Here is a 57,476-nt window from a genome sequence, read left to right as displayed (position 1 = left end):
CATGCAGTTAATTAACCAACATGCTAAATACGCGGATAAATGCGGGTCTATCGGACAGGCCTGAAATAAGCGGCGAATTGGCCTTCTGGCGGGACGTCTTATTCGTACAGTCGGTTAGGAGGCGCTGCGGTCGGATTTACGCATCGTCGCATCGCTCGTGCGCGCAGGACATTGAAGGGGTTGTCGAAAGAATGCCGATCGCTACGTCTCACGACGAAGCTAGTCGAACGACGACGCGTCTATTTTTGCAGGATGCGCAATTGATGCGCTTCGGGCGTCACGCGTAAGACCGATCCCTGTTCGTACCAATCACCTAACACGATGCGTTTGGCATTTCGTCCGTCCAGCTCAAAGGCGTGGACGGCGGGTCGATGCGTATGTCCGTGAATCAAATGCGTCACGCCGGCGTCGCGCATGGCTTGGCTCACCGCATCTGCATTGACGTCCATGATCGTTTCTTGCGTGCTGCTGGTATGCGCACGGCTTTCTGCGCGCGCCTTGGCGGCAAGCGCGCGGCGCGCTTCCAGCGGCATGGCCAGAACTTGCGCCTTCCATTCCGGCGTGCGAACGCTGCGGCGCACGGCTTGATACGCCACGTCGTCGGTGCAAAGCACGTCGCCGTGCATCAACAAGGTGGGCGTGCTGTAAAAGTCGTGCACAACGCCGTCATCCAATAGCGCCAAACCTGCACGCTCTGCGAAGGCTTCGCCCAACAGAAAGTCGCGATTGCCGGCCATGAAATACACCGGCACGCCGGCTTCGCGCACGGCGCGCGTGGCATGCGCGATGCGTTGCGGGAGTTCCGCATCGTCGTCGTCGCCGACCCACGCTTCAACCAAGTCGCCAAGAATGTAGAGCGCATCCGCATGCCGCACTTCGTCGCCGGCAAGGTATTGCTCGAACAAGGAAGTGATATGCGGGCGGCTGTCGTCCAGATGCAGGTCGGAAATGAGCAGGGTGCTCATGTCGACTTGTGCGAGGCGGTTGGCTTTGCGGTGGAGCTGGGTGCGGCGGGCGCCGCTTCGCCTTCGACGTTCACGCTTTCGATCACCACCAGCGGATTGGGCACGTCGGCGGCGAAAGGACCTTGGGCGTGCGTGGGCAGGCCGGCGATCTTGTCGACCACATCCATGCCTTTTACGACTTTGGCGAAGACGGTGTAGCCCCACGTCAGGCCGCTTTGGTTGCCGGCGTAGTCAAGACGGCGGTCGTCCACCAGATTGATAAAGAATTGCGACGTGCCCGAATTCGGATCGGCGCCGCGCGCAACGGCGACGGTGCCGCGCAAGTTGGAAAGACCGTTATCGGCTTCGCTGGCGACGGGCGAGTGCGTGCGACGCGGCTGCAATTCGTTGGTGTAGAGGCCGCCTTGGACGAGGTAGCCCGGAATCACGCGATGAAAAACCGTGCCCGCGTAAAAACCCTCGTGCACATAGCGCAGAAAATTCGCGACGCTCTTGGGCGATTTGTCCGCGTAGAGTTCCAGCGTGATGTCGCCTTGCGAGGTATGCACGATCACCGTCGGATTGGCTGCGGCCGGCGCGGCTGCAGGCGCGGACGGCTTGGACGTCTGCGCGACAGCGAGCGGCGCGACGAGCAGAAAGAGGGCGGTCAGCAAGGACTTGGGCATGACGTAGGGGCGGCATGACATAAACATCCGCCCATGATACGCGGCCGCAGCCCTTTATGGCCAAGCGTTGCTGAATTGGTTTCGGATACGACGGGCAGGCGGCAAGGCCGCGCTCAGTCGGCGACGATGGAGAGCCCCAGGCCAAGTTCCGCCATCGGCGTGATTTCTTGCTCAAGGTCCGCCTGGCTGAGCGGGTGCTGCTCCAGCCAGAGGGTCGGCAAATGCAAGCTTGGGCGTTGCGCGGTAGCGATCAGTCGCATGGGCGGAAGCGATTCCGGCCGGCGCGCGCGTCGGAACAGCACGGCTAGGCGCAGCAGGGCGGTGATGTATTTGGCGAGCTGGCGATAACGCTGCGGCAGCGCGGAGAAAATGGCTTTGTCCGGCTTGCGGCGATGGGCCTGGACGATGGACGCAAGCAGGTGTTGCTCCTGCTTCGAAAAGCCGGCGAGGTCCGCATTGCGCAGGATATAGGCGCCATGATGGTGATATTGGCTATGCGCGATGGCCAAGCCGATCTCATGCACGCGCGCCGACCACGACAGCCATTCGCGCGCTTCCGCATCCAGCTTCCAGCTGCCAGCGACCTGATCGAACAGCATCAACGCCGTGGATTCCACGCGGCGCGCCTGGGCGCGATCGACGCCGTAGCGATTGGCCAGCGCATCGATGCTCGCGGTACGCGGATCGGTACCACCCGCGCGACCGATCAGATCCCAAAGCAGGCCTTCGCGCATCGAACTTTCGCAGACTTGCAGGCGCTGGATGCCCAGCGCGGCGAAGGCCGCCTCGAAGATTACGACCGCGCCCGCGAATACGGGCGCGCGTTCTTCGCCCAGTCCAGGCAGTTTCAACGTGCCGATCTGGCCTTGCTCAAGCACTGCGTCGCGCAGGGACGCCAGCGATGCGGGCGTTACGCCGTGGTCGGAAAACTTCATCGCCTGCACCACGGCGCCAATCGCCTTGGCGCTGCCGGACGATCCGAAGGCATCGGTCCAGCCGGCTTCCAGATATTCCTCGGAGAACTGCTGCAGCAGCACGCCGATTTCGCCGCGTGCGCGCTGCCAGCGTTTGCGCGTGAGCTTGCCGCCGGGGAAGAAACGCTGCGTGGTCGCGATACAACCGACCTGCACGCTTTCCGTATGCAACGGCGCAAGGCCTCGGCCGATAATGAATTCGGTACTGCCGCCGCCGATATCGATCACCAGGCGCGGTTCGCGCGACGTCGGCAGATCGTGCGAGACGCCCAAAAAGATCAGGCGACCTTCCTCGCGGCCCGACACCACTTCCACTGGATGGCCGAGCGCGGCTTCCGCGGTTGTCAGAAAGGCTTGCGGCGACGCAAGTCGGCGCACGGTATTGGTGGCGACCGCGCGCACGCGTGCGGTCGGAATGCCGGCGATGCGTTGACCGAAACGGGCCAGGCAATTCAAGGCGCGCGCACGATGCTCTGCATCCAGCGTACCGTCTGCGCGCAAGCCGGCCGCCATGCGCACGGTTTCGCGCAGTCGATCGATAACGCGGGGTTCGCCGTGTTCCATGCGCGCGACGACCATGTGAAAGCTGTTTGAGCCGATGTCGACGGCGGCCATAAGCTCGCCATCCTTGATCTGCATCTGGTCGCCGAGGCTCACGCAGCACTCCCGATTCGGACTAACGATGATTCTCGCATGTATCGATGCAGCGACGACATGCTATTTGGACGTCACGCTGGTCAACGGCACGTCGCAAAGCTTGGCGAGCAACGTGTCCTGCGCCGAATGCGGCGTTTCCGAACCCGGTGTCGCACGGACGTATTGACCGTCGCTTTGAAGTATCCAGGCGAGCGTATTGTCCGCGAGGTAATTAGCGAGCGTTTCGTCGTAGACGCGCGCAGCGAGTTGCGGATCGAGAATCGGAACCGCCACTTCAATGCGTCGCATCAGATTGCGTTCCATCCAATCAGCACTGGCGCAATAAATTTCCGGTTCGCCGTCGTTCGCAAACCAGTACACGCGACTGTGTTCGAGGAATCGTCCCACGATGGACCGCACGCGTATGCGTTCGGAGATGCCCGGCAATCCCGGCCGCAGCGTGCACGCGCCGCGCACGATCAGATCGATCTCCACGCCCGCTTGCGCCGCGGTGTAAAGCGCCTCGATGACGTGCGCTTCGTTCAGCGCATTGAGTTTAGCGACGATACGCGCGGGGCGACCATTTCGCGCATGCGCGGTTTCGCGCTCGATTTTCGCTACCACGCTCTTGTACAGCGTGAAGGGCGAATGCAGCAGGCGCTTGAGATTGATCACCGGTCCGAGGCCCGAGAGCTGCTGGAAAATCTTGTGCAGGTCTTCGCCGATTTCCGGATTGGCCGTCATCAGGCCGATATCGGTGTAGAGGCGGCTGTTGGTCTGGTGATAGTTGCCGGTCGACAAATGCACGTAGCGGCGTAGATGACCGTTTTCGCGTCGCACGATCAGCATCATCTTGGCGTGCGTCTTGAATCCCACTACGCCGTAAACCACTTGTACACCCGCTTCTTGCAGACGCGTGGCGAGGCGGATATTCGCTTCCTCGTCGAAACGAGCGCGCAGTTCGATCACCACGGTGACGTCTTTGCCGTTGCGCGCCGCTTCCACCAGCAGATCCACCAGCGGCGTGTCCTTACCTGCGCGGTACAGCGTCTGCTTGATCGCCAGCACTTCCGGGTCTTGTACGGCTTCGCGCAAAAGATCGACCACGGCGCCGAACGATTCGTAAGGATGATGCAGCAGGATGTCGCGCTGACTGAGCGTCTCGAACATCTTGCGGCCGTTGCCGAGCGCAGCGGGCAGGGTAGGCACGAAGCGTGGAAATTTCAGCGTAGGGCGCTCGAGTTCGTCGTACACGAGCCCGGCGCGGATGATGTTGACCGGTCCGTCGCAGCGGTAGACGTCGGTTTCTTCCAGTTCGAAATTGCTGATCAACATCGACACGATGGATTGCGGGCAATCGGCGCCGATCTCCAAGCGCACCGGCCGCGCATAACCGCGGCCATGCAGTTCTTCCGCCAGCGCGCGCGCGAGGTTTTCGACTTCTTCTTCCTCGACGATCAACTCGCTATTGCGCGTGACGCGAAACTGATACGAGCCAACGACTTTGAAGCCGGGAAACATCATGTCGACGAACGCTTGCAATAGCTCCGCCAAAAACACGTAATGATCGCCGGCGCCGCACACTTCGTTCGGAATGCGGATGATGCGCGGCAACGAACGCGGCGCGCGCACCAGCGCCATATGGCCTTCATGGCCGAACGCGTCGCGGCCCTGCAGCACCACCGCGATGTTCAACGTCTTGTTGAGAATGCGCGGAAACGGATGCGCCGGATCCAATCCCAGCGGCGACAACACCGGCAGCACTTCATTCTCGAAATAACCGTGCAACCATCGACGCTGACGCGGCGTCCATTGCTTGCGCGTAAGGAAGTGGATGTCTTCGGCGACGAGGGCCGGGCCGAGTTCGTCCTGCCACGTGGTGTATTGGGCGCTTACCAGATCGAGCACGCGCTCTCGGATGCGCGCCAGTAGTTCGCCGGACGGAATACCGTCAGGGCCAGGCGCGGCGGAGCCGAACTGGTGATGATGCTTAAGCATCGCCACACGTACCTCGAAGAATTCGTCGAGGTTATTGGCGACGATGCTCAGATAACGCAGGCGTTCGAGCAGCGGAATGCGGGTGTCGCGCGCTTGCGCCAACACGCGGAAATTGAATTCGAGGGTTGCCAGCTCGCGGCTCAGGAACAGCTCGGGCTGGGACGTTTCGTTAACAGCGGATTTGGTAACTTGGCGAGGCATCCGTTCATTTTTACTCATAAGCGACCGTTACGCCTATGCGGTCGTAAGGAATCGTTCAAGGCGCAATCTCCCTTGAAATTCGTGGATGGAGCCCCTGGCTCCTCAGTTGGCCCGCAACTTCACACGAGAATCAGGAGAAAGTCCTATGACTAAGGTATCTCGGTTCATCGCAATGTGTACGATCGGTGCGGCCGTTGCAGTGCCGTCGTTCGCTTGGGCGCAGACCTATACGTCGGTCCATTATCCGGGCTCAGTACTCACCGAACTTGTTGGCGGCCCTAATCCTCAGGGTACGAGCGTCGGCGGTTACACCCTCACGCCGGGTGGAGCCTTGCACGGTTTTACGTTAACGGGAGGGGACTTCACGGCGTTCGACCCCCCAGGCTCCACGTTTACGATTGCCAACTTTATCAATCCTGAGGGCGTTATTGTGGGCGCCTACGTCGACGTGGCGGGCGTCAGTCACGGTTTCATTTTACGCGATGGGGCTTACACAACGGTTGACTACCCGGGTGCGACGGGTACCGAGCTGAGTAGCATTAACCCTTCAGGTGAATTGTCGGGCGCTACCTGTACCGACGCTGCCTGCGGCGCCACCGGCAATGCCAATGTTACTCACAGTTTCCTGTTGTCCAAGAAGGGCGTCTTCTCGGCGACCTTCGACCCACCCGGTGCGGCCAGTAGTACCGCCAGCGTGGTGATCCCATCTGGCGCAGTCGTTGGCGCTTACACAAAGCTCGCTGGAACGACATGTTCCACGCAATGCCAAGGCTATCTGCTGTTCCACGGATCGTATGCCACCATCAGCTATCCAGGCGCCGCGTTCACGTTTGCTGGCGGCGCCAACGCTTCGAGTGATGTCGTGGGTGTCTACACCGATGCTTCGGCCGTCAGCCACGGTTTTCTGTTTAATGGCGCTTACACGTCGTTCGACTACCCGGGAGCCTCGTTCACGGAGGCGACAGGGATCAACCCGAGCGGTGTCATCGTGGGGCTCTACGTCGACTCCACGGGGAACGTGAATGGATTCGTGCGGACGCCGTAGCGTCACGAGAGCCAGGTCACAGGCCGCGTTTTGAAATCAGCCCACGCCGCCTTAACCGGCGGCGTGAGTGTCGTGCGTTTCCGGCGCGAGCAAGCGTTCGCGACCGAAGCCGCAGGTGAAGGTCGAGCCTTGGCCGGGCGTGCTGCGAATATCGAGCCGCGCCTGATGCAGGCCCAGCACGTGCTTGACGATGGAAAGCCCGAGGCCGGTGCCGCCGCTGTCGCGCGAGCGACTGGACGACACGCGGTAGAAACGCTCGGTGAGGCGCGCCAAATGATCGGCGGGAATGCCGTAGCCGGTGTCGATCACTGAGTAATTGGCGCCGTCGCCGACGCGCTCCCAGCGAATGGTGATGCGTCCGCCGGTCGGCGTGTAGCGCACGGCGTTGCTCACCAAATTCGAGAGCGCGCTGTGCAGATCTTTCGGCGAGCCGAGCAGATCGAGGTTGGCGGTGTTTTCCAGCGTGATGCTGTGGCGTCCCTGACTCAAGGCTTCCGCTTCCTTGCGCAAGGTCGCCAACAGCGGCGCCATCGGCACGCGCTCTTCGCTGACTTGGTCTTGCGTTTCCAGTCGCGACAGCGTCAGCAGATCTTCCACGATCTGCCCCATGCGCTTGGATTGTGCGCGCATCTCGCTAAGCACCGGCGCAAGATGCGGCACATCTTCCGGATCGAGCAATTCGAGATAGCCGTGAATGACGGTGAGCGGCGTGCGCAATTCGTGCGAGACGTTGGCGACGAAGTCGCGACGAATTTGTTCCAGCCGCGACATATGGCTGATATCGCGCGCCAACAGCAAGCGTTGGCGTTGCCCGAACGGCAGCAAGGTCACGTTGATATGGCGGCTGGGTGCGCCGGGCGCGCTGACATCGTTCAGCGGTTCGGGCGAGGATTCTTCCAGCCAGCCGGCCAATTCGGAATTGTGCAATTTCTCTTTCAACACCACGCCGCGATCTTGCGGACGACGCAGACCCAAGAGGCTCTCTGCAGCGTGATTGAACCAGCGTACGTGTTGTTCTTGATCGAGCAGCACAATGGCGTCCGGCAGGCTGCCTGCGGCACGGCGTAGATCATGCAGGTTGGCGGCTAGGCGACGGGAACGCATCATGAATCGGTCATGCCGGGGTTGATAGGGGTCGTTATTAGACGGGGAAATTTGCGATGTCATGATTGGCTGAGCAATGTGACGCAAGTGCGTCAGTAGCAAGACAATCTCTGCTAGAGCGACTAAGGCTACGCCGGTGGCGACGTGACCGCCGGCGAGCCATCCAAGCAGTGCGCCCACGATCAAACCTCCGGTCAGCGCGAGAGGACGTTTCCAGGCGCTATTGACCGAAGGTGTCATCGCGGCGTTCGCTTCAAGGGCTGGCTGAGAATCGATAACCCGCGCCTCTCACCGTTTGCACCATATCCTCAAGCTTCCAAGGTTCGAGCGTTTTGCGCAGGCGACGGATATGCACGTCCACCGTGCGCTCTTCCACGTACACGCTGCCGCCCCACACATGGTCGAGCAACTGCGCGCGCGAGTAGACGCGTTCCGGATGGGTCATGAAGAAATACAGCAGACGGTATTCGGTGGGACCGATCGGCACCGGTTCGTCGCCCGCGAACACGCGGTGCGCCGGACCATCGATGCGCAGTCGACCCAGTTCCACCATGCCCGAGCCGTCGTCGCCCTGACTGCGGCGGAGCACGGCCTTGATGCGGGCAATCAACTCGCGCGTGGAGAAGGGCTTGACGACGTAGTCGTCGACGCCGGCTTCCAGGCCGTTGACGCGATCCATTTCCTCGCCGCGCGCGGTGAGCATGATGATCGGCACTTCGCGGCTGAGTTCTTCCTTGCGCAGGCGGCGGGCCAGGTCCAGGCCGCTGGTGCCCGGAAGCATCCAGTCGAGCAGGATTAGGTCCGGCACCTGTTCGGCGATGGACATTTGCGCCGTGCGTGCATCGGCGGCTTGCGCGGTATCCATGCCGGCTTTGCGCAGGGCGAAGGCGACCATGTCGCGGATGGAGGCTTCGTCTTCAACAATAAGGATGCGTTTGTGCACGCTAAGGTCCGATTAGGTGGCCTGTGACGCAAATATTGCAGCGGCGCAATGTTACGCGCCTATGACAGTGCGTGAAAATGTCGCTCTGGCGACCCTTTGCGCACCTTAAAGGACGACGGATGTGGGCGCCATGCTGCGGTGCGATCAAGGCCGGGGGCGGCCCGGGCCTCAGTTAAGCGTGTTGCTGCCGACCCCGAAACAGAGCCGGCCGCTACAGTTGTTGCCGAACTGCTGCGGCGTTTGGCTGGTGCCGTCCGGGTTGTCGTCCGTCGACACACGCCGTTTGCGCAATTCCATCGTCAGCGGGGTGAGTTCGGCGATGTGGGCCTGGATGCGGGCCCTGGCGTAGTAGTCCAAATCGTTGCGTTTAAGCAGGGATTTGAGCTGTTCCATCGCGTCGAAGGGGCGCCCGGAGAGGTAGCTCGCCTGTGCGTAGGCTTCGCCGGCGCGCACGCTGTCGCCGGCACGCTCGCTGGCGCGGGCATAGGCGGTGAACAGATCGGGCTCGTCGGTGTCTTCCAGCATCGGACGCAGCATTTGAGCTGCCTGCGAAGCCTGGGCCTTGGTGCCACCTTGATCCAGTGCATTGGCGTAAGCCACGCCAATGGCTTTGTTGCGCGGGGATTGGGTATTGAGCGCTGCGTATATATCCAGCGCCGCGGCGCGTTCGCCGGCTTGCAGGCGCGCGTCCGCCATTGCCAGACGGAGCACGAGATTGCTTGGGTCTTTGTCCAGCACCGGTTGCAACTGAGCGATTGCTTTGGCGCCCTGGCCGCTACGCGTCAACGCGAGCGCGTAACCGTAGCGGTTTTCCGGCGTGTCGTAGCGGCCGTCTTTTCGACCGAGCAGACCGCTGTAGAAATTGACCATGCGGTACGGATCGTCGGAAAGCACGCGCACGCGTTCGCGCATCAGCAAATACGTGGTGGCTTCCTGATCGGTGTGGCGAGCGCCAAGCAGCACCGTGGGATCTTTGACGTAGGCAATCGGCGCGGTCTGCTGCGACCAGCTGTTTTTGTCGAGCAAATTGCCGCTCGGCTGCATCTTCTGTTGCGCGATCAACGCGCCTGCGCGCGATTTCGCGTCGCTGATGCGTTGCGCCGTCACCGGGTGATCCAACAACAGGGAAGGCACGTCGATGCCGCCGGAATCGGCGCTCATGTCGTCTTCCATGCGTTGGAAAAATCCGGCCATGGCGTTCGGATCGAAGCCCGATTTGGCCAGCGTTTCGATGCCGGTGCGATCGGCTTCGGCTTCGTCCTTGCGCGTGAAATTGATTTCTTTCTGCATCAGCACGCCCTGACCGCCAAGCAGCGCCGCCGCCGCCGCTTGTCCGCCTGCCGCACCGCCGGCGGCAATGGCGCCCAGCGCCACCAGGGCCATCAACGGCGTGTCTTTTTTCGCCGATTCGTAGGCGCGTTGCAGATGGTTTTGCGTGATGTGCCCGATTTCGTGCGCCATCACCGCGGCGAGTTCGTCTTCGTTGCGCGTGATGATGATTAAGCCCGAATCGATGCCGATGTAGCCGCCCGGCGCGGAGAACGCGTTGACGACCGGATCTTTAGCGATGAAGAACGCGAAATGGTCTTTGGGCTTGGCCGAATTCGCAACGAGGCGGAAGCCGAGGTTGTTGATGTAATCATCCAACAATGGATCGTTCACCACCATGTCCAGCGCGCGCATCTGCTGCAGCATCATCGCGCCGTAGTCATTGGCTTCCTGTGGCGAAATGAGCGCGTTGGCCGAGCTACCGAGGTCGGGCAGGCGGACGTCGTCCGAACGATCCTGAGCGCCCGCGGCGACGGCCACGGTGGCGGCCGCCAGCGCGGTCAACAGGCGTTTATGAAAGTATCGATGCGCCATGATCATAGATGAACGACAATATCACTGAGACCGTTCTACGGTGCGACAGTTCAGCAATGAGCCGTTGAATTGGAATCCTTCATCGCCACTTACCTGCGCAAGTAATTTCGGAGTTTCGCAATGCCCAAGATCGAAGTCTATTCCACCGCGGTATGCCCTTACTGCGTGGCCGCCAAAAACCTGCTGAAGGCCAAGGGCCTGGCGTGGGAAGAGGTGCGGGTGGACACCGATCCAACCCAGCGCGAAACGATGCTCACACGCAGCGGCGGCCGTCGCACGGTGCCGCAGATCTTTATCAACGATCAGCTGGTGGGTGGTTACGACGACCTGGTCGCCGCCGATCGCAGCGGCAAACTCGCCCAGTTGTTGGGAGCCGCCGCATGAGCGCCGAAAAAGATCGCCTGGCCGAATTCACCGCGTTTCGTCACCGGATGAACGAGCGCATCTTGGCCGAAGACAACCAAGTGGTTCGACGTTTCTTCGCGCTGGACACGCAGACCTACAAAGCCGGCGTGCTGGATGTGAAAACCAAGGAAATGCTCGGTTTGGTCGCTTCGATGGTGCTGCGTTGCGACGATTGCATCAGCTACCACGTCGCGCAATGCAAGGATGTCGGCGTGACGCGCGATGAATTCTTCGAAGTCTTCAGCGTCGGCTTGGTGGTGGGCGGATCGATCGTGATTCCGCACTTGCGCCGCGCAGTCGATTTTCTCGATCAGCTCGAAGCGGGCAACGCAGCCGGACAAGCGGAAAACTGCGGCGAGCACGCGTAAACGCCCATGTGTGCCCTCTCTTCGTAGGGAGAGGGCGGTCGCGCGCGTGGCCATCATTCGAATCGAAGCATCGCTCCGTGCGAGCATTTTCAACGCCCTGAAGCCCCTTCGGACTGTTCCCAGACAGGCCCATCGGGGATAATTGAGCGGATTTCAGCCAGGCGCCTTCCCCGTGCGCCGGCTACCCGCTTTTTCTTCAAGGAGTTCCCCCATGAGCAAGACCATTGCGGTGATCCCGGGCGACGGTATCGGCCCGGAGATCATGACCGCCACGCTGCGCGTGCTCGACGCGCTGGACTGCGGCTTGACCTACGACACCGTCGAGGCCGGCATGATCGCGCTTGAGAGCCAGGGCGACCTACTGCCCAAGGCGACGCTCGAGGCCATCGCCAAGCATGGGATCGCGCTGAAAGGTCCTTTGACCACGCCGGTGGGCGGTGGCTTCACGTCGATCAACGTGACGCTGCGCCGTCATTTCGATCTTTACGCCAACGTGCGCCCGGCGATCAGCTTCCCCGGCACCAAGGCGCGCTACGAAAATATCGACATCATTACGGTGCGCGAAAACACCGAAGGCGCGTATTTGTCGGAAGGGCAGACCATCTCGGAAGACGGCGAAGTCGCCAACTCCGTGATTCGCGTTACCCGCAAAGGCTGCGCGCGTATCGTGCGTTATGCGTTCGAAATGGCAGTAAAGAAAGGACGCAAGAAAGTCACCGCCGTGCATAAGGCGAACATCATCAAGACGGCGTCGGGTTTGTTTCTGAATGTGGCGCGTGAAATCGCCAAGGAATACCCGCAGATCGAATTTAACGAAATGATCGTGGACAACGCCTGCATGCAGCTGGTGATGCGCCCCGAGCAGTTCGACGTGATCGTCACCACCAATCTGTTCGGCGACATTCTTTCCGATCTTTGCGCGGGCCTCGTCGGCGGCCTCGGTTTGGCGCCGGGCGACAACATCAGCGAGCACGCAGCGATTTTCGAAGCGGTGCATGGTTCCGCGCCGGATATCGCAGGCAAGGGTATCGCCAATCCGTGCGCGCTGTTGCTGGCGGCGGCCGATATGCTCGATCACTTGGGCATGGTCGACAAAGGCACCAAGCTGCGTCAGGCCATTCGCGACACGATGGCGAACGATCGCGATCACGTGACGCCGGACCTGGGCGGCAAAGGCTCCACGCAGAGTTTTGGCGACGCCATCGCCAAGCGTGTGAAGGCCTGAGAATAGAACTAAAAAGCCCCTCTCCTGAAAGGGAGAGGGGCTTTTTTTATGAGCGTTACGCTACTTTGCGTTCGGCGGGCTGAAAACTTCCGGGTTCCGTTTTCGACGGAATGGCGATGCGATTCCACGCGTTGATCATGATCACCAGCAGATTGAGATCCATCAGTTCGCGTTCGCTGAATTGCGCGCTGGCTTGCGCGTAGACGTCGTCCGGCACACCGTGAATGGGGTCTAGCCGCGTCACCGCTTCGCACCAGGCCAGCGCAGCGCGTTCGCGATCGGTGTAGAACGGCGCTTCGCGCCAGGCTTGCAGCACATAGAGCCGTTGCTCGGTTTCACCTTCGGCGCGCGCTTCCTTGCTGTGCATGTCCATGCAATACGCGCAGCCGTTGAGCTGCGAAGCGCGCAACATCACCAGGTGCGTGAGACTTTTTTCGAGTCCCGATTTATCGATGTGCGCCTTCATCGCAAACAGCGGCTTCAGGGCTTCGGGGTAGCTGTAGTAGGAGAAACGTGACATGGGGGAGTCCTCGCATAAGCGACCGAAAGTGGCCGTTTCAATGTAAGGACGTGCCAGACGGCCATTCCGTGACAGCCGCCAGGCGGGCCAGTTTTTCGGGGTTGCGCAGGGCGTGCAGGGCGACGATGCGGTCGCCGTCGCACTCGATCCAGATCACCGTGACCAACTTGCCGTCCACCCATGTCAGCAGCGCCGGCGTGCCGTTCAGCAAGCGCAGATCGCGACGGATATCGTGACCCTGCTCGAGCTTGCCGATTTGCACATATAGGCGCGCGATACGCTCGCTGCCCAGTAGCGGTCGCAACGTGGCGGTGACCAAGCCGCCACCGTCGGCGACATGCATGGCGTCTTCGGCGAGCAACGTGCGCAAATTCTCTTCCGTAGGGTGCTGCAACGCATCCGCAAAACGTTCGAGCAGACGCCGTTGCGTTTGCGCGTTGGCGGTGAAGCGCGTGCGTTCTTCACGCAATCTTTGTTTGGCGCGATGCGCGCGCTGGCGGCAGGCTTCTTCGGTAATGCCAAGAATGGTCGCGGCTTCCGCGTGACTGTAGTCGAACACTTCGCGCAGCAAAAACGCGGCGCGTTCTTCTGCGCTGAGGCGTTCGAGCATCAGCAGAAACGACAGCGTCAGCGTTTCGGCGTGTTCCGCTTGCGTATCGGGTTGCTGCTCCGGCTCGATGAGCGGTTCCGGCAACCACGGGCCGGTGTAGTGCTCGCGTTCGACCTTGGCGCGGCGCAGCCGATCCAGCGCGAGACGGGTGGTGACCGTTACCAGCCAGGCTTCGGCATCGTCGAGGCTGTCTTTATCTTGCGAGTGCCAGCGAAGCCATGCGTCGTGCAGCACGTCTTCGGCATCGGCCTGGGTGCCGAGCATGCGATAAGCGAGCCCCATCAGGCGGGGGCGGTGTTTTTGGAACAAAACGGTGTGCGAGTCCATGGTCGTTCCCGGTAAGGGCCTATGGCCAGGACGCGCGGGCTAGTGAAAACGTGACAGCTCAGCGCACGAACGGCCAGGGCGCGAGAAATACCAGCCAGATAAAGATCAGCATGCCGATGTATTTCACAGTGCGGAAAATCTTGGGAAACCGCTTCTTGAACGCGCGGCTGCGCTCGCGTCCGCGCTGGTTGAGCGCGAACATGCGATTGACGAAGCCGGTCTTTTCTTCCGGCGATTCCGTATTCGGCGACGCAGTGATCTTGCCCATAAAGGCACCCACCCGGTGGTTGATGGCGCTCATGATGCGCGTGCGCAGCGGTCGCTCGACGTCGGCGAAGAGAATCACGCGCGTCTGATCGGTTTTGTTTTCCACCCAGTGCACGTAGGTTTCGTCGAAGACGATATCTTTGCCGTCGCCCCAGGCGTGTTCTTCGCCGTCGACGAAAATACGGCAATCGCGCGAATTGGGCGTGATCAGGCCGAGGTGGTAACGCAGCGAGCCGGCGAACGGATCGCGGTGTGGATTGAGTTTGCTGTTCGGCGCAAGCGTCGCGAACATCGCCGCTTTGACGCTGGGAATGGTGTTGAGTAGCGCCACGGTTTTCGGGCACAGCGCTTCGGCGGACGCTAACGGTTCGCCGTACCACTTCAAATAAAAGCGCTTCCAACCTTGCTTGAAGAAACTGTTGAAGCTAGCGTCGTTGTGTTTTTCGGCGGCGCGGATATGACCGTCGTCGAACAACTGCAACGCTTCGTCGCGAATGGCTTGCCAGTTTTCCTGCAGCAGATTCAGTTGGGGAAAACCGCCGCGATCGAGGATCGGCCGCGCAGGTACGGCCGAGAAGGCGTACATCAGCAAGTTGTACGGCGCGAAGACAGCGGAGTGATCCACCAGCTGGCGGTCGAAGCGCAGTCGCGCGCGTCCGCGCAGATGCACCAGCAGCACGCACAGCACGAAGGCCAGCAGCACGTAGAGAATGATGAAACGGGGACTGAGGAAATCCATCGTGAAAGCGGCTCGGGCTGCGCCTGACAAAGGTGGCCGGATGGCCGTTGCCCGATTTTACGTCAAATCCCGTTCAGTGACGGAGCACGAATGCCGCACCGCCGCCCGGGCGGTAGCCGTTTTTCAGCGCGCGTTGCACGTAAGCGACCGCCTGGCGCACGGCCTGACGTGGCGTCGCGCCCTTCGCCAGCGCCGCAGCGATGGCCGAGGCGAGCGTGCAGCCGGTGCCGTGGCCTTCGCGGGGCAGGCGTGTGTGGCGAATGTCCATCGATCCGCGTGCGTCGAAATACCGATCGACAACCTCGCGGCCGCGCCCATGGCCGCCTTTCAAAAGCACGCCGGATGCACCGAGCGCGAGCAACGCTTCGCCGGCATCGTGAAGTTGTTTTGGCGTATTCAGGGGACTGCCGAGCAGCGCTTCCGCTTCCGGCAAATTCGGCGTCACGATATCGGCCAACGGAATCAGCTCGTTGATCATCGCGTCGATGGCGTCTTCGTCGAGCAATCGCGAGCCGCTGGTCGAAATCATCACCGGATCGACCACGAGCCAAGCCGGTTTGCGCTTGCGCAACGCCTTTGCGACCAAGCGCACCGTGGCGGCGTTGCCCAACATGCCGGTCTTTACGGCAGCAACGGGAAAGTCGTCGAACAGTGCATCGATCTGGTTGCGAATATGCGCAAGCGGAACCGGATGCACCGCCGTAACCTCGCGCGTGTTTTGCGAGGTGATGGCGGCGATCACCGACAGTCCATGCACCCCCTGCGCACGGAAGGTTTTCAAATCGGCTTGAATGCCGGCGCCACCGCCGGAATCCGATCCGGCGATGGTGAGGGCGATGGGTGGTGCGATGGATCGTGTCACGCGATGAACTACAAGGCTTCCGACGCGAAGTCCGCCAGTCGCGAACGCTCGCCACGCCGCAGCGTGATGTGCGCCGAATGCGCCCAGTGCTTGAAGCGATCGACCGCGTACGTGAGACCGGATGTTGTTTCGGTCAGGTAGGGTGTATCGATCTGCTCCACGTTGCCAAGGCACACGATCTTGGTGCCCGGGCCTGCGCGGGTGATCAGTGTTTTCATCTGCTTTGGCGTGAGGTTTTGCGCTTCGTCGATGATCAGATAGCGCGACAGGAAGGTACGGCCACGCATGAAATTCAGCGAGCGGATCTTGATGCGCGATGCGAGCAGATCGTTGGTGGCCTGACGTCCCCAACTGCCGCCTTCTTCCGGATTGGCGAGCACTTCGAGGTTATCCGTGAGCGCGCCCATCCACGGCGTCATCTTTTCTTCTTCGGTGCCGGGCAGAAAGCCGATATCTTCGCCGACCGACACCGTGGCGCGCGTCATGATGATTTCGCGGTAACGCTGTTGATCCATCACTTGCGCCAAACCCGCCGCCAGCGCGAGCAACGTTTTGCCGGTGCCCGCAGTGCCGAGTAAGGTGACGAAATCGATGTCCGGGTCCATCAACACATTGAGCGCGAAGTTCTGCTCGCGGTTGCGCGCGGCGATGCCCCATACGGCATGATTGCTGTGGCTGTGATCGTCGAGCAGCACCAGCGTGGCGCGCACTTCGTCGATATGCAGCACGCGCAATTCGACGTTATCGTCGCCCGGCAAGAACAGACATTGATTGGGATACCAATCCTCATCGTCGCGGCGATCGAGTTTGTAGTACGTGCGGCCGCGCTCGTTCCACGATTGCACTTCCGGATGGAGGTTCCAGAAATCTTCCGGCAGTTCGGACGAACCGGTGAACAACAGCGCGAAATCGTCCAGCGCGCGATCGTTCTCGTAGTCCTCCGCATCGATGCCGTAGATCTTGGCTTTGATGCGCAGGTTGATGTCTTTGGTGACCAGAATGACCGAACGATCCGGATTCTGTTCCTTCAATTCGATCACGGCGGAGAGAATTTGATTGTCCGCCTTGCCGTGCCCGTTGCTGGTGCGCTGCTGGAAATACAGGCGACCCACGGCAAGACCGCGCTTGAGCGATACGCCGTCAGGGTTCGCCAATTCCAGGCCGTTGCTGATGCCGTGTCCGTTGCCGCGTTCGATCAGTTCGTTGAGGAAGCGGCTGACCTGGCGTCCGTTGCGTGAAACTTCCGAGGCGCCTTTTTTCTTCTCGTCCAGTTCCTCCAAAACTGTCATCGGTATGAAGACGTCGTGCTCCTCGAAACGAAACAGCGACGTCGGGTCGTGCAACAACACGTTGGTATCGAGAGCGTAAATGCGCTTGCTTCCGGTCATGCGGAAGAGACCTCGTGAGGCGGGAGGAAAGTGGATCGCTTCAAGTGAACGATGGCGATGTGGACGTACGTAAAAATCACCGAGCAGATAGGTCGTCGAGCACCGCCAGCGCATGGCCGGGCACTTTCACGCCCCGCCATTCCGCGGCGAGCTTGCCGTCGGGATCGATCAAAAAAGTACTGCGTACCACGCCCATGTGACGTTTTCCGTACAACACCTTTTCGTGGATCACGTCGAAGGCGTTGCACCAGGTTTCATCGGGATCGGATACCAGCGGGAAGGGCAGTTCCTGCTTGCTGGCGAAATTGGCGTGGGATTTGGCGGAGTCGCGCGAGACGCCGACGATTTCGGCATGGCGCTTTTTGAACTTCGGATAGAGGTCGCGAAAATCTTTGGCTTCGTTCGTGCAACCTGGCGTGCTGTCCTTGGGGTAGAAGTAGAGCACTACCCATTGGCCTTTCAGTGAGTCGAGCTTGAGCGTGCTTCCGTCGCCGGTGACGCCTTGCAGCTTTGGTACTTTCTTGCCTAGATCGGGCATGGGCTCTCCGGTAGCCAGACTTACTTAGTGCGACTGCTGGGACGGAGACTAGCGCGTGAATCGTGACGGAAACAGCCTTGTCAGATGATCAAAGGCGGAGCATCCTGAGGGACGCGCTAACCCATTTTCGTGGGCGTCACCGGCGCTATCCGTCCGCAGACCACAGGACCATCGGCGAAGGCAGACTGGCTGTCTGTCGAGACGATGGGCCGAAGGGATGCGGACGGATAGCGCCGGCCCGAAGGGTGATGTCCAAAAGGCGCGCAGGCTGCGTCGCGCAGCTTGAAAAGACCACCAGTCTTCCCTGCGCCGCGCAACACAACCTGCACGCCTTTTGGACATCATGCCGCCCACGAAAATGGGTTAGCGCGTCCCTAAAACTTCACCGGATCCATGATGGCGTCCAGATTTAAGCCATCGCAGAATTCCAGAAAATCGTCGCGCAATGCGGCGATATGCAACTTATCCGGCACCCCGATCGTGAACTGCGCCTGGAACATCGCCGCGCCAGTCTGCATGGCTTGATAGCGCATGGAGCTCAGTTGCTCCACGCTGATGTCGTGACGGCTGAAGAAATCGACGATCTTCACCAGAATGCCCGGGCGATCGGACGACACCACTTCCACCAGGTACGGCAGCAAATGGCCGCTGGGTTCGCGCGGGGTGGTGCGGTAATGCGTGAGGCGCAGTTCTTCTTCGCGTGCGAGCTTGGTCAAGGCCGTTTCGAGCTTGGCGACCGCATCCCAGGCGCCGCTGGCCAGCAGCGTGAGCGAGGTGTCCGCGCCGATGGTGGAGACACGGGCATCGGAAAGATTGCAGCCAGCGTCGGCAATACGTCGGGCCAGCGCAAGCAGCGGCGTGCGCGTCGCCGGCGTCAGCGTCTGGATCAGCAATTGATGGTCGTTACTGGATCGCGCGGAAAAAGGGTTGGTGGACATGGATGTTGGCGACCCGCGTCGTGCGGGATGACGACGAACGATACACCAGCTTACTTGCCCCTCCCGCGAGGCCGCAAGTAATATGGCCTATTAGGTTTTTTGTGCGGATTGCGCCATGAAGATTCACGGAAGCGTCTGCGCGCTGGTTACTCCATTCGCCTCGGATGGAGCGCTCGACATGGCGGCATACGGCCGTTTGCTCGACTTCCAGATCGCGGGCGGCACCCAAGCGGTAGTCGTCGCCGGTTCCACCGGCGAAGCTCATATGCTCGAACAAGACGAATACGACCGCCTGCTCAGCTTTGCAGTGAAGCATGTCGCCGGTCGCATTCCCGTGATCGCCGGCACCGGCGAGGCCGGCACCGCCAAAACGGTGGCCGCCACGCAGCACGCCCGTGCGCTAGGCGCGGATGCCGCCCTGGTGGTGACGCCGTATTACGTGCGGCCCACGCAGGAAGGGTTGCGCCGCCATTTCGTTGAAGTGGCCGATCGCGGCGGATTGCCGGTGATTCTCTACAACGTGCCGGGCCGCACCGGCTGCGACCTGGCGCCGGAGACGACGGCGATCCTGCGCGACCATCCCGCCATTATCGGCATCAAGGAAGCGCGCGGCGATGCGGAGCGCATTCAACGCACCGCGGAACTTGTGCGCTCGGATTTCGTCTATCTGTCCGGCGACGATGCGAGCGGCGCGGAAGCGATGCTGGCTGGCGCGGCGGGCGTGATCTCGGTGGTGGCCAATTTGGTTCCCAAGGCGTTTCGCGCACTCTGCGATGCGGCCACGGCCGGGGATCGCGATGCGGTGGCACGCTGCCATGCGGCGCTCGATCCGCTGGTGCAGGCGCTCAATTGCGCGCCCAACCCGATTGCGGTGAAAGCGGGTCTGCCGGATTTGGGCCTGGGAACGGCGCAGCCGCGGTTGCCGCTGGTGGAACTGGAACAGGGGCCGGCGCGCGAGCAGCTACGCAAGGCCTTGTCGACTCTGGCATCCTTGGCGGATGCCGCGTGACCGGTCGGCTGCTCGACTTACAACTTCGGAATAAAACGGAATCCATTACATGAAGAAATTTTCCCTCGCCGTTGCCCTGCCGGCCCTGGCTCTCACTGGCCTGCTGCTTTCGGGCTGCGGCATGTTCCGTTCCGAACGCGCATGGCAAAACGCCAAGCAACAGTCTCCGCTGGAAATTCCTCCGGGCATGGATACACCCAATGCCAGCGCCGCGCTGGTGATTCCGCCCCAGGGCAGCAATCAGCCGTCGCCGAACGGGGCCACCGCACGCGTGGGCAATAACCCGGGTACGATCACCGACGGGTTCATCCTGGCCGACAACGTGGACAACACCTATCGCCGTGTCGGCGAGGCGTTGAGCAATGGCGAAATCGGCCAGATGCAAGGGCACGACGACGCGGCGCATACCTACAGCCTCAGCGTGATGGCTTCCGATCAGCCCGCGGAAAAAACCGGTTTCTTGGGCCGCATGTTCGGTCGTGGCGGCAGCGGTTCCGGTGGTCCGAATGTGGCCCCGCGTTCGGTGGTCGTGACCGTGGATGCCAGCGGCCAAGGCTCGAGCGAAGTGCGCGCGCAAGGCGAAGCGGCCGCGGTTGCGAAAGTGGTCGACAGCCTGAAATCCCGCCTGGGCGGCAAGGGCTGACGTTACGCTCAGCCTCAAGCGCCGCATAAAAAAACGCCGCTCATCGAGCGGCGTTTTTGTTGATAGCTGCGATGCGCTCAGCGCTCCAGCAGCTTCAGCTTATCGGGCTTGTTTTCCCATTCCTTGGCATCGGGCAGCGCGTCCTTACGCACGGTGATGACCGGCCACGCCTTGGCGAGTTCCTTGTTCAGGGCGGTGAAGCCTTCCTGCCCAGCGGGAACGTCGTCTTCCGGATAAATGGCGTTGATCGGGCATTCCGGTTCGCACAAGGTGCAGTCGATGCACTCGTCCGGATCGATCGCCAAAAAGTTTGGGCCTTCGTGAAAGGCGTCGACAGGACAAACCTCGACGCAATCGGTGAATTTGCATTTGATGCAATTGTCGGTGACGACGAAGGTCATGCTGCCGTGTGCCCTGCTAAAGGATCGGAAAGCCGATCATAATGGGATGGTGGCGCTCCCAACGAGGTTCGAACTCGTGTTCCCGCCTTGAGAGGGCGGTGTCCTAGGCCACTAGACGATGGGAGCGTATTGTTGCGAGGCGCGGTAGTATAGCTGAATTGATGCGTCCGGCAACGCCCGCGGACGCTAGCTCGCACGAGCTGAAACGCTTGCAGAACAATGCTTTTGGCTGCTTTTTCAGGGCTAGCGCATGCCAGGCGTACTCAGCCCTGCGACCCGGAAGTTGGATACCCCCAAGGATTTCGATCGCTTGAATTCCACAGCCAGGAACGACGCCAAACTCGCTCTGCGCATCATTCCGCGCGAGCAGCACACGATCTCTCGCAAGAACATCAGCAAGGCTGCCTTGCGCGTGCTGTATCGCTTGAATGAAGCCGGTTACAACGCGTACCTGGTCGGTGGCGCGGTGCGCGATTTGCTGCTCGGCGGACATCCCAAGGATTTCGACGTGGCCACCGACGCCACGCCCGACGAAGTCAAAAAGCTCTTTCGCAATTGCCGCCTGATCGGCCGCCGCTTTCGTCTGGCGCATGTCGTTTATGGCTCAGAGATCATCGAGGTCGCGACGTTCCGCGGCGCCAGCGAGGACGAAGGCGATCGCCATATCGTCGACGGCCGCATCGTGCGCGACAACGTGTGGGGCACGATCGAAGAGGACGCGCTGCGCCGCGACTTCCGCGTCAATGCGATGTACTACGACATCAGCGATTTTTCGGTGCGCGATTACGTCGGTGGCATCAAGGATCTGCAGGATCGCGCCTTGCACCTGATCGGCGATCCGGCCACGCGCTATCGCGAAGATCCCGTGCGCATGCTGCGCGCCGTGCGTTTGGCGGCCAAGCTCGATTTTCGGATCGATGCGTCCGCGTCCACACCGTTCGCCGAACTCGGCCCGCTGTTGAGCGGCGTCGCGCCGGCGCGCTTGTTCGACGAATCGCTGAAGATGTTTTTGTCCGGGCATGGGTTGAAGAGCTTCCGGATGCTTGAACAATCCGGGTTGCTGAAATTTATGTTCCCGGCCACTGCGCGTGCGCTCAAGCGCGGTGATGAAGCGCTGCGCTCGTTGATCGAGCAGGGTTTGGCTAATACGGACGATCGCGTCGCCGACGGCAAATCGGTCACGCCGGCATTTTTGTTCGCGGTGCTGCTGTGGGGCGAGGTGCGCGATCTTGCGCATACGTGGATATCGCACGGCAAAGACGCCAACGAGGCGTGGTCGCGCGCCGCGATGCACGTGGTGGCCGAACAGTGTCAACGCGTCGCCATCCCGCGTCGCTTCACGATCACGATGGAAGAGATCTGGTCGCTGCAGCCGCGCTTCGAGCATGTTCAGCGCAAAAAAGTATTCCGGTTGCTGGCGCATCCGCGCTTCCGCGCCGCGTTCGATTTTCTTCTGTTGCGCGAAGCGGAATCGCCTGCGATCGGCGAACTGGGACGCTGGTGGGCGCATGCGCAACAGTTGCCGCACGAAACGCTGGCTTCCGCGTTGCCGCAGCATCAGGCGGGCGGCCCTGGAGACATCGAGCCCGTGCGCAGCGGCGCGACGCGCAAGCGCAAACGTCGACGCAAGTCCTCCGCCGGGAAATCCGGGGCCGCTTGATGCGCGCGTACGTTGCGCTGGGCAGCAATCTTGGCGATTCGCGACAACACCTGCTGGATGCCATGACGGCGCTGGCCGCTTTGCCGCATACGCAGGTCGTCGCGCGCTCGAAGCTCTATCGCACGCCGCCGTGGGGCGTTCTCGATCAACCCGATTTTCTCAACGCGGTTGTCGCGCTTGAAACCGAACTGGAGCCGCATGCTTTGCTCGACGCATTGCTGGAGATCGAGCGCAACGCAGGCCGACTGCGCAACGGCGAGCGTTGGGGGCCGCGCATTCTCGATCTCGACGTGCTTCACATGGCCAGCGTCACCGTCAACAGCGAACGTCTCACGCTGCCGCATCCGCATATCGCCGACCGCGCCTTCGTGCTGTTGCCGCTGAACGATGTCGCGCCCGATCTGAACATTCCGGGGCAGGGCAAGGTCTTGGACCTTCTACGAACCGTTGATACGCAAGGCTGTACACCCCTAACTTGAGCGCCACCCGTTCCGCGCCGGATAATTGTTCATCGCAGCATTGAAGGATTTCCCGTGTACGTGGAAAACGCCACCGCTCCCGTTCGCAAGCCCGTCACCGTGCCGGGGCTGCACGCCATGAAGACGGAAGGGCGCAAGATCGTGATGCTCACCGCTTACGACGCAAGTTTCGCGGCGCAAGTGGAGCAGGCGGGTGTCGATATCGCGCTGGTCGGCGATTCGTTGGGCATGGTCGTGCAAGGTCAACGCAGCACGTTGCCGGTGACGCTCGATCACATGGTGTACCACACCAGTCTCGTTGCGCGCGGTTTATCGGCGACGCTGCTCGCTGCGGATATGCCGTTCATGGCCGATCGCAACGTTTCCTACGCGCTGGAAGCCGGCGCGCGATTGGTGGGTGAAGCGGGTGCGGCGATGGTGAAGCTGGAAGGCGCAGCGCCGCATGTGCTCGAAGCGATTCATGCGCTCACCGAGCGCGTAATCCCCGTGTGCGCGCATCTGGGTCTCACGCCGCAATCGGTGCACAAATTCGGTGGCTACAAAGTGCAAGGCCGTGCGCAAGACGCCGCCGAGCGCGTGGTGAACGAGGCATTGGCGGTGCAGCAGGCCGGCGCGAGCATTCTCGTGTTGGAGGGTGTGCCGACACCGTTGGGCGAGCGCGTGACCAAGGCGCTCGACATTCCCGTTATCGGCATTGGCGCAGGCCCGCATTGCGACGGTCAGGTGCTGGTGGTTTACGACATGCTGGGCATCACGCCCGGCAAGCGTCCCAAATTCAGCAAAGATTTTCTTGCCGGTCGCGGTTCGGTCAGCGAGGCGATTGCCGCCTACGTTTCCGATGTACGCAGCGGTGCGTTTCCCGCGGCCGAACACAGTTATAACTAAGGCGGATTTTTCTTTTCATGCAGACGATTCAAGATGCAGCCGGATTGCGCGCCACGATTCGCGGCTGGCGCGCGCAAGGTCACATGATCGGCTTTGTGCCGACCATGGGTAACCTGCACGAGGGGCATCATTCGTTGGTGAAGCTGGCGCGTGCGCGCGCCGATCGCGTGGTGGCGAGCGTTTTCGTCAATCCCACGCAGTTCGGGCCCAACGAAGATTTCGAGCGCTATCCGCGCACGCTGACGCAGGATCAGGCCGGTTTGGCCGAATCGGGTTGCGACGTGCTGTTCGCGCCGGACGTTTCGACGATCTATCCCTACGGCGCCGCGCAAAGCGTGAGCCTGCACGTGCCAGAGCTCACCGACACCCTGGAAGGGGCGCATCGTCCTGGCCATTTCGATGGCGTAGCGACCGTAGTCTGCAAGCTGTTCAACCTGGTGCAGCCGGATATCGCGATATTCGGACAGAAAGATTTCCAGCAGCTCAAGGTTATCGAGCGCATGGTGCGCGACCTTTCCCTGCCCGTGAAGGTGATGGGCGGCCCCACCCAGCGCGCCGACGACGGGCTGGCCCTGAGCTCCCGCAATCAATACCTGTCGGACGGCGAGCGCGCCGAGGCGGCGCAGATTTACCAAACCCTGCAGCAGATGCGCGACCTGATCGCCAAAGGCCACGCCCGCACGGTGGTGGAGCTGGCGGCGGCATCCAAGCTGGAACGTGCCGGCTTTGTGCCGGATTACGCCGCGATCCGGCGGGCCGAGGATCTGGCCGAACCTGCCGATGGCGAGACCGAGGGGCTGGTCGCCCTCATTGCCGCCCGTCTGGGCTCCACCCGCCTGATCGACAATTTGCTGTTCGATTGAGACGGGGTGTCGGGGGCATTGAACGACCTCCGGCCGCCCCTATGTACCGGCCATGCGGGCGCTGTTGCAGTGCAACGGTGGCGCCTCGATAATATCGAACTACGCAGGCAGTTCCTGCTGGAATGAAGTCATGCAACTGAACATGCTGAAGGCGAAGATCCACCGTGCCACCGTGACCCACGCGGAGCTGCACTACGAGGGTTCCATCGCCATCGACGGCTTGCTGCTCGACGCGTCGGGCATTCGCGAGTACGAGCAGATCCATGCCTGGAACATCAACAACGGCAAGCGCTTCGTCACGTATGCGCTGCGCGCCGAAGAAGGCTCCGGCATCATTTCGGTGAACGGCAGCGCCGCGCACCGCGCGCAACCGGGCGACTTGGTCATCATCGCCGCCTTCGTGCATCTCAACGAAGCGGAGCTGGAAAAATTCCAGCCGATGCTGGTCTACGTCGACAAAGACAACCGCATCAGCCACACCAATCGCTCGATTCCCAAGCAGATGGCTGCCGCCTAAAGCGATTTTCAGGCGGTCGAAGTGGCCGCCTGCTGTCGAGCCAGCGCCCACGCCACGTGTTCGCGCACAATCGCTGAAGGATGCTGGCTACGCGCTTGCAGCGCGTTGTAAATCGCACTTGAAGGTGGCGCGTTGCCTAGCGCCACCGCAATGTTGCGCAACCAGCTTTCGTAGCCGGCGCGGCGGATCGCCATGCCTTCCGTGCGTTGTAGAAACTCGTCCTCGCTCCAGCCGAACAAATCCACCAGCTTTGCGCCGTCCAATTGATGACGCGGCGCGAAATCCGGTTCGGTTGCGTCCTGCGCGAATTTGTTCCATGGGCAAATCAATTGGCAGTCGTCGCATCCGAAAATGCGATTGCCCATCGGCGCACGCAATTCTTCGGGAATCGAGCCTTTCATCTCGATCGTGAGATAGGAAATACAGCGACGCGCGTCCAGACGATACGGCGCGACAATCGCCTGCGTGGGGCAGATATCGATGCATTTCCTGCAGGTGCCGCAATGCGCCGAGGCTGGCGCATCGATCGGCAATGGCAGATTGGTGTAGAGCTCGCCGAGAAAGAAATACGAACCTGCCTGACGGTGGATCAGCACCGTGTGCTTCCCAATCCAGCCAAGTCCCGCATTGCGCGCCAGCGCTTTTTCCAGCACCGGCGCGGAATCGACATACGCGCGATAACCGAAATCGCCAATCGATTCGCGAATGCGCTCGGCCAGTTTTTGCAAACGGTTGCGCATCAGCTTGTGGTAATCGCGGCCCAAGGCGTAACGCGACACATAGCCCGCTTCGGCGTCGTGAATGACGTCCCACGCGTATTGCGTCCCTGGCGGCAAATAATCCATGCGCAGTGAAATCACGCGTTGCGTGCCGGGTTCGAGTTCGTCCGGCCGGCTGCGCTTGCTGCCATGGCGCGCCATGTATTCCATGTCGCCGTGGTAGCCGTCTTCGAGCCACTGATTGAGATGCGCTTCGTCCTGCTCCAGCGTCACGCCGCTGATGCCGGCGTCGGCAAAGCCAAGCTCTTTCGCCCAGCGCTTGATGTCGCGGGCGAGCGAGGCGTAATCCGGGGCGGCATACGTGGACATGTGCGTATTGTAGTCGCATCCCTATAATCAGCCGATGCACGCAGCCACGCATCATCGCGATCTCTACACCGTCGAGCAGGTTCGCGCGCTTGATCGGCGCGCCATCGACGACTTGGGCGTCAGCGGTTTCGAGCTGATGAGCCGGGCGGCCACGGCGGCCTTTGCCTGCTTGTGCCGTCACTGGCCGCACGCGCGGCGCATCGCGGTGTTCTGCGGACCTGGCAACAACGGTGGCGATGGCTATTTGATCGCCAGCCTTGCGCACAGCTCGGGTCTGGTTGTCGACGTGATCGAACTGAGCGACACGCCGCGCGGCGATGCCGCGCTTGCGCGCGATGCGTGGCAAAGCGGTGGCGGCATGACGCTTCGTTGGCAAAAGGAGTCGTCGTTGCCGCACGCGGATGTGTATATCGACGCGCTCTATGGCACCGGCTTGAATCGCAGTCTCGATGCGGCGTCGAGCGCGCTGATCGAACACATCAATGCATCGGGCATACCGGTGTTGGCGGTGGACGTTCCGTCGGGGTTGAATGCGGACACCGGCTATTGCCCAGGCGTCGTGATTCAAGCGCACGTCACGATAAGTTTTATCGCGCCCAAGCGCGGCATGTACACCGGCCAGGCGCCTTCGAAAACCGGAGCCCTGCATCTCGATACGCTCGGCTTGCCAGACATACTCTGGCAAGGCATGCCGAAGGATGCATCGCTACTCGACGCGATGCATTTGGCGCCGCGCGCTCGCGACGCCCACAAAGGCGATAGCGGGCACGTGTTGGCGATTGGCGGCGACTTCGGTACGGCGGGCGCGATTCGCTTGTGCGGCGACGCGGCGCTGCGTAGCGGCGCTGGACTCGTCAGTATCGCCACGCGCGCCGAAAATCTCGCCGCGCTCAACAGCGCGCGCCCCGAGCTAATGGCGCACGGCACGCACGGTCCGCAAGAACTCCAAATGCTACTTGAGCGCGCCACCGTGCTGGCCGTAGGGCCCGGATTGGGGCAGGGTGCGTGGGGACACGCGCTTTGGCTGACGGCGCTCGATAGCGGCAAACCGCTTGTATTGGATGCCGACGGTCTTAATTTGCTTGCGCGCGAACATCGTTATTTTTCGACGCCGGTGGTGTTGACGCCACATCCCGGCGAGGCGGCTCGGTTGCTCGACACAACCACGGCCGACGTGCAGGCGAATCGCTTCGACGCGGTGCGCGAAATCGCACAACGTTACGGCGCCGTCGTTGTGCTGAAAGGCGCCGGAAGTTTGATCGCCAATCCGAATGGACGTTTAGACGTCTGTACGTGGGGCAATCCAGGCATGGGTAGCGGCGGCATGGGCGATTTGTTGACCGGCGTCATCGCCGCGCTGATGGCCCAGGGCTGCAACGCTTGGGACGCCGCGCGCATGGGTGTCGGGTTGCATGCGCGGGCAGGCGATGTGGCGGCCCTTAAGGGCGAACGCGGATTGATTGCGAGCGATCTGCTGGAACCCCTTCGCGCCCTCGGCAATGGAATCGAGCATGACTGAGCAACATTGGGAGCTGGCCGACGAGGACGCGACCCGTGCGTTCGGCGCGCAGTTCGCGCATGCGCTGAACAGCGGTCTGGTCATCTACCTGCGTGGAGAGCTCGGCGCGGGCAAAACGAGCTTTGCCCGCGCGTTGCTCACCGCACTGGGCGTGGGCGAGCGCATCAAAAGTCCAACGTACAGCCTGGTTGAGGGCTATCAGTCCAAAGACGGTCGGCCAGCCTGGCATCTCGATCTTTACCGCATCGCCGATCCCGGCGAACTGGAATGGCTTGGATTGGACGCACTGTCCGATCCCGAGGCGGTGGTCCTGGTGGAGTGGCCCGAACGCGGAAAGGGCGCGTTGCCGACGCCGGATGTGGAGGCGCATCTGAGCTACAGCGGCGGTGGAAGGCATGCGCGCTTGCAAGCGAAGACGCCACGGGGTGAGCAGGCGTTGGCCCGTCTCGATTAAGGCGTTGATCCACGTAAGTGCCAGTGCCGTCAGGGAAATCTGAACGGGCGAGCCTGCTTACCTCCTGTCCGCAAAATGCGTGGCTTAGGGCCGATTGCTTAAGCTGACCTGATAAATGCTACGCAGGTTATGGAATTTCAAAGAAAAACCTCTTGCATTCAGGAAACTGCTGCGCTTCAATGCGGCACCATGAGGGGCTATCTCACACGCATTTGTTACTTGGTTGGCACTGCGATCCTCGTCGCAGCGCCCGGTGCCGCCCTGCATGCGTCCGACGTAAAGGGTGCACGCGTCTGGGCAGGCCACGACTACACCCGCGTGGTGTTCGACCTTTCCGGTCCGACCCAATACAAACTCAGCCAGCAAGGGGACCAGATCGTTCTGGAGCTGGCCGACAGCACGATCGCCGGACGACTGGCGCCTTCGGCGCAGGGTCTCTTCAAAAGTCTGACCAGCGGAACGCAAGGCAATGCCCTGCGACTTTCCGCGTTGGTGGCACCGAACACGCAGCCGAAGACGTTTGTCCTCGGACCTTCTGGCCCGGCGGGCTATCGCCTGGTGCTGGATCTCTTTCCGGGTAGCGGCAAGGCGGTTGCGTCCACTAAGCCGGCGCCCGATGTCGCAAACAAAACGGCAGCGACCGACGGCGACGATGAGAGCGACAACGCGCCCGCGCCGGTCGTGGTCAACGCCAGCAGCAAACTGACTTCCCGCAAGGGCGTCACCACCCGCCAGGCGGCCGTGCTGTTGAATAGCCAGCGCACGGTGGTCGTCGCGGTGGATGCCGGTCATGGCGGCAAGGACCAAGGCGCGCACGGCCCCAACGGCGTGCTGGAAAAGGACGTCACGCTCGCGGTGGCCCGCAATCTGGCCGCGCAGATCAATCGCCAGCCCGGCATGAAGGCGGTGTTGACGCGCGATGGCGACTATTTCATTCCGTTGAAGCAGCGCTACGAGATCGCCCGGCAAAATCAGGCCGATCTGTTCGTGTCGATCCACGCCGATTCGTACACCAGCAGCGACGCCAAAGGTTCGTCCGTGTGGGTGCTCTCGCCGCGTGGCAAAAGCTCGGTGGCGGCGCAGATGCTGGCGGATCGTGAAAACAGCTCGGACTTGATCGGCGGCGTTTCGCTGGCGTCGGAAAACGACAGCCTGGCGTCCGTGCTGCTCGATATGCAGCAGGGCTGGGCGGTGCAGGCGAGCGACACGGTTGCGCAAAATGTCTTGAACGCGCTGTCCGCCTTGGGCCCCACGCATCGCGGTTACGTCGAGCACGCCAACTTCGTGGTGCTGCGCTCGCCGGATGTGCCTTCGATCTTGGTCGAAACGGCGTTTATCAGCAATCCGTCGGAGGAGCGCAGGTTGCGCGACCCGGCGCACCAGGAAGAGCTTGCGACCGCCGTCATGTCCGGCGTGAAGGGATATTTCACGAACAATCCGCCGCCCGGTACGTGGTTCGCCATGGAGGCCGCGCGCCAAAAAGGTTTGCTGGTTGCCGACAAAGACACCACCGGCAAGATGTCCGACACGGTCGCAAGCGCGTCCGAGCCCGCCGACGCTGACGTGCGCGATATGCATCGCGTGGAAACCGGCGAAACCTTGCGCAGCATCGCCAAGCAATACGGCGTAAGTGTGGACTCGCTTAAGAGCGTCAACGGCATCAACAACAATAGCGTGCGCACCGGCACGATGCTGGTGATTCCCAGTGGCTGAGTCATTCGGATAGTTGAGGGCGCAGCTCACTGTTAAGCTTGCGCCCTATGTCCAGAATTCGCCCACTTCCCCCTGAGCTCATCAATCAGATCGCCGCTGGCGAGGTGATCGAGCGCCCGTCTTCGGTCGTCAAAGAGCTGGTCGAAAACAGCCTCGATGCAGGCGCCACGCGTATCGAAGTGGACGTGGAACTGGGCGGCGCGCGCCTGATTCGCGTACGCGACGACGGCGACGGTATCGCTCCCGATGATTTATCGCTGGCCGTGGCCTCCCATGCCACCAGCAAAATCGGCAGCTTCGACGATCTCGAGCACGTGGCTAGCATGGGTTTTCGCGGCGAAGCGCTGGCGTCGATGGCGTCGGTCGCGCGCTTCGCGATCACCTCGCGCTTGCGAGGCATGGACAATGCGTTTCGCATCGAAGTCGACAGCGGTCGCATGCAGGAGGCGCGTCCCGCGCAACATCCGCAAGGCACCAGTGTGGAAGTGCGCGATCTGTTCTACAACGTGCCGGCTCGGCGCAAATTTCTTCGCGCCGAGCGCACCGAATTCGCGCATATCGACGACTTGCTCAAGTCGCTGGCGCTCGCACGTGGCGGTGTCGAATTTCGTTTGAGCCACAACGGCAAATCGGTGCGCGTGTGGAAAGCCGCGCGCGACGAAAACGCCATGCTGACGCGCGTGGCCGAAGTGTTGGGCGAAACGTTTCCTCAACAGAGCCTGCGCATCGATCACGCAGCGGCGGGCATGCGTTTGTCGGGATGGGTCGGATTGCCAACGGCATCGCGGTCGCAAGCTGATGCGCAGTATTTCTATGTAAATGGTCGATTGGTGCGCGATCGCGTCGTCGCTCACGCCGTGCGGCAAGCGTATGCCGACGTGCTGTTTCATGGACGTCATCCGACGTTCGTGCTTTATCTGGAACTGGATCCGGCAGGTGTAGACGTAAACGTCCATCCCGCCAAGAGCGAAGTGCGGTTCCGCGAACAGCGGTTGGTGCACGATTTCCTCTTTCGCACCTTGCACGAAGCGTTGGCGCAAACGCGTGCCGGTCAGCATGTGCAGGCGGAGGATTCCGATTGGGCTGGCGCCGCCGACGTAACATCGACGGTTGTGCAAGGCGTCAGTCGTCAGGCGAGTCAATGGCCGGCGCACGCCGCGCAGAGTCGGCTCCATCTTGGCGTGCGTGAGGAACCGCTCGCAGGTTACGCCGCACTGCTTGGCGATGACGCGACGCCGCAACCTTCCTTCGTGCCGCAGCCGCTGCCGTCGTCGAACGACGACGAAGTGCCGCCGTTGGGTTACGCGGTCGCGCAGCTCAAAACGATTTATATCCTTGCCGAAAACACGCACGGCCTGGTGTTGGTGGACATGCACGCCGCGCATGAGCGCATCACCTACGAAAAGCTGAAATCAGGCCGAGTCTGCAGCAACCTGCGTTCGCAGATCTTGCTGGTGCCGTTGTCGGTTCCGGTGAGCGCGAAAGAAGCCGCCGCCGCCGAAGAACATGGCGAGGCATTGGCCGACTGGGGATTGGAGCTTTCGCGCAGCGGTCCTTCCGCCGTCGTGGTGCGACGGATCCCAGCGTTGCTGGAAGGCGCGGATGTCGCGGAACTCACGCGCAACGTGCTTAGCGAACTGGCGCAGCACGGCAGCTCGCGTCAATTGCAGGAACTGGAAAACGAATTGTTGTCCACCATGGCGTGCCACGGTTCGGTGCGCGCGGGGCGGCGTCTCACCATTCCTGAAATGAACGCTCTTCTGCGTGAAATGGAAGCGACGGAACGATCCGGCCAATGCAATCACGGACGCCCAACCTGGGTGCAGTTGAGCATGACCGAACTGGATAAGCTTTTTCTGCGCGGTCGTTAGCGAGCGCTTGTCTCGCTCATAAATAGACGCCCATACTGAGGCTCCTTGCATCGCGCGGAGCAAACCCCATGTGGCGTCATGTGCTGGCTGGATTGATCTTGAGTACTGGAGTAGCCCTCGTGCATGCCGATACACCCCAACACGTTTCGACGTCCGACGCCTATCAGCAGAGCATCGAAAAGTGGCGCGCCGAACGCGTGGCGCGACTTACCGCGCCAGATGGCTGGCTCAGCCTGATCGGTCTGGAATGGTTGCAGGAAGGCGCGAACAAAGTCGGCAGCGCGTCCGGCAACGACATTACGTTGCTGGCCGGCCCTGCACATTTGGGTGTTGTGACGCTGGACAAGGCGGGGCAGGTACACATCAAGCTGGCGGACGGCAGCGGCGCAACCATCGACGGCAAGGCCGTACAAGAAGCCACGCTGATCGATGATATGCACGTCACCGGCAACGCAGCGCCGACGAAAGTCGAATTCGGCCCTGCGAACTTCTACGTGATCGATCGCGAAGGCCGCAAAGCATTGCGCGTGAAAGATGCCGACGCCTCGACGCGCAAAGATTTCCTTGGCATCGATTATTTTCCGATCGATCCATCCTGGCGCATCGTCGCCGACTGGGTGCCCTTCGATCCGCCGCACGATCTGCAAATGGGTTCGGTAATCGGCACCATCGATACCGTGAAAGTGCCGGGCAAAGCCGTATTCCAGCACGATGGGCACACGTACGAGTTGCTTCCTTACCAGGAAGAACCGGGCGGTGAGTTGTTCTTCGTGCTTGCCGATCGCACGTCGGGTCACGAGACGTACGGCGCGGCACGCTTCCTTTATGCGGCGCTACCGCAAAACGGAAAGGTGGTGTTGGATTTCAACAAAGCCTACAACCCGCCTTGCGCATTTACCTCGTTCGCCACCTGTCCACTGGCGCCGCCGGAAAACCGGTTGGATCTGAGGATTACGGCCGGCGAAAAGAAATACCGCGGCGCACATTGATCTGCGAAGCATCGGGACGAGCGCAACGTAGCGTTGGTGTTCTCGTCCCGATTTCCTGGTTTGCTTATTGCCCTTTGAAGACGGCCTTTCGCTTCTCCAGAAAGGCCGTGGTGCCTTCCTTCATATCGTCGGTCGCGAAGGCCAAAGCGAATGCCTGCGTTTCGAATTCCAGACCCTGATCGATCGAGGTTTCGCCGCCTTGCAGCACGGTGTCGAGAATGCTCGCCGCGGCAAGCGGTGCGGCAGCGGCCAGTTGGTCAGCCAAGGCGTTAACGGTATCGTCGAGCGCTTCCGGCGCGACGACGCGCGTGACCACGCCCAGTTCGTAAGCGCGTTGCGCGGTAATCGTGCCGCCGGTCAGACACAGTTCGAGCGCCGCGCCGCGGCCCGCCAGACGCAGCAGGCGCTGGGTACCGCCAAAGCCCGGGATCAATCCCAGGTTGATCTCCGGCTGGCCGAATTTGGCTTTCTCACTGGCGATGCGCAGATGGCAAGCCATCGCCAGCTCCATGCCGCCGCCCAGGGCAAAGCCTTGAATGCGCGCAATCACCGGCTTGCCGAGCCGCTCGATGCTGCTCATCAGCCGTTGACCGGTGCGCGAGAAGCTTTGTGCTTGGATCGGCGTGTAGCCGTTCATCTCGCTGATGTCCGCACCGGCGACGAAGGCTTTCTCGCCGGCGCCGGTCAGTACGATGGCGCGTACGGCGTCGTCCTGCGCGGCTTGGCTGAATGCCAAGGTCAGTTCGTTCAAGGTCTCGCGATTGAGCGCGTTGAGCTTGTCCGGGCGGTTGACGGTGATGATGCGCACGGCATCGCGATTGCCGATCTCGAGGTTGCGGTAAGCCACGGCGAACTCCGTTATGAACATAAAGACCTGATTTTAGCAGCGGGAACCTTTGAGGCCTCGCCGCTTTCTCATCCCTGTTCGATATCTGCGCGTGGTTATCCGATAGTGCCGTTAAGTGATTGCCGCCTGAAGAGATTGCGTCGTCGCCCCGCTGCACTGAACGCCCGGCCTAGCTGCATTGAACCGCCGAAGCGCTTAGGATGGCGTCTTTCGCCGTATGCTTAGAGCCGCCCCCCATGTTTCCAAGTCCCTTGCGCCGGTTCTGCTTGATCGCACCGCGGCCGCTTGCGAAAAGAGCGGGCCGCACGGAGGAGTTGGGCGAGTTTTGCTCATGGAGAAAGTGATGGCTTATACGCGTTGGTGGGTTCCAGTTCTTTCCTTGCTTGCCGCGTTCGCGGTTCAGGCACAGGGAACGAGCGCCTCCAAACCTTCGCAGCCACCGGTGGTGAAGCTCGACAAGCACAAGCTTTCGTACGCGATCGGCTACCGCATCGGCACCCAGTTTTCCGACGGCGACATCCCGGTGGATATGGCCGTACTGCAAAAAGCGATCGAAGACGCGTACGCCAAGCGCGCGCCGTCCGTGCCGAAAGAAGAAATGATCCAGCAGCTGGTGAGCCTGGGCGAGCGCATGCACGAGCAGGCGCTGACCGAGTACAACAAAATTGCGGTCGACAACGCTAAAAAGAGCGCCGATTTCTTGGCGCACAACGCCGGCTTGCCCGGCGTTGTGCAGCTGCCCTCCGGCATTCAGTACTCGGTGATCAAAAAGGGCGATGGCGCCACCAGTCCGGGCATCGACAGCCAAGTCACCGTGAACTATCGCGGCATGCTGATCGACGGCACCGAATTCGACAGCACCTGGGCGCACGGTGCGCCCGTCACCTTCACCGTGGACAAGGTGATTCGCGGCTGGCAATACGTGATACCGCGCATGCACGTAGGCGATCATTGGAAGGTGGTGATTCCCGCCACGCTGGCCTACGGCGAGCATGGCGCGCTCCCGCGCATCGGTCCCAACCAGGCGCTGGTGTTCGATATCGAGCTGCTGGATATCAAGCCGCCGAATCCGCAGGCGCCCAGCCCCTGACGCGAAAGGGTCGGCTGCGCTACGATGGTGGGTGCATGTCGAACATTTCCCCGCTTCCCCCTCCAGCTGTTTTGAGCCCGTGCGTCGGCGTCTGTCGCCTCGATCCGCGCGGCTTTTGCCTTGGCTGTTTTCGCACGGGCGATGAAATCGCGCGTTGGCGCAGCATGAGCGACACCGAGCGCTCCCATTTCATGGACGTCGTGCTACCGGAGCGCGAACTCGCATGATGGCGTCGTTGCTGCGGGCTTTGCGCCCGTTGTCGCAACCGCCCTCAGCGCCCGGATGGAATCATGCCCAGATCGCCGAACTGATCGGCCCGGTCGCACGCCGGCCGGCCGCGGTGCTGATCGGCCTGCGCGACGCCGACGAGCCTCACATGGTGTTTACCGTCCGCACGGATCATTTGAGTTCGCACGCGGGGCAGGTGGCGTTTCCCGGTGGCAGCACCGATCCGTCGGACGCCGATGCCGTGGCCACGGCGTTGCGCGAAACGGAAGAAGAAATCGGTCTCGATCGCACCTTGGTCACTCCGCTGGGTTTTCTGGATTGCTTTGAAACCATCAGTGGTTTTTGCATCACGCCGGTGGTGGCGAGCATCGCGGCCGAAGCGGAATTTCAAATGGCGCCGCTGGAAGTGGCGGAAGTGTTCGAAGTGCCGATGACATTCTTTCTCGAGCCGGCGAATTTGAAACGCTACATGATGGATTACCGCGGACATCGGCGCGAAATGGTGGAGTTCGACTACAACGGTCACCGCATCTGGGGCGCCACGGCGGCCATGCTGCACAATCTTTTGCAAAGGATGGAGCCATCATGAAAAGCACCTTGATCAGCGTCGAAGAACTCGCGGTATGGCCGCCGGACGAAGTGCTGATTGTCGATTGCCGCCACGAATTGACCGATCCCGCAAAGGGTGCGCGTGACTATCGCGCCGGGCATATTCCTGGCGCCGTGTTTGCGGATCTCGATCATGATCTCTCCGACTTGAGCCGCTCCAAGCTCGGTCTTGGGCGTCATCCGCTGCCGTTCGAAGAAGCGTTTTCTGCGTTTCTCTCGCGCATAGGCTGGCGGCCGGGATTGCAGGTCGTGTGTTATGACGCGAACAACGGCGCACTCGCTGCCGTGCGTTTGTGGTGGTTGCTGCGTTTTTGCGGCGTGCGCGAGGTGGCTGTGCTGGACGGCGGTTTGGCGGCGTGGACCGCAGCGGCGTTGCCCGTATCGCAGGACATTCCTCAGCGCGAGCCGACGCACGTCAGCCTTCACTTCGACAGCAGTCAGGTGTTGCTCGATCACGCGAGCGTTGCGCATATGCCGAACGATTTGCTGCTCGATGCGCGCGCCACGCCGCGTTATCGCGGCGAGGTCGAGCCGGTCGATCGCGTCGCAGGGCATGTGCCGGGTGCGGTGAATCGTCCGTTCTCCGACAATCTTGAGTCCGACGGCCGATTCAAATCACCCGACGCATTGCGGCAGCAGTTTCTCGCTGTGTTGGGCAAGTACACGCCGGAGCACGTCGTGCATATGTGCGGTTCCGGCGTTACCGCGTGCCACAACTTGCTGGCGATGGAGCACGCCGGACTCGCAGGCTCTCGCCTCTATGCGCCGTCATGGAGTGGTTGGATCAGCGATGCAGAGCGCCCGATCGCCACAGGCGATGCCTGAAATCAGGAGTGAGCTGCGCGCTCACTCCTGACTGTTCCGTTATTTCGCTTTGTTCTTCAGTCGATCCACCAACGCTTGCAACGACGCTTGCGTTTGCGGATGGAAGAATGCATCGACGAATGTATCGATGGGCAGCGCATCGATGTCCGCAAATGTGGTTTTGAGATCCGCGCGCGCGATAAGGCGCGTACCCAGCATGGCGTGCGACGGCAGCGCGACCGTTTCGCCAAGCCAATGCAGTGCGCGCGTCGTGACTTGATCGATCGCCACCAATTCGTCGACAAAGCCGCAGGCCAATGCGTTTTCGGCATCTATCAGCGCGCCAGATACCAGCAATCGCTCTGCGCGATACGCGCCCACCACGCGGCGCAACGCCATCTGGATGCAGTCGGGCGCAATCAATCCCACCTGTACTTCGTTCAGACCGATGCGATAGGGGCCTTGCGCCATCACGCGGTAATCGCAGAACAAAGACAGCACCGCGCCCCCGGCTGGGCTGTGACCGGTGATGGCCGCTGCAATGGGAATCGGCAGATGCGCGAGCGCGCCGCAGGTGACGAAGAATTCGCGCCAATATTTACGCACTTCGGCGCGATCGCGCGTCAGCAGTGCGGGTATGTCCACGCCAGCCGAAAACATACCTTGCGTGCCGGATAGAACGATGCCGCGCGCACCGTCTTGCACCGCCTGCGAGAAGGCTTCCTGCAAGGCGCTCAGCAATTCCAGATTGAGCGCATTGACCGGTGGGCGCGCCATTTGAATTTCGGTGATGGCGTCGTGCTGAGTGATATGGAGCATAAGAGATTCCCGGGCGGTGATCAGGATTGTGGGTGGTCGTCGGCGGTCCAGGTATAACGCACCGCATAGTCGAGCACGGCTTTACCGTTAGCCGGTACGTCGACTTTGAATTCCAAGGTGTCGGTGGTTTGCTTGCTCGGTTTTACGCTGGACGAGGTGACCGTCCATTCGCGCCAGCGGTTGGGATGTTCGCGCACGGTGATGGTGCGTGGCGTGTCGCCCGCGTTGGTAAGCGTGATGCGGAACGCCTCATCCATCGTGCGGCCGTTTTGATCGACGTGGAAGCTGGTGCGTTCGCGCTGACCGCGCAAGTCGAACGCCGTGCCCAGCGTAATCATTGCATCGCCGCCTTTGGGGGTATCGTTGATACGACCTTCGCCGATAAATTGCGGAACGCCGCGACGGTCGGCGGTGAGTACGCGTAGATAGCCGGCGGGCAGGCTGTCGAAGGCCGTAAAACGCAGCGTGCTGACGATGCCGGTGTTGCTGTCGGAATTGAATTCGCTGTTCAACATCGGCTGTGGCGGCATCCAATTGCCGCCGTTCTCATACAGCGATGTACGTTCGCAATTCACCGCACGCGTGGCGTACAGAGGCACCTGGCTGATGCTTCCATCCGGCAGATCGACCGGAGCGGACAGGGTGTAGCTGCGGTAGTCGGCGAGCGTCGATTGTTCGGGCATCGCCGCCGGTGCCGCAGCCACGCGCATCGCCATCATCGGGTGCGGCGCCGTGGTTTTCGCGAAATTCGGTTCGCCGGCAATCAAGGTGAGATTCGTATAGCGCCAGTCGCGACCGCTGCGGTTGGCGATGCTGGCGCGCGATTCGAATTGCATGCTGCACGCGTTGCCCGATTGCAACGTACCGACATACGCGGCACGCCAACCGATACCGGACGTGGGATAACTCAGTACCGCGTCGGCTTGACCGCCGCGCGCGGCGTCTACGCGTAAGCGCAAACTGGAACCGGTCGGAAAGTTGCCGCCGCTGGTATTGACCGCCGCATATTGGCGAATCAGCGTGGTGCCATTACCGCTGCGCACCACCAATCCATCGTCTCCGGCGCGCAACAGCGTTCCGTTGGCGAGCGTTTGACCGTTGTCGCCCAGCACGCTGATCGTGCTGCCGGTCAAGCCCGTCAGCGCGGCGTTAGGCCCTTGGCCAAGCAACAACCGCTGCGAAACGACTTTGGCTTCGCCGCCGGGAAAGCCCAGCGCCATCGCTTCGCCATCCAGATAATTCGGCAAATCGCCCAACACGAGATCGTGCACGCCGGCTTGGAGCGCGATGCTGCGCTGCTCGCGGACGATGGCGTAACCGTCATTGACGCCGCCATCGCTGCTGCTTGCATACAGGGCAGGGTTGTCGCTGCGATACAGCGTGATCGACGCGCCGTCGGCTGCCCACGCACCTGGTGCGCCACACAACGTGGCGAGGGTGAAAGCCAGAACGGTTCGATGCCTGATCGTCATGGAGCACTCCCTTGGCGGATAACGTGCTCGATCATAGCGAGCACGATGCGGGGGCGTATGTGCCCCGCATCGCGCCGTTCCTGCTTGCTTCAGGACCGCTCGACTTACTTGTCGCCTTCGTGCGTCACGTTAACCATCCACGGCACGCCGAACTTGTCCACCAGCATGCCGAAACCGTCGGTCCAGAACATCTTCTGGAACGGCATGGTGATCTGGCCACCTTGGGCGAGCGCGTTGAAGTACTTTTCGCCCGACGCGACATCATTCGCCGTGACCGACAGGCTAAAGCCGGAATGCGACGTTTTGTTCTGGCTGTCCGAGCCGTCGGACAGCAGCAGATGCGTGCGGCCAATCAACAGCGCGGCGTGCATGATCTTATCGGCGGACTCGGGCGCAATCTGATATCCGTCGCTGGGCGGCGCATCCTTGAAGCGCATTTTCATCAGTTCCTGCGCACCGAGCGCGTCGCGATAAAACGCAATGGCTTCTTCGCAGCGGCCGTCGAAAAAGAGATACGGCTGAATTTCCATATGGGTCACTCCTTGCGTGATGAAAAGGGCGTTCCTGCAAAGAACGCGGGGTTTGAATCAGATCGCAATCGCCGCTTTGATCGCCGGCGGCAGCGGCGTGGATTTGCCCGTTGCCGGATCGATCCACACCATCACCACGTTGCCGTCGCAATAAAGCTTGTCGGGATCGGCGGCGTCGACGATGCGATGCGCGATGGTCATGGAGCTGTTGCCCAGTCGCTCGAGCAACAATTGGATATGCAACTGCCCCGGCCATTCGATCGGCAAGCGGTAGCGGAGTTCGCTGGCAGCCATCACGGGCATCGCATGTTCGTTGAGCCACGGACCAGGCACGTTCTGCAGCCACTGCAGGCGCGATTCTTCCAGGTAGGTCAGATACGTTGAATTGTTGACGTGATTAAACGCGTCCAGATCGCGCCATCGCACGCTGATCGCAGCAGTGAAAAGTAGCGGTGCTTGCGCGGAACTCGAGTCGGCGGCTGTATTCATGAGGCGACCTTGCGTTTGGGTTTGGCTTTCGCGTTTCCGTTTTCGACCTTGGGGCGCGCGCTTTTGGCGGGCTTCAAATGGGATGCGAGAAAACGTCCGGTGTGCGATGCCGCCGTTTCCGCAACTTTCTCCGGCGTGCCTGCGACCAGGATGCGGCCACCACCGCCGCCGCCTTCCGGTCCCAGATCGACAATCCAGTCCGCCGTCTTGATCACGTCCAGATTGTGCTCGATCACCACGACGGTATTGCCCTGATCGACGAGCTGATGCAGCACATCGAGCAGCTGTTCGATATCGTGGAAATGCAGGCCCGTGGTGGGCTCGTCCAGGATGTACAGCGTACGTCCTGTATCGCGCTTCGACAGTTCCTTGGACAGTTTGACGCGCTGTGCCTCGCCGCCGGACAGCGTTGTCGCGCTCTGGCCGAGCTTGATGTAATCCAGGCCCACCGCGCGCAACGTATCAAGCTTGCGTGCGATCACCGGCACGTTCTCGAACAATTTAGCGGCGTCTTCCACCGTCATGTCGAGCACGTCGGCGATTGTGTGGCCTTTGTACAAAATCTCCAGCGTTTCGCGGTTGTAACGTTTGCCGTGGCATACGTCGCACGGTACGTACACGTCTGGCAGAAAGTGCATTTCCACCTTGATCATGCCGTCGCCTTCGCAGGCTTCGCAGCGGCCGCCACGCACGTTGAAGCTGAAGCGTCCCGGCGTGTAGCCGCGCGAACGCGCCTCGGGCACCTGCGCGAACAGTTCGCGCAGCGGCGTGAACAAGCCTGTGTACGTTGCAGGATTCGAGCGCGGTGTGCGGCCTATCGGCGACTGATCGATATCGACCACTTTGTCGAACAGTTCCAACCCTTCCACCGATTTGTACGGCGCCGGCTGCACGCTCGAACCGTTCAACTCGGCGGCAGCGAGTGCGAACAACGTATCGTTGATCAGCGTCGATTTGCCCGAACCCGATACGCCCGTCACGCAGGTAAACAAACCGGCCGGAATCGCGAGATCCACCTGTTTGAGGTTGTTGCCGTTCGCGCCGCGCAGATGCAGCCACGAATCTTTGTCGAGTTGCTCGCGGCGTTCGGTCGGAACCTTAATTTCGCGCTTACCGGACAAGTATTGGCCGGTGACCGAGCGCGGCGATGCCAGGACATCCTTCAGTGTGCCTTGTGCGACGATCTCGCCGCCATGCACGCCAGCGCCGGGGCCGATATCCAGCACATGATCGGCCGCACGAATCGCATCTTCGTCGTGTTCCACCACAATCACGGTGTTGCCCAGATCGCGCAAGCGCGTAAGCGTGCCGAGCAGGCGTTCGTTGTCGCGTTGATGCAAGCCGATAGACGGTTCGTCCAATACGTACATCACACCGACCAGACCCGCGCCGATTTGCGAGGCGAGACGAATGCGTTGCGCTTCGCCGCCGGACAACGTGTCGGCTTGACGATCGAGCGTGAGGTAATTCAAGCCGACGTCGTTGAGGAAGCTCAAGCGTTCGCGAATTTCCTTGACGATCTTCACCGCGATCTCGCCGCGCCAACCGGCGAGCGTGAGCGTTTCGAAGAAGGCCAAGGAGTCGTCGATGGAACGCGCCGTTAGCGTGGGCAGCGAGTGATCGGCCACGAACACATTGCGCGCCGAACGATTCAAGCGTTGGCCGCCGCAATCGCTGCACGGATGGTCGCTGATGTATTTCGCCAACTCTTCGCGCACGGCCGGCGACTCGGTCTCTTTATACCGGCGTTCCAGATTCGGCAGGATGCCTTCGAACGCATGTTCGCGCGTGACCTTGCCGCCGCGCTCGGTGAGATAACGAAAGGCGATCTTTTCCTTGCCGCTACCGTAGAGAACAGCTTGCTGCACGGTTTTGGAAAGCTTCTGCCACGGCGTCTCGACATCGAAGCCGTAGTGCTTGCCCAATGACATGATCAGTTGGAAGTAGTGCGCATTGCGGCGATCCCAGCCGCGCACTGCGCCGTTCGCCAGCGACAGTTCGGGATGACCGACCACGCGTTCCGGCGAAAACACCTGCGTCACGCCAAGGCCGTCGCAGGTTGGACACGCGCCCACCGGCGAGTTGAAGGAGAATAGACGCGGTTCCAATTCCGGCAGCGAGTAATCGCACACCGGGCAGGAATAGCGCGAGGAGAACAATTGCTCTTTCGCCTTCGCATCGTCCATATCCACCACGATGGCAAGGCCGTCACCTAAACGCAGCGCGGTTTCGAACGATTCGGCCAAGCGTTGCTTGATGTCGTCGCGCGGACGGAAGCGGTCGATCACCGCTTCGATGGTGTGTTTCTGACGCAGCGTAAGCGGCGGCACGGCATCGAGATCAAACACGTTGCCGTCCACACGGGCGCGCACGAAACCTTGCGCGCGCAGCTGTTCGAACACTTGCACGTGTTCGCCTTTGCGTTCGCGAATCACCGGCGCAAGCAACATGAAGCGCTTTTCGGGATCCATCGCCAGCGTGGTGTCCACCATCTGGCTGACGGTCTGCGCTTCCAGCGGAATATTGTGATCGGGGCAGCGCGGCGTGCCGACGCGCGCGTAGAGCAGGCGCAGGTAGTCGTACACCTCGGTAATGGTGCCTACGGTCGAGCGCGGGTTGTGGGAGGTGGATTTCTGCTCGATCGAGATCGCCGGCGACAGACCTTCGATATGGTCGACGTCCGGCTTCTCCATCATCGACAAGAACTGGCGGGCATAGGCCGACAGCGATTCGACGTAGCGACGTTGACCCTCTGCGTAGATGGTGTCGAACGCCAGCGAAGACTTGCCTGAACCGGACAGGCCCGTGATGACGATCAGCTGATCGCGAGGAAGGTCCAGGTCGATGTTCTTGAGATTGTGCGTGCGCGCGCCGCGGATGCGTATGGTGTCCATTACGCCGAGATATTTGGGGGATCGCGCACTATAGCAAGTGACCGCTTAAAGGCTGCACCGCAGGCGCAGCGGCCTGCTGACAGCATGGTGTCAGCAGGCATGCCGGAGCGGCGACTAGGCAGCGGACAGACGCACGACTATGCTCGCCCGCTACAGTCCCGACGATCCGCGCTGCGGAGGGTGATATATGGCTGGCAAACGGATGTTGGGCATGGGGTTATGCGCGCTGCTGGCGGCCGGTCCGGCCCTCGCGGCGCAACCCACCGAGGCGCAGGTGCGCGCGCTGATGCAAGTGATGAACGTGCCGGGCCAATTCGCCGTCATGAACAGCCAGATGGCCTCCATGATGAGCCAGCAGCTTCCCTGCGTGCCGAACGCCTATTGGGCGAATTACATCGACAAGGCGGGGCAGGAGCAGCTGCTTACCGCGATGATTCCCGCCTACCAGCACCATTTCACCGCCGAAGAGGTAGAAGGGCTGATCAAGTTCTACAAATCGCCGCTGGGCCAGAAGCTGGTGGCGCAGATGCCGGCCACGATGGCCGAGGCCGCCCAGAGCGGTCAGGAATGGGGTCGCCAGCGCACCTCGGATATGTTCTCGGACCTGCAAAAGCAGGGAAAACTGGACGCCCAGGGCCGTTGCCCGGGTACCACCGGGGCCCAGGCGCAGTAAGGGCTTGAGGCGCGTTCGGTTCGACTGGTCACGGATTGACCAAAATAGCGCCGCGTCGCTATAATCCTCAGTTCGCTGCGCCCGAATGGGTCGCGGCGAACCCAAGAGAATAACGACAGAAGGGCTATTCCCATGAGTTATGCAGTCATCAAGACCGGTGGCAAGCAATACCGCGTCCAGCAGGGCGACGTCCTGCGCGTGGAGTTGCTGAACGCCGAAGAGGGCGCCAGCGTGAAGTTCGACCAGGTGCTGCTGGTCGGTTCCGGTGAGTCCATCACCGTTGGCACCCCGGTCGTGGCCGGCGCCACGGTCAGCGCCACCATTCGCATGCACGGTCGCGCCGATAAGGTCCGCATCGTCAAGTTCCGCCGCCGCAAGCACTACAAGCGTCAGCAGGGACATCGTCAGCATTTCACCGAAGTCGAGATCACGGGCATCAACGCCTGATACAGCCGGAGTAAACAGTCATGGCACATAAAAAAGGCGTAGGTTCATCCCGCAACGGTCGCGATTCGAACCCGAAATACCTCGGCGTCAAGGTCTACGGTGGCCAGGCCATCGAAGCCGGCAACATCATCGTGCGTCAGCGCGGCACCCAGTTCCATGCCGGTACCGGCGTTGGCCTGGGTCGCGATCACACGCTGTTCGCGCTGGTCGACGGCAAGGTCGAGTTCAAGGTCCGCGGCGAGAAGAACCGCCGGTACGTCAGCGTCGTCAAAGGCTAATTCGGCCCTAGCGCGCCAACGAAGGCCCCGCCCAGGCGGGGCTTTTGTTTTATTGGTTGTCCGGATCGTGCGCGACGATTCTTGCCATCCTCCCTGCATTCGCCGGGTTGACGATATGGCAAGATCGCCCTTTCGCCGCGATCCCTTATCTACGGTTTTGATCCCATGAAATTCGTCGACGAAGCGATCATCAAAGTTCACGCCGGTGATGGCGGCAACGGCTGCATCAGTTTTCGCCGCGAAAAATTCATTCCGTTCGGCGGCCCGGACGGCGGCGACGGCGGCACGGGCGGTTCCGTCTGGCTGATCGCCGACGAAGGCTTGAATACGCTGATCGATTTCCGCCATCAACGCAGCTTCAAGGCGCAGCGCGGCCAGAACGGCATGGGCAGCGATATGTACGGCAAGGGCGGCGAGGACACGACCATCCGCGTGCCCGTAGGCACCGTCGTGACCAACGTCGACACCGATGAAACCATCGGTGATCTCACCTCGCACGGTCAGCGTCTGCTGGTTGCTCAGGGTGGCAAGGGCGGCCTAGGCAATATCCATTTCAAGAGTTCGGTGAATCGCGCGCCGCGCAAATCCACGCCGGGTACGCCAGGCGAAGTGCGCGAGCTCAAGCTTGAACTGAAACTGCTGGCGGACGTCGGTTTGCTGGGTTTTCCGAACGCCGGCAAATCGACCTTTATCCGCGCCGTTTCAGCCGCGACGCCGCGCGTGGCGGATTATCCGTTCACCACGTTGCACCCGAATCTTGGCGTGGTCAGTCTGGGCACGGACCAAAGTTTCGTGATTGCCGATATCCCCGGCTTGATCGAAGGCGCTGCGGAAGGCGCGGGCCTGGGCATCCAGTTCCTGCGCCATGTGTCGCGCACGCGCCTACTGCTGCATATCGTGGATATCGCGCCGATCGACGGCAGCAACGTGGTCGAGCAGGTGCACGCGATCGAGCACGAGCTGCAGAAGTTCGACGCCGAATTGCTGCAACGTCCGCGCTGGCTGGTGCTCAACAAAGCCGACGTCTTGCCGCCGGACGAGCGTCAGGCCGTGGCGGAAGATGTCGTCAAGCGCCTGGGTTGGACGCAGCCGTGGTTCCTGGTCTCCGCGATTGCGCGCGACAACACCATGAACGTGTGTCAGCACGTGCAGCGTTTCTTCGAAGCGCAGCGCCAAGCGCGCGAAGGTCGCACCGATATGCTGCCGGGCGACGTTCGCCTGCGCGACGACGCAACGAAGGACTGATCGACCAAGGGAAGACATGCATTTGCACCAGGAGCGCATGCGCCGATGAAGTTGCAAGCACGCATTGCCGGCTACCGGCGACTGCGCGAACAAGCATTGTGGCGGCTGCTCGCCGCCGATCACGCTCCCGAATTGATCGGTCTGCTGCAAACCTTGCTGCAGGATGGCGACCGGCGTTTGCCGGGTTCGGTGCTGCATGAGCGTTTGCAGCAACACCTCGATGCGATCAATGCCTCCGATCTGCCGCGCGAATTGCCGCGCACCGCGCAGGCTTATGTCGCGCATTGGCTCGCGCAAGGGTATCTGGAGCGTCGCCTTCCGGATGGCGCAAGCGAAGAAGAATACGAGTTGTCCGCACAGGCGGCGCAGGCGATCCGTTTTATCGGCGGCCTGGATACGCCGCGCAGCGCGGCGACCGAAAGCCGTCTCTCGCTGGTGATTCAGCAGCTCGTGCAATTGGCCGAGCAAACCGAAACGGATCCGGCCGCACGTTTGAGCTCGCTCTACGCAGAGCGCGACCGTATCGACGCAGAAATTGCGCGCGCATCCACTGGCAAAGTTGCCGCATTGGACGGCAAGCGCGCACTCGAACGCACGCGTCAGATTATCGAGCTTGCCGACGACCTGGCCGAAGACTTCCGTCGCGTGCGTGACGGTTTCGAGCAACTCAACCGCGAATTCCGCGAGCGCATCATCGACGATGAGGGCGAGCGCGGCGACATTCTCGACAAACTATTCGAAGGCGTAGACCTGATCGGCGACAGCGAAGCAGGGCGCAGCTTCAACGCGTTCTGGAGCTTGCTCAACGACGTCGAGCAAAGCGCGCAGCTCGATATTGCGCTGGAGGCGGTGTTATCGCGTGGATTTGCGCGCAAGCTTCAGCGCGAGGAGCGGCAGTTTCTGCGTGGTTTCACGGGCGTGATGCTCGAACGTGGCGGCAATGTGCATGACGTGCTGCAAAACTTCGCGCGCAGTCTGCGCGGCTTTGTGCAGAGCCGTGGTTACTTAGAGCAGCGTCGCTTGAACCAACTGCTCAAGCAAGCGCAAGCCGAGGCGTTGCAATTGCGCGATTCGGTGCGCGCACGCCAGCGCACGCCCTATACCTTGCAACTCACCACCAGCCGGCTGCGTTCGCTGTCGCAATGGCGTCTGCACGATCCGCGCCGCGCGCGCGTCGACGGCAGCATCGCGCGCAGCGACGGCGCGGCGATATCGTTGGACAGCGTCGGCGATCTGGTGGCGCAGTCGGAAATCAACTATCGCGGTCTGCGTCGCGACCTGCATGAGCTGCTTACCGAGCACGATCAGCTGTCCATCGCCAGCGTGTTGACGCATCGTCCCGCTGAACAGGGGCTCGGAAGCATTATTGGATATCTGTCGTTGGCGACGCGCCACGGCGTAATCGCGGGCGATGAACAAGAAACCGTTATTTGGCAGGGCAGCGACGGCAGCGAACGTCGCGCCCGTATTCCTCTAGTCTGGTTCCTGAAAGAGAAGCGCCATGAATTTGCGTGAGGACGACGCCCCTGTCGTCGAGTCTGTGGTGGAGAAACAGAACGGCGCCGGCCTGTTCGAAGGCGATAGCGGAAGCTTGCCGTTCGAGGCGCGTAAAGCGCTTTGCCAACTGCTGGCGGGGCCGAGTCTCGACGCAAGCAGGCACGGTCCGCTTTGGCCCGCGGCGTTGCGCTACGAAAACCTGCTGCGTTCGCGCCTGTGCGATCTGTTTTTGGAACTGGTGATCGACCGCGAAGCCGGCGTCGCGTTTACGCGGCAGATCGATGCTGGCGAACTGGAAACGCCGGTACTGTTGCGCACCTCGCCGCTTACGTTTATCGAATCGGTGCTGTTGCTGCATCTTCGCCAACAATTGGCCGAAGCGGAAGCGCATGGCCATCGCGCCGTGGTGGAAGAGACGGCACTGGTCGATGCACTTTCGGTGTATGAAAAGAGCGTATCCACCGACCGCGCCGGTTTTGCAAAACGCGTCACCGCTGCGGTTGGTAAGATGAAAGACAGCCACGTGCTGAACAAATTGCGCAATAGCGACAACCGCTACGAAGTGTCGCCCGCGCTCAAACTGCTGTTCTCCGCCGAAGACGTGCAGGCCTTGGCGCAGGCGTATCGCGATCTGCGCGAGGCGGACGATGGCGAGGAGAGTACGGATGGCGAGTGATAAAGGCGCAGCGACGAAGTCGCGCAAGAAAGCAGCCAAGCCCGCCCGCACGGTCGCACCCTCGCTATTTCTCTCCGATCTGCCCGATCCGCGCGATGAGCAATTCCGCATGCGCCGCCTGCAGGTGTTCAACTGGGGCACGTTCAGCGGCCTGGTCGATGTGCCGATTGCGGAGCAGGGGTTTTTGTTCGTTGGTCGATCGGGTTCGGGCAAATCCACCTTGCTCGATGCGATGTCGGCGTTGCTGGTGCCACCCAATTTGGTGGACTTCAACGCCGCGGCTCGCGAGGCGGAGCGAAGCGGTCGCGATCGGAATCTGGTGTCCTACGTGCGAGGCGCATGGGCCGATCAGCAAGATAGCGATTCCGGCGAGATCGCCACGCAATATCTGCGCAAAGGCGCAACGTGGTCGGCGCTGGTGCTCGAATATCGCAATGCGCAAGGCGCCACGGTCAGTCTGATTCGTTTGTTTTGGATCAGCGGCAACAGCTCTTCCGCCGCCGATGTGCAAAAGCACTATCTCGTCACCGAGCGCGCGTTTGATGTCGCCACGGAGCTGCAAGGTTTCGATCTGGATCGTCGACGCCTCAAGGCGCGTCTTGGCGACGATGTGCATCATTTCGATACGTTTGCTGCGTACGCGGAACGTTTCCGCCGACTGCTCGGCATTCAGAACGAGATGGCGCTGAAGCTGCTGCACAAAACGCAGTCGGCCAAGAACCTGGGCGATCTGAACCAGTTTCTGCGCGGATTCATGCTCGATGAGCCGGAAACGTTCGGAGCGGCCGATCGCTTGATCGCCGACTTCGGCGAGCTGGATGCCGCGCATAAAGCCGTGGTGATCGCGCGCGAGCAGGTGGATACGCTTTCGCCCGCCCGAACGGCGTACGACGCGTTGTTGCAATTGCGTCGCACGACCAGCGAATTGAAAGAGCTGCAGCAGGGCGTGGACCTTTACCGTGAGCAGCGCCGCTTGCTTCTGCTCGATACGCGCCTAGCGGAATTGCAGGTGCACGATCAGGCCTTGGCGGGCGAACTCGCACAACGGCGACAGTCGCTCGATAATCACGAACAACGCATCGCCGATCTGGAGCGTCAACGCCGCGAGCAAGGCGGCGACGCCATCGATCAGCTCGAACGTGAGCATGAACAGGTTGGCCGCGAACGCGACGAACGTCTGCGCCGGCGCAACAAGATCGAGCAAGCCTGCCGCGAACTCACCTGGAATATGCCGAGCACGGCGCACGGTTTTGCTGATATGGCGGGGCAGGCGCGCGAATTGCTGGACGGCGCGCGCGATCGCGCGGTGGTCGTGGAAGAGCGCATGGATACCCTCAAGCGCGAGCGTGATCAATCAGCCGGACGCTTCAGCGGCGTGCGTGCGGAGATCGATGCGCTGAAGCGTCATCCTTCGAGCATCCCTGCGCACACGCAAGCGATACGCACACGCCTTTGTCAGGAGCTTGGGCTGTCCGAGAATGCCTTGCCGTTTGTCGGCGAGCTTTTGCAGGTAAAAGCCGAGCATGCTGCGTGGCGTGGCGCTATCGAGCGCGTGTTGCATGGATTTGCGCTGGCCTTGTTGGTGGACGAACAGCATTACGGCGAAGTGTCGAGTTGGATCAACAAGACGCATCTCGGCAGCAAGCTGGTGTATTACCGCGTCGGTCGCAACGATGCATTCTCCGGGCGCCAACTCGAATCGCGCTCGATGTTGCATCGCCTCGACGTACGCGATCACGCGCATCACGATTGGCTATCGGCGGAGCTGGCGCGTCGCTTCGACTACAGCTGCGTGGATTCCGCCGCGGCGTTGCGTCATGCCGACCGCGCCATCACGCGCGAAGGTCAGGTCAAACATCCGGGTGATCGCTACGAGAAGGACGACCGTCGTGCGATTGATGATCGCAAGCACTGGGTGCTCGGCTTCGACAACCGCGACAAGCTCGCCTTGTTCGAGAAGGAAGGGCAGCAGTTGGCTCAAGCCATCGCAAAGGCAGACGAATCGCTGAAAACGCTTCGCGATGACAATGCGCGCGAGGGCGATCGTCGCCTTCTTGCCGCGACCTTGGCGAATGCCGAATGGGAGGAGATCGATGTCGCGCCAAAGCTGCAGCGCCTTGGCGATATCGAGCAGCAGTTGAAACATCTGCGCGAAGGCGATGCGACGCTGCAGGAAATTACGCAGCGCTTGGATATGGAGCGCGAGCTGCGTCGTCGCGTGCAAAGTTCCTATGAAGATGCCGCAGGCGAGCGCAATGCGCTTCAGCGCGAACGTAACGGTTTGCAAGAAAAGCGCGAGGTGTGCGAGCAGCGAGCGAAACAGGCTTCGTTGACGCCGCTGCAGGCGCGCGGCTTGCCGGAGCGATTGCCTGCGCAGCCGGCGTTGTCGCTCGACAATCTCGCCGATCACTTCCGTACGCTCGAACGAGGCCTCAACGAGGCGCTCGGTCAGCAATCGGATGAAGACAATCGGCTGGTTCAGCAGGTCGAAGAATCCTTCCGCAGCTTCTGCCGGCGTTGGCCGCAAGACAGCGCCGACTTCACGCCTGGCCTTGAATCGGCGGAAGGCTTTCTGGCGCGCTTGCGCCGTTTGGAACTGGATGGCTTGCCCAAACACGAGGCGCGTTTCTTCGAGTTGCTGCAGAGCCAAAGCAAGCAAAATCTGCTGGTTCTGCAAAAGCATATGATCGAAGCGCGCAAGGCGATCGGCCTGCGCATGGAAGAAGTGAACGAAAGCCTGGAGCGCGTGCCCTTCAATCGCGGCACCTTGCTACAAATCGAAGTGACCGACCGCGGGCTGCAAGAAGTTCGCGATTTCCAGCAACAGCTGCGCGATGTGCTTTCTCATCATCAAACGGAAAATCGCGAGTTGGCCGAAACGCAATTCAGCGTGTTGCGCCAGTTGGTCGCGCGGTTGGCCGCCGACGATCCGGAACACAAGCGCTGGCGCGAGCAGGTGCTCGATGTACGTTTACATGTCGAATTTATCGGCGTGGAAAAAGAAGTCGCGACCGGGCGTCAGGTGGAGGTTTACCGCAGTGGTGCGGGCAAGTCCGGCGGGCAACGTCAAAAACTTGCAACGACGTGCCTCGCCGCCGCGTTGCGTTATCAGCTGGGCGGCGACGACGGTCACTTGCCGCGCTACGCGCCGGTGGTGCTCGACGAAGCATTCGATAAGGCCGACAACGAATTCACCGCGCTGGCGATGAATATTTTCGAGAATTTCGGTTTTCAAATGGTGGTCGCGACACCGCTCAAATCGGTGATGACACTGGAGCCGTTTATCGGCGGCGCGTGCTTTGTCGATATCACCGGTCGTCATGACTCGGGCGTGTTGCTGATCGAATACGACACCGCAAATAGACGTCTGGCTCTGCCGGAGAAGGCGCGTCAAGCGGAACTCGCGTGATCGCGGCGAATCCAGCATGATGTCGGTCTTGCAAAGCAGTCCGTACTCGGAGGGTTCGAATGAGCAATCGTCGTGATTTCCTGAAAACCACCATGCTGGCGACGTCGGCGCTGGCGCTGCCGCGATTCGCTCGCAGCGCCGCATCGCTGGCCGGCTCCGTGCCCGGTGGCGTGGGCGCGCGCGTCGTGTCCACCTGGGATTTCGGTGTGCCGGCGAACCTTGCGGCATGGGCGGTGCTGGGCAAAGGCGGCAAGCCGCTGGATGCGGTGGAGAAGGGCGTGATGGTGCCGGAGTCGGATCTGCACAATCACAGCGTGGGTCGCGCCGGTTATCCCGATCGCGACGGCCGCGTGACGCTCGATGCCAGCATCATGGACGGCGACGGTCGCTGCGGCGCGGTGGCTGCAATTGAGCATATCGCGCATCCCATCAATGTGGCGCGCAAGGTGATGGAAGACACGCCGCATGTGCTGCTGGTTGGCGACGGCGCGCTCGAGTTTGCGTTGCAGGAAGGTTTCAAGAAGGAAAGGCTGCTGACGCCGGAATCGGAAAAGGCGTGGCACGAATGGTTGAAGCAGGCCAAATATACGCCGGTCGCCAACAGCGAAAACATCGATTACCACCGCAGCCTGCAAAACCTCGGCATGCCCGGCGGCAAAAACAATCACGACACCATCGGCATGTTGGCGGTCGATGCGAATGGCCATCTGGCCGGCGCATGTACCACGAGCGGCATGGCGTGGAAGCTGCACGGTCGCGTTGGCGACAGTCCTCTCATTGGTGCGGGCCTGTACGTCGACAATGAAGTGGGCGCCGCGACATCTACAGGTGTCGGCGAAGAAGTGATTCGCAATGCGGGCAGCTTTTTGGTGGTGGAGCTGATGCGTCAGGGCCGCAGTCCGCAGGAAGCGTGCGAAGAGGCCGTGCGTCGCATCGTCAAAAAGCGCCCTGAGGCCACCAAGGAAATGCAGGTGGGCTTTCTTGCGTTGCGTCGCGATGGCGAGTGCGGCGCCTACGCGATACAGAAAGGTTTCACCTATGCGGTGTGCGATGCGCACCAGCAAGATCGACTGCTGGCTTCGCCCAGCCTTTACCAGACGACGTTCACCTAATGACACGAAGCATTTCGCTTGAGATCGCGGCTGGTTCATTCGCGTCCGCGCTGGCGGCGCAGGAAGGTGGCGCCGATCGCGTGGAGCTTTGCGGCAGCCTGGCCGAAGGCGGTATTACGCCGTCCTACGGCACGCTGGCGATGGTGCGTGAGCGTGTACGTATTCCGGTGTATGTACTGATTCGCCCGCGCGGCGGCGATTTTCTTTTCGACGATGCCGAGTTCGACATCATGTGTCGCGACGTGGAGACCTGCGCACGCGTGGGTTTGGATGGCGTGGTGATCGGCGCGCTAGATGCCGATGGTCAGATCGATCCGCGTTGCAGTGAGTTGGTGCGCACCGCAGGCAAGTTGGGTGTGACGTTCCATCGCGCCATCGATGCGAGCGCGGACCTGAGCCGTTCGCTTGAGAGCATCATCGGCTTGGGATGCGAGCGTGTGCTGACCTCAGGCGGCCACGCGAATGCGCTTGCTGGTGCGCAGGTTATCGCCAGGCTCGTAGAGCAGGCGGGAGACCGCATCAGCATCATGGCCGGGGCGGGCATTCGCTCGACGAATCTGGTCGAGATCGCAGGGCTTTCGAAGGCCCATGAATTTCATGGTTCCGCGCGGGCCGTCCAGCGGTCGGGGATGCGTTATCTGAATCCCAAGTTGCTGGATCTGCCGCCGGATTTCGATCGATCGAGCGTGACGGAAGTGCGGGCCATGAAGGAACAGTTGGCGAAGCTTGTCCGCTGACCGGCGAATTCGGACGTGAAAAAGCCGGCGTTTCCGCCGGCCTCGACACCAACCCAAATAATGTCGATCTGGCCTTAGGCCAGTTCGCGAATCTTCGAGTTCAGGCGGCTCTTATGACGAGCGGCCTTGTTCTTGTGGATCAGGCCGCGAGCGGCGTAACGATCCATCACCGGCTGGGCGGCTTCGAAAGCGGCCACGGCGGCAGTCTTGTCCTTGGCCTCAATGGCTTTGACGACCTTGCGCAGGGCGCTACGGACCATGGAACGGGCGCTGACGTTGCGCAGGCGGCGCTGCTCGGACTGGCGCGCGCGCTTCTTCGCGGACTTGATGTTAGCCAAGGTAGAACTCCGGAATGAATACTGGGGTTGGAAAAAGGCGGCAATTATGCGGCTAATTTGCCGTTAGGTCAAGTGGTTAAGCAACCGTCCCGCCAGGGACCCTGCTTAACTTCTCCCTTTCGGGGAGAAGGTGGCCCGAAGGGCCGGATGAGGGGACATTCTAGCCGAGGTTCACATCGAAGCGGCTCTTGATGCTCATCATGAGCTCAACACGCAAGATTCGCCCCTCACCTCAACCCTCTCTGCGAAGGGGGGGAGACTAAAAGCTGGCACACTAAGCGCCGCTTTTCAGATCAGGCCGGGCACCGACAACGCATGAAGTCCCCCAGCATGTTACGCGGGCTGCTTTCCTTCAGCAGCATGACCATGGTTTCGCGCGTGCTCGGGCTGCTGAGGGATATTTCCATCAGCCACGTCTTCGGCGCCAACGTGGCCACCGATGCGTTCTGGGTGGCCTTCCGGATTCCCAATTTCATGCGCCGCATGTTTGCGGAGGGGGCGTTTTCCACCGCCTTCGTACCGGTTTTTACCGAAGTCAAAGAGACCGGCAGTCACGACGATCTGAAGGATCTGATGTCGCGCGTCGCCGGCACCTTGAGTGGCGTGCTGCTGGTGGTCGCGGCGTTGTGCGTGTTGTTCGCGCCGCAAGTGGCGATGTTGTTTACGCCGGGTGCGGTGGACGAGCCGGAGAAATTCTCGCTGACCGTCGACCTGTTGCGCCTCACGTTTCCGTTCTTGCTGTTCGTGTCGCTGACCGCGCTTTCGGGCGGCGCGCTCAACAGTTTCCATCGCTTCGGCTTGCCGGCGTTGACGCCGGTGATTCTTAATCTCTGCATGATCGCCGGCGCGTGGTGGCTCTCGCGCTATTTGCATACGCCGATTCTGGCGTTGGGATGGGCAGTGTTGGCCGCGGGCATTCTGCAGGTGTTGTTTCAGCTGCCCGCGTTGCGCACGTTGGACTTGTTGGTGTGGCCGCGCTGGGGATGGAACCATCCGCAGGTGCGCCGAATCATGAGTCAGATGGTGCCGACGCTGTTCGGTTCGTCGGTCTCGCAAATCAACTTGCTGTTCGACACGGTGATTGCGTCGCTGCTGATCGCCGGTTCGCAAACGTGGTTGTCGCAAGCGGATCGCTTTCTGGAATTGCCGCTAGGTGTGTTTGGCGTGGCGCTCGGCACGGTCATCCTGCCTTCGCTTTCGCGGCATCACATCGCCACCGATCACGATGGATTCTCGAAAGCTTTGGACTGGGGATTGCGCACCACGCTGCTGATTGCGGTGCCCGCGATGTTCGGTTTGATGCTGCTGGCGCAACCGTTGGTCGCCACGCTGTTTCAGAATGGACAGTTTCATCCGTTCGACACGCGCATGGCGACGTTGTCGGTGACAGCGTTGAGTTTCGGCGTGCCGGCCTATGCGCAAGTGAAAGTGTTGCTGCCGGCGTTTTATGCGCGCAAAGACACGCGCACGCCGGTCAGGGCCGGCGTGGCGGCGCTCGTATCCAACATGCTGCTCAATGGCGTTTTTTTACTTGCGCTCTATGCGTTATGGGCGCCGTCCGCGCTGAAGGCGGGACCTTTGCTGGAAGGCTTGTCCAAGGTCCCCGGCTTGCACCTTGCGCTGGGCATGGCCAGCGCGATCGCCAGCTATATCAACTTGCTGCTGTTGTGGCGCTGGCTGAAAAAGGCCGATATCTATCAGCCTCAGCCGGGATGGGGACGCCATCTGGCGCGTTTGGCGCTGGCTTGTGCGGCGATGACGGCAGTGCTGCTGCTCGGGCGCTGGCAGTGGCTCGATTGGACGCAGATGCACGCGATGGAACGTGTATGGCGGCTCGCTGTGCTGGTCGGCGCCGGTGGCGCGACGTATGTAGCGGTGCTTTTCGCGACGGGCTTCCGGCTACGCGATTTGCAGCATGCATGACCGTTATACTGGTCGGATGATGAAACTGTCCCGGGACGTCGCGGGGCCGTGTTTGGCGCCCGGCGGCAGCGTGGTTGCGGTCGGTGCGTTCGACGGCTTGCATCGTGGCCATCAAGCTCTGCTCAGCGAAGTGCGCCAGCGCGCGCAGGCGCTCGGCTGTTCGCCCATCGTGGTGAGTTTCGAGCCGTTGCCGCGTGCATATTTCTCCAAGGAGCCGGTGCCGCGCCTTTCCAGCGTGCGCGAAAAGCTGCTTGGCTTCGCCGCGTCGGGCATGGAGCACACATTGCTGTTGCGATTCAACCAGGCGTTGACGGCCATGTCGCCCGAAGAGTTCGTGCAACGTGTGTTGATCGACCGGCTCGGCGTGCGCGAAGTGTGGGTCGGCGCGGATTTTCGTTTTGGACATAAGCGTGCCGGCGACGTTGCGTTGCTGGAGCGCCTTGGCGCAGAGCGCGGGTTCGGCGCGCACACCATGCCCGCCGTTTTGCTGGACGGCGAACGCGTGTCCGCCAGTCGCGTGAGGGCGTTGCTCGGCGCGGGCAATTTCGGTGCGGTAGCGCCATTGCTGGGTCGCCCCTTCGTGATCGAAGGCAAGGTGGAATACGGCAACCAGCTCGGGCGCACGCTGGGGTTTCCCACGGCCAACATTCATCTGCGCGAACGGGTCACCCCGGTCCACGGCATTTTCGCGGTGCGCGTCGGCCTGGGCGAAAGCGAATGCAGCTGGCCGGGCGTGGCGAGCCTGGGCAAGCGGCCCACGGTCAACGAAGTGGCCGAGCCCCTGCTGGAAGTGCATCTGTTCGATTTCGAGGGCGATCTCTACGGGCAGCGCATGGCGGTGGAGTTCGTGGCCAAGCTGCGCGACGAGATGAAATTCGACGGTTTAGACGCATTAACCGCCCAAATGCGGCATGATGCACGTTCCGCCCGGGAAATCTTAGGGATGAACCCGGCATTGATCGATGCGACCCAGGCCACATCATGAGCAACACCATGACCCGCTTGCACATTCTGTCCACCGTCACGGTGGCGGCGATCATTATTATTTGACGAGCACTCGCCGAAGCGCGTGCGTTAAGGGTGACCTGCGCACGCATTCGTAGTCGTCATGACTTATGAGAGCGCCGCGGGGTGTGTCGCGCGGCGCAGGGAAGACTGGCTGTCTTTCCAAGCCGTGGGGCGCAGCCCGCGGCGCTCTCATAAGTCACCCGAAGGGCCGGCTCTGTTTGCCCGCATCTCTTCGGGGCATCGGTTCAACAGACAGCCAGTCTGCTTTCACCGATGCCCCTGTGAGCTGCGAGCAAACAGAGCCGGTGCCGACTACGAATGCGTGCGCAGGTCACCCTTGACCGCCGCGCGCGGCGAGCAACCCAGCACGGCTTCGGTTCCCCTGCAGGCATCGAAGCGGAATCACCGTAAAACACGGCGCCCGAGCGATGACCCAGGACTACAAGAGCACCATCAACCTGCCGCAAACCACCTTCCCGATGCGCGGCGATCTGCCCAAGCGCGAACCGGGTTGGCTGGCCGAATGGGAAAAAGCGGACCGTTATCACCAGATCCAGGCCAAGACGGTCGGCCGTCCGCTGTTTGTGCTGCACGACGGGCCGCCGTATGCGAACGGCGCGATCCATATCGGTCACGCGGTCAACAAGATTCTGAAGGACATCGTCGTCAAGTCGAAGGTGCTGGCCGGTTTCCAGGCGCCTTATGTGCCCGGCTGGGATTGCCACGGCATGCCGATCGAAATCCAGATCGAAAAGAAATTCGGCAAAAACCTGCCGGCAGCTGAAGTGCAGCGCAAAGCGCGCGCCTATGCCGCCGAGCAGATCGAAGCGCAGAAGGCCGACTTCAAGCGCCTCGGCGTGCTGGGCGAGTGGGATCGCCCGTATCTCACGATGGATCATTTCAACGAAGCGTCGGAAATCCGCGCGCTCTCGGAGATGCTGCGCAAGGGTTATATCTATCGCGGCCTGAAGCCGGTGAATTGGTGCTTCGATTGCGGTTCGGCGCTGGCCGAAGCGGAAGTGGAGTACGACGACAAGACCGATATCGCCATCGACGTCGGTTTTGCGTTCGACGATCCCGCCGCCGTCGCGAAAGCGTTCGGTCTGCAAACGCTGCCCAAGCCCAACGGCCAGATCGTGATCTGGACCACTACGCCGTGGACGATTCCCGCCAATCAGGCGCTCAATCTGCATCCGGAATTCAGCTACAGCCTGGTCGATACGCCCAAGGGTATGCTGATTCTCGCGACTGAGCGCGTGGAAGAGTGTTTAAAGACATACGGTTTGGAAGGCCAAATCGTGGCCTCCGTGCCGGGTAGCGCGCTGGGCGAATTGCGTTTCCGTCATCCGCTGTATGCGGTCGATCCGGGCTATGCGCGTTTGTCGCCGGTGTATTTCGGCGACTACGTTACGTTGGATACCGGCACGGGCATCGTGCATTCGTCGCCGGCCTACGGCGTGGAAGACTTTTTGTCGTGCAAAGCGCACGGCATGCTGGATGCCGACATCATCAATCCGGTGATGGGCGATGGTCACTACGCGTCGACGCTGCCGCTGTTCGGCGGTCTGTTTATTTGGAAGGCCAATCAGAAGATCGTCGAAGCGTTGGATCAAGCCGGTTCGCTGCTGCATCAGCAGAAATACACGCACAGCTACATGCATTGCTGGCGCCACAAAACG

General features: G+C 61.3%; 51 protein-coding genes, 1 tRNA gene and 3 pseudogenes (1 of these 55 running past the window's edge). 31 read left to right on the top strand and 24 right to left on the bottom strand.

Annotation, left to right across the window (positions count from 1 at the left end):
- Positions 1-239 precede the first annotated feature (239 nt).
- The 4 genes from L0U79_RS15570 to ppk1 all read right to left on the bottom strand — a co-directional run bounded on the left by L0U79_RS15570 (position 240) and on the right by ppk1 (position 5,439).
- Positions 240-965, bottom strand: a complete 726-nt coding sequence (locus L0U79_RS15570) for a UDP-2,3-diacylglucosamine diphosphatase (protein WP_233843154.1) — start codon at positions 963-965, stop codon at positions 240-242.
- Complete coding sequence (locus L0U79_RS15565; RefSeq protein WP_233843153.1) at positions 962-1,630, bottom strand: peptidylprolyl isomerase; 669 nt, start codon at positions 1,628-1,630, stop codon at positions 962-964. The genes L0U79_RS15570 and L0U79_RS15565 overlap by 4 nt, the downstream gene beginning before the upstream one ends.
- 113 nt (positions 1,631-1,743) lie before the next feature.
- Positions 1,744-3,261: a Ppx/GppA phosphatase family protein gene (locus L0U79_RS15560; RefSeq protein ID WP_233843152.1), complete on the bottom strand. Its 1,518-nt coding sequence runs from the start codon at positions 3,259-3,261 to the stop codon at positions 1,744-1,746.
- A gap of 60 nt (positions 3,262-3,321) precedes the next feature.
- On the bottom strand, positions 3,322-5,439 hold the full coding sequence (ppk1, locus tag L0U79_RS15555) for a polyphosphate kinase 1 (protein WP_233843151.1): 2,118 nt from the start codon (positions 5,437-5,439) through the stop codon (positions 3,322-3,324).
- 145 nt (positions 5,440-5,584) lie between these two features.
- Between ppk1 and L0U79_RS15550 the strand changes: the two genes are divergently transcribed.
- Complete coding sequence (locus L0U79_RS15550) at positions 5,585-6,484, top strand: hypothetical protein (RefSeq protein ID WP_233843150.1); 900 nt, start codon at positions 5,585-5,587, stop codon at positions 6,482-6,484.
- Between the two features lie 51 nt (positions 6,485-6,535).
- Here the strand turns inward: L0U79_RS15550 and phoR are convergent, their stop codons facing one another.
- The 3 genes from phoR to L0U79_RS15535 all read right to left on the bottom strand — a co-directional run bounded on the left by phoR (position 6,536) and on the right by L0U79_RS15535 (position 10,400).
- Positions 6,536-7,828 (bottom strand): phosphate regulon sensor histidine kinase PhoR, encoded by a 1,293-nt coding sequence (gene phoR, locus L0U79_RS15545; protein ID WP_233843149.1) that lies wholly within the window; start codon positions 7,826-7,828, stop codon positions 6,536-6,538.
- Positions 7,829-7,841: 13 nt separating this feature from the next.
- A complete protein-coding gene (gene phoB / locus L0U79_RS15540) occupies positions 7,842-8,531 on the bottom strand; it encodes a phosphate regulon transcriptional regulator PhoB (RefSeq protein ID WP_115476890.1) in 690 nt (229 codons plus the stop codon).
- A 168-nt stretch (positions 8,532-8,699) separates the two neighbouring features.
- On the bottom strand, positions 8,700-10,400 hold the full coding sequence (locus L0U79_RS15535) for a M48 family metalloprotease (protein ID WP_233843148.1): 1,701 nt from the start codon (positions 10,398-10,400) through the stop codon (positions 8,700-8,702).
- Between the two features lie 114 nt (positions 10,401-10,514).
- Between L0U79_RS15535 and grxC the strand changes: the two genes are divergently transcribed.
- The 3 genes from grxC (at position 10,515) to L0U79_RS15520 (ending at position 12,392) form a co-directional block, all read left to right on the top strand.
- Entirely contained in the window at positions 10,515-10,778 is a 264-nt protein-coding gene (grxC, locus tag L0U79_RS15530) for a glutaredoxin 3 (RefSeq protein WP_233843147.1), read from the top strand.
- A complete protein-coding gene (locus L0U79_RS15525) occupies positions 10,775-11,167 on the top strand; it encodes a carboxymuconolactone decarboxylase family protein (RefSeq protein ID WP_233843146.1) in 393 nt (130 codons plus the stop codon). The genes grxC and L0U79_RS15525 overlap by 4 nt, the downstream gene beginning before the upstream one ends.
- Positions 11,168-11,378: 211 nt before the next feature.
- Entirely contained in the window at positions 11,379-12,392 is a 1,014-nt protein-coding gene (locus L0U79_RS15520) for an isocitrate dehydrogenase (RefSeq protein WP_233843145.1), read from the top strand.
- 55 nt (positions 12,393-12,447) lie between these two features.
- Here the strand turns inward: L0U79_RS15520 and L0U79_RS15515 are convergent, their stop codons facing one another.
- From L0U79_RS15515 to L0U79_RS15485, 7 genes are all read right to left on the bottom strand, one after another.
- Positions 12,448-12,912, bottom strand: a complete 465-nt coding sequence (locus L0U79_RS15515) for a carboxymuconolactone decarboxylase family protein (RefSeq protein WP_233843144.1) — start codon at positions 12,910-12,912, stop codon at positions 12,448-12,450.
- Between the two features lie 37 nt (positions 12,913-12,949).
- Positions 12,950-13,849 (bottom strand): RNA polymerase sigma factor SigJ, encoded by a 900-nt coding sequence (gene sigJ / locus L0U79_RS15510; protein ID WP_233843143.1) that lies wholly within the window; start codon positions 13,847-13,849, stop codon positions 12,950-12,952.
- A gap of 58 nt (positions 13,850-13,907) precedes the next feature.
- Entirely contained in the window at positions 13,908-14,831 is a 924-nt protein-coding gene (locus tag L0U79_RS15505; RefSeq protein WP_345778454.1) for an aspartyl/asparaginyl beta-hydroxylase domain-containing protein, read from the bottom strand.
- A 97-nt stretch (positions 14,832-14,928) separates the two neighbouring features.
- Positions 14,929-15,717 (bottom strand): bifunctional hydroxymethylpyrimidine kinase/phosphomethylpyrimidine kinase, encoded by a 789-nt coding sequence (gene thiD / locus L0U79_RS15500; protein ID WP_233843141.1) that lies wholly within the window; start codon positions 15,715-15,717, stop codon positions 14,929-14,931.
- An 8-nt stretch (positions 15,718-15,725) separates the two neighbouring features.
- Positions 15,726-17,105 carry a PhoH family protein gene (locus tag L0U79_RS15495; protein ID WP_233843140.1) on the bottom strand — a complete coding sequence of 460 codons (1,380 nt, stop codon included), beginning with the start codon at positions 17,103-17,105 and terminating at the stop codon, positions 15,726-15,728.
- A 76-nt stretch (positions 17,106-17,181) separates the two neighbouring features.
- Positions 17,182-17,643, bottom strand: coding sequence for a peroxiredoxin (locus L0U79_RS15490; protein WP_233843139.1), 462 nt, complete (start codon positions 17,641-17,643; stop codon positions 17,182-17,184).
- A gap of 374 nt (positions 17,644-18,017) precedes the next feature.
- Complete coding sequence (locus L0U79_RS15485) at positions 18,018-18,581, bottom strand: ACT domain-containing protein (protein WP_192675012.1); 564 nt, start codon at positions 18,579-18,581, stop codon at positions 18,018-18,020.
- A 115-nt stretch (positions 18,582-18,696) separates the two neighbouring features.
- Between L0U79_RS15485 and dapA the strand changes: the two genes are divergently transcribed.
- Both dapA and L0U79_RS15475 read left to right on the top strand, forming a co-directional pair.
- Entirely contained in the window at positions 18,697-19,590 is an 894-nt protein-coding gene (gene dapA / locus L0U79_RS15480) for a 4-hydroxy-tetrahydrodipicolinate synthase (RefSeq protein ID WP_233843138.1), read from the top strand.
- 49 nt (positions 19,591-19,639) lie between these two features.
- Entirely contained in the window at positions 19,640-20,233 is a 594-nt protein-coding gene (locus L0U79_RS15475; RefSeq protein ID WP_233843137.1) for a hypothetical protein, read from the top strand.
- Positions 20,234-20,310: 77 nt separating this feature from the next.
- On the opposite strand, the gene fdxA is transcribed toward L0U79_RS15475, so the two are convergent.
- Together fdxA and L0U79_RS15465 are read right to left on the bottom strand one after the other, a co-directional pair.
- Positions 20,311-20,634, bottom strand: a complete 324-nt coding sequence (gene fdxA, locus L0U79_RS15470; protein ID WP_115497495.1) for a ferredoxin FdxA — start codon at positions 20,632-20,634, stop codon at positions 20,311-20,313.
- Positions 20,635-20,684: 50 nt separating this feature from the next.
- Positions 20,685-20,760: transfer RNA gene (locus tag L0U79_RS15465), tRNA-Glu, on the bottom strand.
- Positions 20,761-20,944: 184 nt separating this feature from the next.
- Between L0U79_RS15465 and pcnB the strand changes: the two genes are divergently transcribed.
- The 5 genes from pcnB to panD all read left to right on the top strand — a co-directional run bounded on the left by pcnB (position 20,945) and on the right by panD (position 25,038).
- Positions 20,945-22,294 carry a polynucleotide adenylyltransferase PcnB gene (gene pcnB, locus L0U79_RS15460; RefSeq protein ID WP_233843136.1) on the top strand — a complete coding sequence of 450 codons (1,350 nt, stop codon included), beginning with the start codon at positions 20,945-20,947 and terminating at the stop codon, positions 22,292-22,294.
- Positions 22,291-22,773, top strand: coding sequence for a 2-amino-4-hydroxy-6-hydroxymethyldihydropteridine diphosphokinase (gene folK, locus L0U79_RS15455; RefSeq protein WP_233843135.1), 483 nt, complete (start codon positions 22,291-22,293; stop codon positions 22,771-22,773). Before pcnB ends, folK begins: the two co-directional genes overlap by 4 nt.
- 99 nt (positions 22,774-22,872) lie before the next feature.
- The gene (gene panB / locus L0U79_RS15450) at positions 22,873-23,658 is read left to right on the top strand and encodes a 3-methyl-2-oxobutanoate hydroxymethyltransferase (RefSeq protein WP_345778453.1); all 786 of its coding nucleotides are present in this window, start codon (positions 22,873-22,875) and stop codon (positions 23,656-23,658) included.
- 17 nt (positions 23,659-23,675) lie between these two features.
- Positions 23,676-24,521 carry a pantoate--beta-alanine ligase gene (gene panC, locus L0U79_RS15445; RefSeq protein WP_233843134.1) on the top strand — a complete coding sequence of 282 codons (846 nt, stop codon included), beginning with the start codon at positions 23,676-23,678 and terminating at the stop codon, positions 24,519-24,521.
- A gap of 130 nt (positions 24,522-24,651) precedes the next feature.
- Positions 24,652-25,038, top strand: coding sequence for an aspartate 1-decarboxylase (gene panD / locus L0U79_RS15440; protein ID WP_233843133.1), 387 nt, complete (start codon positions 24,652-24,654; stop codon positions 25,036-25,038).
- Between the two features lie 8 nt (positions 25,039-25,046).
- Here the strand turns inward: panD and queG are convergent, their stop codons facing one another.
- On the bottom strand, positions 25,047-26,126 hold the full coding sequence (gene queG / locus L0U79_RS15435) for a tRNA epoxyqueuosine(34) reductase QueG (RefSeq protein WP_233843132.1): 1,080 nt from the start codon (positions 26,124-26,126) through the stop codon (positions 25,047-25,049).
- A gap of 34 nt (positions 26,127-26,160) precedes the next feature.
- Here queG and L0U79_RS15430 point away from each other — a divergent pair, with 34 nt between their 5' ends.
- The 5 genes from L0U79_RS15430 (at position 26,161) to L0U79_RS15410 (ending at position 32,672) form a co-directional block, all read left to right on the top strand.
- Complete coding sequence (locus L0U79_RS15430) at positions 26,161-27,645, top strand: NAD(P)H-hydrate dehydratase (protein ID WP_233843131.1); 1,485 nt, start codon at positions 26,161-26,163, stop codon at positions 27,643-27,645.
- Entirely contained in the window at positions 27,638-28,099 is a 462-nt protein-coding gene (gene tsaE, locus L0U79_RS15425; RefSeq protein ID WP_233843130.1) for a tRNA (adenosine(37)-N6)-threonylcarbamoyltransferase complex ATPase subunit type 1 TsaE, read from the top strand. Before L0U79_RS15430 ends, tsaE begins: the two co-directional genes overlap by 8 nt.
- 189 nt (positions 28,100-28,288) lie before the next feature.
- Positions 28,289-29,812, top strand: a complete 1,524-nt coding sequence (locus L0U79_RS15420) for an N-acetylmuramoyl-L-alanine amidase (protein ID WP_233843129.1) — start codon at positions 28,289-28,291, stop codon at positions 29,810-29,812.
- 47 nt (positions 29,813-29,859) lie between these two features.
- Positions 29,860-31,683: a DNA mismatch repair endonuclease MutL gene (gene mutL / locus L0U79_RS15415; RefSeq protein ID WP_233843128.1), complete on the top strand. Its 1,824-nt coding sequence runs from the start codon at positions 29,860-29,862 to the stop codon at positions 31,681-31,683.
- A gap of 68 nt (positions 31,684-31,751) precedes the next feature.
- Entirely contained in the window at positions 31,752-32,672 is a 921-nt protein-coding gene (locus tag L0U79_RS15410; RefSeq protein ID WP_233843127.1) for a DUF1684 domain-containing protein, read from the top strand.
- A 64-nt stretch (positions 32,673-32,736) separates the two neighbouring features.
- Here L0U79_RS15410 and L0U79_RS15405 read toward each other — a convergent pair whose 3' ends face one another.
- Positions 32,737-33,540: an enoyl-CoA hydratase-related protein gene (locus L0U79_RS15405; RefSeq protein ID WP_233843126.1), complete on the bottom strand. Its 804-nt coding sequence runs from the start codon at positions 33,538-33,540 to the stop codon at positions 32,737-32,739.
- A 322-nt stretch (positions 33,541-33,862) separates the two neighbouring features.
- Here L0U79_RS15405 and L0U79_RS15400 point away from each other — a divergent pair, with 322 nt between their 5' ends.
- From L0U79_RS15400 to L0U79_RS15390, 3 genes and pseudogenes are all read left to right on the top strand, one after another.
- Positions 33,863-34,609, top strand: a complete 747-nt coding sequence (locus L0U79_RS15400; protein ID WP_233843125.1) for an FKBP-type peptidyl-prolyl cis-trans isomerase — start codon at positions 33,863-33,865, stop codon at positions 34,607-34,609.
- 35 nt (positions 34,610-34,644) lie between these two features.
- Positions 34,645-35,426, top strand: a pseudogene (locus L0U79_RS15395) (CoA pyrophosphatase).
- Positions 35,423-36,271, top strand: a complete 849-nt coding sequence (locus L0U79_RS15390) for a sulfurtransferase (protein WP_233843124.1) — start codon at positions 35,423-35,425, stop codon at positions 36,269-36,271. The pseudogene L0U79_RS15395 and the gene L0U79_RS15390 overlap by 4 nt, the downstream one beginning before the upstream one ends.
- A gap of 39 nt (positions 36,272-36,310) precedes the next feature.
- Here the strand turns inward: L0U79_RS15390 and L0U79_RS15385 are convergent, their stop codons facing one another.
- The 5 genes from L0U79_RS15385 to uvrA form a co-directional block, all read right to left on the bottom strand.
- Positions 36,311-37,069: an enoyl-CoA hydratase/isomerase family protein gene (locus L0U79_RS15385; protein ID WP_233843123.1), complete on the bottom strand. Its 759-nt coding sequence runs from the start codon at positions 37,067-37,069 to the stop codon at positions 36,311-36,313.
- Between the two features lie 20 nt (positions 37,070-37,089).
- The gene (locus tag L0U79_RS15380) at positions 37,090-38,541 is read right to left on the bottom strand and encodes a DUF4139 domain-containing protein (protein WP_233843122.1); all 1,452 of its coding nucleotides are present in this window, start codon (positions 38,539-38,541) and stop codon (positions 37,090-37,092) included.
- A 104-nt stretch (positions 38,542-38,645) separates the two neighbouring features.
- Positions 38,646-39,071 (bottom strand): VOC family metalloprotein YjdN, encoded by a 426-nt coding sequence (gene yjdN, locus L0U79_RS15375; RefSeq protein WP_233843121.1) that lies wholly within the window; start codon positions 39,069-39,071, stop codon positions 38,646-38,648.
- A 57-nt stretch (positions 39,072-39,128) separates the two neighbouring features.
- The gene (locus tag L0U79_RS15370) at positions 39,129-39,560 is read right to left on the bottom strand and encodes a thioesterase family protein (RefSeq protein ID WP_233843120.1); all 432 of its coding nucleotides are present in this window, start codon (positions 39,558-39,560) and stop codon (positions 39,129-39,131) included.
- Positions 39,557-42,454, bottom strand: a complete 2,898-nt coding sequence (gene uvrA / locus L0U79_RS15365) for an excinuclease ABC subunit UvrA (protein WP_233843119.1) — start codon at positions 42,452-42,454, stop codon at positions 39,557-39,559. Before uvrA ends, L0U79_RS15370 begins: the two co-directional genes overlap by 4 nt.
- Positions 42,455-42,641: 187 nt before the next feature.
- Here uvrA and L0U79_RS15360 point away from each other — a divergent pair, with 187 nt between their 5' ends.
- The 9 genes and pseudogenes from L0U79_RS15360 (at position 42,642) to L0U79_RS15320 (ending at position 52,528) form a co-directional block, all read left to right on the top strand.
- Positions 42,642-43,127: a DUF2059 domain-containing protein gene (locus L0U79_RS15360; protein WP_233843118.1), complete on the top strand. Its 486-nt coding sequence runs from the start codon at positions 42,642-42,644 to the stop codon at positions 43,125-43,127.
- A gap of 132 nt (positions 43,128-43,259) precedes the next feature.
- Positions 43,260-43,574, top strand: a complete 315-nt coding sequence (gene rplU, locus L0U79_RS15355) for a 50S ribosomal protein L21 (protein ID WP_233843117.1) — start codon at positions 43,260-43,262, stop codon at positions 43,572-43,574.
- A 20-nt stretch (positions 43,575-43,594) separates the two neighbouring features.
- A complete protein-coding gene (gene rpmA / locus L0U79_RS15350) occupies positions 43,595-43,852 on the top strand; it encodes a 50S ribosomal protein L27 (RefSeq protein WP_233843116.1) in 258 nt (85 codons plus the stop codon).
- A 165-nt stretch (positions 43,853-44,017) separates the two neighbouring features.
- Positions 44,018-45,097 (top strand): Obg family GTPase CgtA, encoded by a 1,080-nt coding sequence (gene cgtA, locus L0U79_RS15345; protein WP_233843115.1) that lies wholly within the window; start codon positions 44,018-44,020, stop codon positions 45,095-45,097.
- A gap of 45 nt (positions 45,098-45,142) precedes the next feature.
- Positions 45,143-46,612 carry a DUF3375 domain-containing protein gene (locus tag L0U79_RS15340; RefSeq protein WP_233843114.1) on the top strand — a complete coding sequence of 490 codons (1,470 nt, stop codon included), beginning with the start codon at positions 45,143-45,145 and terminating at the stop codon, positions 46,610-46,612.
- Between the two features lie 52 nt (positions 46,613-46,664).
- A pseudogene (locus L0U79_RS15335) lies at positions 46,665-47,270 on the top strand (DUF4194 domain-containing protein); the annotation flags it as partial.
- Positions 47,260-50,661: pseudogene (locus L0U79_RS15330) on the top strand (SbcC/MukB-like Walker B domain-containing protein); the annotation flags it as partial. The pseudogenes L0U79_RS15335 and L0U79_RS15330, both read left to right, overlap by 11 nt.
- A 77-nt stretch (positions 50,662-50,738) precedes the next feature.
- Entirely contained in the window at positions 50,739-51,791 is a 1,053-nt protein-coding gene (locus L0U79_RS15325) for a N(4)-(beta-N-acetylglucosaminyl)-L-asparaginase (RefSeq protein WP_233843112.1), read from the top strand.
- 11 nt (positions 51,792-51,802) lie between these two features.
- Complete coding sequence (locus L0U79_RS15320; RefSeq protein WP_233843924.1) at positions 51,803-52,528, top strand: copper homeostasis protein CutC; 726 nt, start codon at positions 51,803-51,805, stop codon at positions 52,526-52,528.
- Between the two features lie 74 nt (positions 52,529-52,602).
- Here L0U79_RS15320 and rpsT read toward each other — a convergent pair whose 3' ends face one another.
- Positions 52,603-52,866, bottom strand: a complete 264-nt coding sequence (gene rpsT, locus L0U79_RS15315; RefSeq protein WP_233843111.1) for a 30S ribosomal protein S20 — start codon at positions 52,864-52,866, stop codon at positions 52,603-52,605.
- 330 nt (positions 52,867-53,196) lie between these two features.
- Here rpsT and murJ point away from each other — a divergent pair, with 330 nt between their 5' ends.
- From murJ to ileS, 3 genes are all read left to right on the top strand, one after another.
- The gene (murJ, locus tag L0U79_RS15310) at positions 53,197-54,789 is read left to right on the top strand and encodes a murein biosynthesis integral membrane protein MurJ (protein ID WP_233843923.1); all 1,593 of its coding nucleotides are present in this window, start codon (positions 53,197-53,199) and stop codon (positions 54,787-54,789) included.
- A 16-nt stretch (positions 54,790-54,805) separates the two neighbouring features.
- Positions 54,806-55,774, top strand: a complete 969-nt coding sequence (locus L0U79_RS15305; protein WP_233843922.1) for a bifunctional riboflavin kinase/FAD synthetase — start codon at positions 54,806-54,808, stop codon at positions 55,772-55,774.
- A gap of 451 nt (positions 55,775-56,225) precedes the next feature.
- Positions 56,226-57,476 carry the beginning of an isoleucine--tRNA ligase gene (gene ileS / locus L0U79_RS15300; RefSeq protein WP_233843110.1) on the top strand. It continues 1,608 nt past the right edge of the window, so the window shows 1,251 of its 2,859 coding nt (coding positions 1-1,251); its start codon is at positions 56,226-56,228; the stop codon falls past the right edge of the window.

It is taken from the genome of Dyella sp. 2HG41-7 (assembly GCF_021390675.1).
In the GTDB taxonomy this organism is placed as follows: domain Bacteria; phylum Pseudomonadota; class Gammaproteobacteria; order Xanthomonadales; family Rhodanobacteraceae; genus Dyella_B.
This window is presented reverse-complemented; position numbering and strand designations above follow the sequence as displayed.

Coding starts and splice junctions, on each gene's coding strand:
- L0U79_RS15570 (WP_233843154.1), bottom strand. CDS start 965: ATGAGCACCCTGCTCATTTCCGACCTGCATCTGGACGACAGCCGCCCG.
- L0U79_RS15565 (WP_233843153.1), bottom strand. CDS start 1,630: ATGCCCAAGTCCTTGCTGACCGCCCTCTTTCTGCTCGTCGCGCCGCTC.
- ppk1 (WP_233843151.1), bottom strand. CDS start 5,439: ATGCCTCGCCAAGTTACCAAATCCGCTGTTAACGAAACGTCCCAGCCC.
- L0U79_RS15550 (WP_233843150.1), top strand. CDS start 5,585: ATGACTAAGGTATCTCGGTTCATCGCAATGTGTACGATCGGTGCGGCC.
- phoR (WP_233843149.1), bottom strand. CDS start 7,828: ATGACACCTTCGGTCAATAGCGCCTGGAAACGTCCTCTCGCGCTGACC.
- L0U79_RS15535 (WP_233843148.1), bottom strand. CDS start 10,400: ATGATCATGGCGCATCGATACTTTCATAAACGCCTGTTGACCGCGCTG.
- grxC (WP_233843147.1), top strand. CDS start 10,515: ATGCCCAAGATCGAAGTCTATTCCACCGCGGTATGCCCTTACTGCGTG.
- L0U79_RS15525 (WP_233843146.1), top strand. CDS start 10,775: ATGAGCGCCGAAAAAGATCGCCTGGCCGAATTCACCGCGTTTCGTCAC.
- L0U79_RS15520 (WP_233843145.1), top strand. CDS start 11,379: ATGAGCAAGACCATTGCGGTGATCCCGGGCGACGGTATCGGCCCGGAG.
- L0U79_RS15515 (WP_233843144.1), bottom strand. CDS start 12,912: ATGTCACGTTTCTCCTACTACAGCTACCCCGAAGCCCTGAAGCCGCTG.
- sigJ (WP_233843143.1), bottom strand. CDS start 13,849: ATGGACTCGCACACCGTTTTGTTCCAAAAACACCGCCCCCGCCTGATG.
- L0U79_RS15495 (WP_233843140.1), bottom strand. CDS start 17,105: ATGACCGGAAGCAAGCGCATTTACGCTCTCGATACCAACGTGTTGTTG.
- L0U79_RS15490 (WP_233843139.1), bottom strand. CDS start 17,643: ATGCCCGATCTAGGCAAGAAAGTACCAAAGCTGCAAGGCGTCACCGGC.
- L0U79_RS15485 (WP_192675012.1), bottom strand. CDS start 18,581: ATGTCCACCAACCCTTTTTCCGCGCGATCCAGTAACGACCATCAATTG.
- dapA (WP_233843138.1), top strand. CDS start 18,697: ATGAAGATTCACGGAAGCGTCTGCGCGCTGGTTACTCCATTCGCCTCG.
- L0U79_RS15475 (WP_233843137.1), top strand. CDS start 19,640: ATGAAGAAATTTTCCCTCGCCGTTGCCCTGCCGGCCCTGGCTCTCACT.
- fdxA (WP_115497495.1), bottom strand. CDS start 20,634: ATGACCTTCGTCGTCACCGACAATTGCATCAAATGCAAATTCACCGAT.
- panC (WP_233843134.1), top strand. CDS start 23,676: ATGCAGACGATTCAAGATGCAGCCGGATTGCGCGCCACGATTCGCGGC.
- panD (WP_233843133.1), top strand. CDS start 24,652: ATGCAACTGAACATGCTGAAGGCGAAGATCCACCGTGCCACCGTGACC.
- queG (WP_233843132.1), bottom strand. CDS start 26,126: ATGTCCACGTATGCCGCCCCGGATTACGCCTCGCTCGCCCGCGACATC.
- L0U79_RS15430 (WP_233843131.1), top strand. CDS start 26,161: ATGCACGCAGCCACGCATCATCGCGATCTCTACACCGTCGAGCAGGTT.
- tsaE (WP_233843130.1), top strand. CDS start 27,638: ATGACTGAGCAACATTGGGAGCTGGCCGACGAGGACGCGACCCGTGCG.
- L0U79_RS15420 (WP_233843129.1), top strand. CDS start 28,289: ATGAGGGGCTATCTCACACGCATTTGTTACTTGGTTGGCACTGCGATC.
- mutL (WP_233843128.1), top strand. CDS start 29,860: ATGTCCAGAATTCGCCCACTTCCCCCTGAGCTCATCAATCAGATCGCC.
- L0U79_RS15410 (WP_233843127.1), top strand. CDS start 31,752: ATGTGGCGTCATGTGCTGGCTGGATTGATCTTGAGTACTGGAGTAGCC.
- L0U79_RS15405 (WP_233843126.1), bottom strand. CDS start 33,540: ATGTTCATAACGGAGTTCGCCGTGGCTTACCGCAACCTCGAGATCGGC.
- L0U79_RS15400 (WP_233843125.1), top strand. CDS start 33,863: ATGGCTTATACGCGTTGGTGGGTTCCAGTTCTTTCCTTGCTTGCCGCG.
- L0U79_RS15390 (WP_233843124.1), top strand. CDS start 35,423: ATGAAAAGCACCTTGATCAGCGTCGAAGAACTCGCGGTATGGCCGCCG.
- L0U79_RS15385 (WP_233843123.1), bottom strand. CDS start 37,069: ATGCTCCATATCACTCAGCACGACGCCATCACCGAAATTCAAATGGCG.
- L0U79_RS15380 (WP_233843122.1), bottom strand. CDS start 38,541: ATGACGATCAGGCATCGAACCGTTCTGGCTTTCACCCTCGCCACGTTG.
- yjdN (WP_233843121.1), bottom strand. CDS start 39,071: ATGGAAATTCAGCCGTATCTCTTTTTCGACGGCCGCTGCGAAGAAGCC.
- L0U79_RS15370 (WP_233843120.1), bottom strand. CDS start 39,560: ATGAATACAGCCGCCGACTCGAGTTCCGCGCAAGCACCGCTACTTTTC.
- uvrA (WP_233843119.1), bottom strand. CDS start 42,454: ATGGACACCATACGCATCCGCGGCGCGCGCACGCACAATCTCAAGAAC.
- L0U79_RS15360 (WP_233843118.1), top strand. CDS start 42,642: ATGGCTGGCAAACGGATGTTGGGCATGGGGTTATGCGCGCTGCTGGCG.
- rplU (WP_233843117.1), top strand. CDS start 43,260: ATGAGTTATGCAGTCATCAAGACCGGTGGCAAGCAATACCGCGTCCAG.
- rpmA (WP_233843116.1), top strand. CDS start 43,595: ATGGCACATAAAAAAGGCGTAGGTTCATCCCGCAACGGTCGCGATTCG.
- cgtA (WP_233843115.1), top strand. CDS start 44,018: ATGAAATTCGTCGACGAAGCGATCATCAAAGTTCACGCCGGTGATGGC.
- L0U79_RS15340 (WP_233843114.1), top strand. CDS start 45,143: ATGAAGTTGCAAGCACGCATTGCCGGCTACCGGCGACTGCGCGAACAA.
- L0U79_RS15325 (WP_233843112.1), top strand. CDS start 50,739: ATGAGCAATCGTCGTGATTTCCTGAAAACCACCATGCTGGCGACGTCG.
- murJ (WP_233843923.1), top strand. CDS start 53,197: ATGTTACGCGGGCTGCTTTCCTTCAGCAGCATGACCATGGTTTCGCGC.
- L0U79_RS15305 (WP_233843922.1), top strand. CDS start 54,806: ATGATGAAACTGTCCCGGGACGTCGCGGGGCCGTGTTTGGCGCCCGGC.